Annotated in this window: 59 protein-coding genes and 1 tRNA gene (2 of these 60 only partly in view); 33 read left to right on the top strand and 27 right to left on the bottom strand. The window is 71.1% G+C overall.

Annotation, left to right across the window (positions count from 1 at the left end):
* Positions 1 to 5, top strand: the 3' portion of a protein-coding gene (locus ACQUQF_RS19385; RefSeq protein WP_435180784.1) for a chloride channel protein. Its footprint begins 1,276 nt before the window's first position; only the last 5 of its 1,281 coding nucleotides appear in the window; the start codon falls outside the window, past its left edge; the stop codon is at positions 3 to 5.
* A 53-nt stretch (positions 6 to 58) separates the two neighbouring features.
* Here the strand turns inward: ACQUQF_RS19385 and ACQUQF_RS19380 are convergent, their stop codons facing one another.
* Complete coding sequence (locus tag ACQUQF_RS19380; protein WP_435180783.1) at positions 59 to 502, bottom strand: hypothetical protein; 444 nt, start codon at positions 500 to 502, stop codon at positions 59 to 61.
* A 210-nt stretch (positions 503 to 712) separates the two neighbouring features.
* Here ACQUQF_RS19380 and ACQUQF_RS19375 point away from each other — a divergent pair, with 210 nt between their 5' ends.
* Entirely contained in the window at positions 713 to 1,702 is a 990-nt protein-coding gene (locus ACQUQF_RS19375; RefSeq protein ID WP_435180782.1) for an LLM class flavin-dependent oxidoreductase, read from the top strand.
* 222 nt (positions 1,703 to 1,924) lie between these two features.
* Entirely contained in the window at positions 1,925 to 2,797 is an 873-nt protein-coding gene (locus tag ACQUQF_RS19370; protein WP_435180781.1) for a sulfite exporter TauE/SafE family protein, read from the top strand.
* A gap of 15 nt (positions 2,798 to 2,812) precedes the next feature.
* Here ACQUQF_RS19370 and ACQUQF_RS19365 read toward each other — a convergent pair whose 3' ends face one another.
* Positions 2,813 to 3,973, bottom strand: a complete 1,161-nt coding sequence (locus ACQUQF_RS19365; RefSeq protein ID WP_435180780.1) for an SPFH domain-containing protein — start codon at positions 3,971 to 3,973, stop codon at positions 2,813 to 2,815.
* 67 nt (positions 3,974 to 4,040) lie between these two features.
* Between ACQUQF_RS19365 and ACQUQF_RS19360 the strand changes: the two genes are divergently transcribed.
* On the top strand, positions 4,041 to 4,379 hold the full coding sequence (locus ACQUQF_RS19360; protein ID WP_435180779.1) for a hypothetical protein: 339 nt from the start codon (positions 4,041 to 4,043) through the stop codon (positions 4,377 to 4,379).
* Here ACQUQF_RS19360 and ACQUQF_RS19355 read toward each other — a convergent pair whose 3' ends face one another.
* From ACQUQF_RS19355 to ACQUQF_RS19345, 3 genes are all read right to left on the bottom strand, one after another.
* A complete protein-coding gene (locus tag ACQUQF_RS19355) occupies positions 4,380 to 4,856 on the bottom strand; it encodes a hypothetical protein (RefSeq protein WP_435180778.1) in 477 nt (158 codons plus the stop codon).
* Positions 4,857 to 4,928: 72 nt separating this feature from the next.
* Positions 4,929 to 6,815, bottom strand: a complete 1,887-nt coding sequence (locus tag ACQUQF_RS19350; RefSeq protein WP_435180777.1) for an excinuclease ABC subunit C — start codon at positions 6,813 to 6,815, stop codon at positions 4,929 to 4,931.
* Between the two features lie 9 nt (positions 6,816 to 6,824).
* On the bottom strand, positions 6,825 to 7,433 hold the full coding sequence (locus ACQUQF_RS19345; protein ID WP_435180776.1) for a hypothetical protein: 609 nt from the start codon (positions 7,431 to 7,433) through the stop codon (positions 6,825 to 6,827).
* Positions 7,434 to 7,641: 208 nt separating this feature from the next.
* Between ACQUQF_RS19345 and ACQUQF_RS19340 the strand changes: the two genes are divergently transcribed.
* The 3 genes from ACQUQF_RS19340 (at position 7,642) to ACQUQF_RS19330 (ending at position 9,847) form a co-directional block, all read left to right on the top strand.
* Positions 7,642 to 7,902, top strand: coding sequence for a hypothetical protein (locus ACQUQF_RS19340; RefSeq protein WP_435180775.1), 261 nt, complete (start codon positions 7,642 to 7,644; stop codon positions 7,900 to 7,902).
* Between the two features lie 143 nt (positions 7,903 to 8,045).
* Positions 8,046 to 8,969, top strand: a complete 924-nt coding sequence (locus ACQUQF_RS19335; RefSeq protein ID WP_435180774.1) for an ATP-binding cassette domain-containing protein — start codon at positions 8,046 to 8,048, stop codon at positions 8,967 to 8,969.
* A complete protein-coding gene (locus ACQUQF_RS19330) occupies positions 8,966 to 9,847 on the top strand; it encodes an ABC transporter permease subunit (RefSeq protein WP_435180773.1) in 882 nt (293 codons plus the stop codon). The genes ACQUQF_RS19335 and ACQUQF_RS19330 overlap by 4 nt, the downstream gene beginning before the upstream one ends.
* 39 nt (positions 9,848 to 9,886) lie before the next feature.
* Here ACQUQF_RS19330 and ligA read toward each other — a convergent pair whose 3' ends face one another.
* Positions 9,887 to 12,007, bottom strand: a complete 2,121-nt coding sequence (gene ligA / locus ACQUQF_RS19325; RefSeq protein WP_435180772.1) for an NAD-dependent DNA ligase LigA — start codon at positions 12,005 to 12,007, stop codon at positions 9,887 to 9,889.
* 118 nt (positions 12,008 to 12,125) lie between these two features.
* On the opposite strand from ligA, the gene ACQUQF_RS19320 reads away from it, so the two are divergent.
* Positions 12,126 to 13,046: a hypothetical protein gene (locus ACQUQF_RS19320; RefSeq protein WP_435180771.1), complete on the top strand. Its 921-nt coding sequence runs from the start codon at positions 12,126 to 12,128 to the stop codon at positions 13,044 to 13,046.
* A 49-nt stretch (positions 13,047 to 13,095) separates the two neighbouring features.
* Here the strand turns inward: ACQUQF_RS19320 and ACQUQF_RS19315 are convergent, their stop codons facing one another.
* Positions 13,096 to 13,329, bottom strand: a complete 234-nt coding sequence (locus tag ACQUQF_RS19315; protein ID WP_435180770.1) for a PRC-barrel domain containing protein — start codon at positions 13,327 to 13,329, stop codon at positions 13,096 to 13,098.
* Between the two features lie 128 nt (positions 13,330 to 13,457).
* Here ACQUQF_RS19315 and ACQUQF_RS19310 point away from each other — a divergent pair, with 128 nt between their 5' ends.
* Positions 13,458 to 14,645 (top strand): pyridoxal-phosphate-dependent aminotransferase family protein, encoded by a 1,188-nt coding sequence (locus tag ACQUQF_RS19310; RefSeq protein WP_435180769.1) that lies wholly within the window; start codon positions 13,458 to 13,460, stop codon positions 14,643 to 14,645.
* Positions 14,646 to 14,728: 83 nt separating this feature from the next.
* On the opposite strand, the gene ACQUQF_RS19305 is transcribed toward ACQUQF_RS19310, so the two are convergent.
* Positions 14,729 to 15,046, bottom strand: coding sequence for a hypothetical protein (locus ACQUQF_RS19305; RefSeq protein ID WP_435180768.1), 318 nt, complete (start codon positions 15,044 to 15,046; stop codon positions 14,729 to 14,731).
* A gap of 157 nt (positions 15,047 to 15,203) precedes the next feature.
* Positions 15,204 to 16,322 (bottom strand): pyruvate dehydrogenase (acetyl-transferring) E1 component subunit alpha, encoded by a 1,119-nt coding sequence (gene pdhA, locus ACQUQF_RS19300; RefSeq protein ID WP_435180767.1) that lies wholly within the window; start codon positions 16,320 to 16,322, stop codon positions 15,204 to 15,206.
* A gap of 139 nt (positions 16,323 to 16,461) precedes the next feature.
* On the opposite strand from pdhA, the gene ACQUQF_RS19295 reads away from it, so the two are divergent.
* Entirely contained in the window at positions 16,462 to 16,593 is a 132-nt protein-coding gene (locus ACQUQF_RS19295; RefSeq protein WP_435180766.1) for a hypothetical protein, read from the top strand.
* A gap of 12 nt (positions 16,594 to 16,605) precedes the next feature.
* Here ACQUQF_RS19295 and ACQUQF_RS19290 read toward each other — a convergent pair whose 3' ends face one another.
* Positions 16,606 to 17,811: an MFS transporter gene (locus ACQUQF_RS19290; protein ID WP_435180765.1), complete on the bottom strand. Its 1,206-nt coding sequence runs from the start codon at positions 17,809 to 17,811 to the stop codon at positions 16,606 to 16,608.
* 81 nt (positions 17,812 to 17,892) lie between these two features.
* On the bottom strand, positions 17,893 to 18,954 hold the full coding sequence (locus ACQUQF_RS19285; protein WP_435180764.1) for a S66 family peptidase: 1,062 nt from the start codon (positions 18,952 to 18,954) through the stop codon (positions 17,893 to 17,895).
* Between the two features lie 90 nt (positions 18,955 to 19,044).
* Between ACQUQF_RS19285 and ACQUQF_RS19280 the strand changes: the two genes are divergently transcribed.
* A complete protein-coding gene (locus tag ACQUQF_RS19280; RefSeq protein WP_435180763.1) occupies positions 19,045 to 19,242 on the top strand; it encodes a hypothetical protein in 198 nt (65 codons plus the stop codon).
* A gap of 52 nt (positions 19,243 to 19,294) precedes the next feature.
* Here the strand turns inward: ACQUQF_RS19280 and ACQUQF_RS19275 are convergent, their stop codons facing one another.
* Positions 19,295 to 20,344 carry a family 43 glycosylhydrolase gene (locus ACQUQF_RS19275; protein ID WP_435180762.1) on the bottom strand — a complete coding sequence of 350 codons (1,050 nt, stop codon included), beginning with the start codon at positions 20,342 to 20,344 and terminating at the stop codon, positions 19,295 to 19,297.
* Between the two features lie 101 nt (positions 20,345 to 20,445).
* Between ACQUQF_RS19275 and ACQUQF_RS19270 the strand changes: the two genes are divergently transcribed.
* From ACQUQF_RS19270 to ACQUQF_RS19245, 6 genes are all read left to right on the top strand, one after another.
* On the top strand, positions 20,446 to 21,795 hold the full coding sequence (locus tag ACQUQF_RS19270) for an O-acetylhomoserine aminocarboxypropyltransferase/cysteine synthase family protein (RefSeq protein ID WP_435180761.1): 1,350 nt from the start codon (positions 20,446 to 20,448) through the stop codon (positions 21,793 to 21,795).
* On the top strand, positions 21,792 to 22,994 hold the full coding sequence (gene metX, locus ACQUQF_RS19265) for a homoserine O-acetyltransferase MetX (RefSeq protein WP_435180760.1): 1,203 nt from the start codon (positions 21,792 to 21,794) through the stop codon (positions 22,992 to 22,994). Before ACQUQF_RS19270 ends, metX begins: the two co-directional genes overlap by 4 nt.
* A 67-nt stretch (positions 22,995 to 23,061) precedes the next feature.
* Positions 23,062 to 24,393 (top strand): S1C family serine protease, encoded by a 1,332-nt coding sequence (locus ACQUQF_RS19260; RefSeq protein WP_435180759.1) that lies wholly within the window; start codon positions 23,062 to 23,064, stop codon positions 24,391 to 24,393.
* A 220-nt stretch (positions 24,394 to 24,613) separates the two neighbouring features.
* On the top strand, positions 24,614 to 27,178 hold the full coding sequence (locus tag ACQUQF_RS19255) for an Hvo_1808 family surface protein (protein WP_435180758.1): 2,565 nt from the start codon (positions 24,614 to 24,616) through the stop codon (positions 27,176 to 27,178).
* An 83-nt stretch (positions 27,179 to 27,261) separates the two neighbouring features.
* On the top strand, positions 27,262 to 28,152 hold the full coding sequence (locus ACQUQF_RS19250) for an NAD(P)H-binding protein (RefSeq protein WP_435180757.1): 891 nt from the start codon (positions 27,262 to 27,264) through the stop codon (positions 28,150 to 28,152).
* Complete coding sequence (locus ACQUQF_RS19245; protein ID WP_435180756.1) at positions 28,149 to 28,916, top strand: DUF7530 family protein; 768 nt, start codon at positions 28,149 to 28,151, stop codon at positions 28,914 to 28,916. The genes ACQUQF_RS19250 and ACQUQF_RS19245 overlap by 4 nt, the downstream gene beginning before the upstream one ends.
* Here ACQUQF_RS19245 and ACQUQF_RS19240 read toward each other — a convergent pair.
* From ACQUQF_RS19240 to serB, 4 genes are all read right to left on the bottom strand, one after another.
* The gene (locus ACQUQF_RS19240; protein WP_435180755.1) at positions 28,913 to 30,007 is read right to left on the bottom strand and encodes an NAD(P)/FAD-dependent oxidoreductase; all 1,095 of its coding nucleotides are present in this window, start codon (positions 30,005 to 30,007) and stop codon (positions 28,913 to 28,915) included. The genes ACQUQF_RS19245 and ACQUQF_RS19240 overlap by 4 nt on opposite strands.
* A gap of 69 nt (positions 30,008 to 30,076) precedes the next feature.
* Positions 30,077 to 30,643, bottom strand: coding sequence for a GNAT family N-acetyltransferase (locus tag ACQUQF_RS19235; RefSeq protein WP_435180754.1), 567 nt, complete (start codon positions 30,641 to 30,643; stop codon positions 30,077 to 30,079).
* 127 nt (positions 30,644 to 30,770) lie between these two features.
* A complete protein-coding gene (locus ACQUQF_RS19230; RefSeq protein WP_435180753.1) occupies positions 30,771 to 31,277 on the bottom strand; it encodes an Hsp20/alpha crystallin family protein in 507 nt (168 codons plus the stop codon).
* 92 nt (positions 31,278 to 31,369) lie between these two features.
* Positions 31,370 to 32,008: a phosphoserine phosphatase SerB gene (gene serB / locus ACQUQF_RS19225; RefSeq protein WP_435180752.1), complete on the bottom strand. Its 639-nt coding sequence runs from the start codon at positions 32,006 to 32,008 to the stop codon at positions 31,370 to 31,372.
* A 175-nt stretch (positions 32,009 to 32,183) separates the two neighbouring features.
* Between serB and hisA the strand changes: the two genes are divergently transcribed.
* Complete coding sequence (gene hisA, locus ACQUQF_RS19220; protein WP_435180751.1) at positions 32,184 to 32,906, top strand: 1-(5-phosphoribosyl)-5-[(5-phosphoribosylamino)methylideneamino]imidazole-4-carboxamide isomerase; 723 nt, start codon at positions 32,184 to 32,186, stop codon at positions 32,904 to 32,906.
* A gap of 4 nt (positions 32,907 to 32,910) precedes the next feature.
* Here the strand turns inward: hisA and ACQUQF_RS19215 are convergent, their stop codons facing one another.
* Positions 32,911 to 33,081 carry a hypothetical protein gene (locus ACQUQF_RS19215; RefSeq protein ID WP_435180750.1) on the bottom strand — a complete coding sequence of 57 codons (171 nt, stop codon included), beginning with the start codon at positions 33,079 to 33,081 and terminating at the stop codon, positions 32,911 to 32,913.
* A 107-nt stretch (positions 33,082 to 33,188) separates the two neighbouring features.
* Between ACQUQF_RS19215 and hisB the strand changes: the two genes are divergently transcribed.
* The gene (gene hisB, locus ACQUQF_RS19210) at positions 33,189 to 33,776 is read left to right on the top strand and encodes an imidazoleglycerol-phosphate dehydratase HisB (protein WP_435180749.1); all 588 of its coding nucleotides are present in this window, start codon (positions 33,189 to 33,191) and stop codon (positions 33,774 to 33,776) included.
* A 51-nt stretch (positions 33,777 to 33,827) separates the two neighbouring features.
* Here hisB and ACQUQF_RS19205 read toward each other — a convergent pair whose 3' ends face one another.
* Positions 33,828 to 34,049, bottom strand: a complete 222-nt coding sequence (locus tag ACQUQF_RS19205; protein ID WP_435180748.1) for a hypothetical protein — start codon at positions 34,047 to 34,049, stop codon at positions 33,828 to 33,830.
* A 123-nt stretch (positions 34,050 to 34,172) separates the two neighbouring features.
* Between ACQUQF_RS19205 and ACQUQF_RS19200 the strand changes: the two genes are divergently transcribed.
* The 5 genes from ACQUQF_RS19200 to ACQUQF_RS19180 all read left to right on the top strand — a co-directional run bounded on the left by ACQUQF_RS19200 (position 34,173) and on the right by ACQUQF_RS19180 (position 37,268).
* Positions 34,173 to 34,676, top strand: a complete 504-nt coding sequence (locus ACQUQF_RS19200) for an ACT domain-containing protein (protein ID WP_435180747.1) — start codon at positions 34,173 to 34,175, stop codon at positions 34,674 to 34,676.
* An 85-nt stretch (positions 34,677 to 34,761) separates the two neighbouring features.
* The gene (gene pheA / locus ACQUQF_RS19195; RefSeq protein WP_435180746.1) at positions 34,762 to 35,574 is read left to right on the top strand and encodes a prephenate dehydratase; all 813 of its coding nucleotides are present in this window, start codon (positions 34,762 to 34,764) and stop codon (positions 35,572 to 35,574) included.
* Positions 35,575 to 35,694: 120 nt separating this feature from the next.
* Positions 35,695 to 36,138 carry an Hsp20/alpha crystallin family protein gene (locus ACQUQF_RS19190; protein WP_435180745.1) on the top strand — a complete coding sequence of 148 codons (444 nt, stop codon included), beginning with the start codon at positions 35,695 to 35,697 and terminating at the stop codon, positions 36,136 to 36,138.
* Positions 36,139 to 36,238: 100 nt separating this feature from the next.
* On the top strand, positions 36,239 to 36,697 hold the full coding sequence (locus ACQUQF_RS19185; RefSeq protein ID WP_435180744.1) for a peroxiredoxin: 459 nt from the start codon (positions 36,239 to 36,241) through the stop codon (positions 36,695 to 36,697).
* Positions 36,698 to 36,782: 85 nt separating this feature from the next.
* Entirely contained in the window at positions 36,783 to 37,268 is a 486-nt protein-coding gene (locus tag ACQUQF_RS19180; protein WP_435180743.1) for a hypothetical protein, read from the top strand.
* 13 nt (positions 37,269 to 37,281) lie between these two features.
* Here the strand turns inward: ACQUQF_RS19180 and ACQUQF_RS19175 are convergent, their stop codons facing one another.
* Entirely contained in the window at positions 37,282 to 37,749 is a 468-nt protein-coding gene (locus tag ACQUQF_RS19175) for a hypothetical protein (protein WP_435180742.1), read from the bottom strand.
* Positions 37,750 to 37,881: 132 nt separating this feature from the next.
* On the opposite strand from ACQUQF_RS19175, the gene ACQUQF_RS19170 reads away from it, so the two are divergent.
* The 3 genes from ACQUQF_RS19170 to ACQUQF_RS19160 all read left to right on the top strand — a co-directional run bounded on the left by ACQUQF_RS19170 (position 37,882) and on the right by ACQUQF_RS19160 (position 38,927).
* Entirely contained in the window at positions 37,882 to 38,130 is a 249-nt protein-coding gene (locus ACQUQF_RS19170; protein ID WP_435180741.1) for a PRC-barrel domain containing protein, read from the top strand.
* Positions 38,131 to 38,260: 130 nt separating this feature from the next.
* Complete coding sequence (locus tag ACQUQF_RS19165) at positions 38,261 to 38,503, top strand: hypothetical protein (protein ID WP_435180740.1); 243 nt, start codon at positions 38,261 to 38,263, stop codon at positions 38,501 to 38,503.
* A gap of 151 nt (positions 38,504 to 38,654) precedes the next feature.
* The gene (locus ACQUQF_RS19160; RefSeq protein WP_435180739.1) at positions 38,655 to 38,927 is read left to right on the top strand and encodes a DUF7535 family protein; all 273 of its coding nucleotides are present in this window, start codon (positions 38,655 to 38,657) and stop codon (positions 38,925 to 38,927) included.
* A gap of 27 nt (positions 38,928 to 38,954) precedes the next feature.
* Here the strand turns inward: ACQUQF_RS19160 and ACQUQF_RS19155 are convergent, their stop codons facing one another.
* Together ACQUQF_RS19155 and thsB are read right to left on the bottom strand one after the other, a co-directional pair.
* Positions 38,955 to 39,950, bottom strand: coding sequence for an ornithine cyclodeaminase family protein (locus ACQUQF_RS19155; RefSeq protein WP_435180738.1), 996 nt, complete (start codon positions 39,948 to 39,950; stop codon positions 38,955 to 38,957).
* A 206-nt stretch (positions 39,951 to 40,156) separates the two neighbouring features.
* Positions 40,157 to 41,803, bottom strand: coding sequence for a thermosome subunit beta (gene thsB, locus ACQUQF_RS19150; protein ID WP_435180737.1), 1,647 nt, complete (start codon positions 41,801 to 41,803; stop codon positions 40,157 to 40,159).
* A 438-nt stretch (positions 41,804 to 42,241) separates the two neighbouring features.
* On the opposite strand from thsB, the gene ACQUQF_RS19145 reads away from it, so the two are divergent.
* The 5 genes from ACQUQF_RS19145 (at position 42,242) to ACQUQF_RS19125 (ending at position 48,447) form a co-directional block, all read left to right on the top strand.
* Positions 42,242 to 43,447, top strand: coding sequence for a substrate-binding domain-containing protein (locus ACQUQF_RS19145; RefSeq protein WP_435180736.1), 1,206 nt, complete (start codon positions 42,242 to 42,244; stop codon positions 43,445 to 43,447).
* Between the two features lie 111 nt (positions 43,448 to 43,558).
* On the top strand, positions 43,559 to 44,689 hold the full coding sequence (pstC, locus tag ACQUQF_RS19140) for a phosphate ABC transporter permease subunit PstC (RefSeq protein WP_435180735.1): 1,131 nt from the start codon (positions 43,559 to 43,561) through the stop codon (positions 44,687 to 44,689).
* Positions 44,689 to 46,392 carry a phosphate ABC transporter permease PstA gene (gene pstA, locus ACQUQF_RS19135; protein WP_435180734.1) on the top strand — a complete coding sequence of 568 codons (1,704 nt, stop codon included), beginning with the start codon at positions 44,689 to 44,691 and terminating at the stop codon, positions 46,390 to 46,392. Before pstC ends, pstA begins: the two co-directional genes overlap by 1 nt.
* A complete protein-coding gene (pstB, locus tag ACQUQF_RS19130; RefSeq protein WP_435180733.1) occupies positions 46,389 to 47,420 on the top strand; it encodes a phosphate ABC transporter ATP-binding protein PstB in 1,032 nt (343 codons plus the stop codon). Before pstA ends, pstB begins: the two co-directional genes overlap by 4 nt.
* 4 nt (positions 47,421 to 47,424) lie before the next feature.
* Positions 47,425 to 48,447, top strand: coding sequence for a PhoU domain-containing protein (locus tag ACQUQF_RS19125; protein ID WP_435180732.1), 1,023 nt, complete (start codon positions 47,425 to 47,427; stop codon positions 48,445 to 48,447).
* 131 nt (positions 48,448 to 48,578) lie between these two features.
* Here the strand turns inward: ACQUQF_RS19125 and ACQUQF_RS19120 are convergent, their stop codons facing one another.
* The 6 genes from ACQUQF_RS19120 to ACQUQF_RS19095 all read right to left on the bottom strand — a co-directional run bounded on the left by ACQUQF_RS19120 (position 48,579) and on the right by ACQUQF_RS19095 (position 51,974).
* Entirely contained in the window at positions 48,579 to 48,854 is a 276-nt protein-coding gene (locus ACQUQF_RS19120) for a hypothetical protein (protein ID WP_435180731.1), read from the bottom strand.
* A 307-nt stretch (positions 48,855 to 49,161) separates the two neighbouring features.
* Positions 49,162 to 49,243: transfer RNA gene (locus tag ACQUQF_RS19115), tRNA-Ser, on the bottom strand.
* A gap of 43 nt (positions 49,244 to 49,286) precedes the next feature.
* Positions 49,287 to 49,499, bottom strand: a complete 213-nt coding sequence (locus tag ACQUQF_RS19110; RefSeq protein ID WP_435180730.1) for a hypothetical protein — start codon at positions 49,497 to 49,499, stop codon at positions 49,287 to 49,289.
* A gap of 106 nt (positions 49,500 to 49,605) precedes the next feature.
* The gene (locus ACQUQF_RS19105) at positions 49,606 to 49,986 is read right to left on the bottom strand and encodes a Rid family detoxifying hydrolase (RefSeq protein WP_435180729.1); all 381 of its coding nucleotides are present in this window, start codon (positions 49,984 to 49,986) and stop codon (positions 49,606 to 49,608) included.
* Between the two features lie 70 nt (positions 49,987 to 50,056).
* On the bottom strand, positions 50,057 to 51,268 hold the full coding sequence (gene ilvA, locus ACQUQF_RS19100; protein ID WP_435180728.1) for a threonine ammonia-lyase: 1,212 nt from the start codon (positions 51,266 to 51,268) through the stop codon (positions 50,057 to 50,059).
* A gap of 286 nt (positions 51,269 to 51,554) precedes the next feature.
* A complete protein-coding gene (locus ACQUQF_RS19095) occupies positions 51,555 to 51,974 on the bottom strand; it encodes a gamma-glutamylcyclotransferase family protein (RefSeq protein ID WP_435180727.1) in 420 nt (139 codons plus the stop codon).
* 176 nt (positions 51,975 to 52,150) lie between these two features.
* On the opposite strand from ACQUQF_RS19095, the gene ACQUQF_RS19090 reads away from it, so the two are divergent.
* A protein-coding gene (locus ACQUQF_RS19090; protein ID WP_435180726.1) for a PepSY domain-containing protein crosses the window boundary here: on the top strand, positions 52,151 to 53,039 show its 5' portion. It continues 23 nt past the right edge of the window; the window shows 889 of its 912 coding nt (coding positions 1-889); it begins with the start codon at positions 52,151 to 52,153; its stop codon lies off the right edge, out of view.

Genomic DNA, 53,039 nt, shown 5'->3' with positions numbered 1-53,039 from the left:
ACTGAGCCGGCGGGTCCGGGTCGGCCCGGCTCGGCCCCGCCCGCGTCCCGGAACGCAGTCAGCCCTCCGCTGCCGAGAGCCGCATCTGCCCGCCGAGCGTCACTGAGAGCGGCGAGTCCGCGAGCCGGGTTCCGCCGTCCGCGACCGCCTCGGCGACCGCGTTCCCGTCCTTCAGCACGAACAGGTTGTAGTCGCCGTGGCTCCGCTGGAGGACCGAGGTCTTGAAGATGTCGTCGGGATGGGCCGTGTACTTGCGCACGACGACAGCGTAGTCGTCGAGGGAAGTCACGGGATCGAGCGCGTAACCGCGTTCGGCGAGGAACCGTCGGACGCCGTCGAACTCCTCGGTCGGCACCGCGAACCGGTACTGGTGGCGGTCGTAGTACCGCCGGAGCCGGTCGAACACCGCCTCGCGCTCGAAGTACTGTTTGAACAGGTACGAGTCCCCGACGTGGAACGCGTTCACCGGCACCTCTCGCTCCGGGCGGACACCGGGCGCCATCGTCTACGAAGACGACGGCCAGAAATATATAATTTTCCCGAAGTATACAGGTATTAGCTCGGAGGTATTTATTCCCGGGGTCGGCGTCCTCCCGTGACTCCCCGGTTCCCCTCGTTCGCACCCCAGCGAAGCCGAGTCGCTGATCGGCACCGCACCCGCTGATCGGTCCGAACGCGAACGCATTTGCCAACGGTCCCCGTGATTGGGCCTATGAAGTTCGGCCTCTACCTGAATCCGCAGGGCGCCCCGGACCGGTCGCCGACCGACCTCCGCGACGGCCTGCTGGACCTGGCGCGGACCGCGGAGGCGGCGGGGTTCGACCACCTGAGCGCCGGCCAGCACTACCTGTCCGACTTCACCCAGCTCCAGCTGCTGCCGTTCCTCTCCCGGGTCGCCGGGGAGGTGTCCGAGATGGAGCTGGCGACCGGCGTCGTGCTGTTACCGCTCCATCATCCCGTCGACATCGCCGAGCGGGTCGCCACGCTCGACGCGCTCCACGACGGGCCCACCGTGTTCGGGGTCGGCGCCGGCTACCGGGACGCGGAGTTCGACGCCTTCGGCGTCCCGAAGCGCGAGCGGGTCCCCCGGCTCGTCGAGGGGCTCGAGCTCGCCGACCGGCTGCTCACCGAGACGAACGTGACCTACGAGGGGGAGTACTACGCGGTCGAGGACGCGACGATCCCGGTGCGGCCCGACGGCGGGCTCACCACGTGGCTGGCCGCGAACGCGAATCCGGCCGTCGAGCGGGCGGCGCGGCTGGCCGACGCGTGGTTCCTCAACCCCCACGCGACCGTCGGCGAGCTCGCGGCCCAGAAGCGCGACCGCTACGACCCGATCCGGGCCGAGCGCGGCGAGTCGACCGCGGTGCCGATCCTCCGGGAGGCGTTCGTCGCGCCGACCCGCGAGGAGGCGGTCGACGTCGCCCGCGACCACCTCGCGGAGAAGTACCGGGCGTACGTCGACTGGGGCCAGGACGAGGCGATGGAGGACGAGGAGGACCTCCACCGGCCGTTCGAGGCGCTGGCCGAGGACCGGTTCCTCCTGGGGACGCCCGCGGAGGTGTGCGAGGAGCTCGAGCGGTACAAGCGGGAGCTCGACGCGGACCGCGTCGTCTTCCGGTGCCACTGGCCCGGCCTCTCGTTCGACCGGGTCCGGGAGTGCCTCGAACTGATCGGTGACGAGGTCATCCCGAACGTCTGAGCGGCGGGTCGACGTCCGGCGCCTGTCGGTGAAGCGACGGTATCCGCCGTCGGGTCGACCTTCCGGACGCAGAGCGTCGCCACCGGCCGGAACGATTTTCTCCTTCATCAAACCTTTTCAGTGCGGCGTCGTTTAGACGGGGCCACCATGATTCGACAGCAGCCGGACGCCCGCTCGCACCCAGGCCACCCCATCCAGCCACCGACGGGAGGCTTCGCGTAGATGGCGCTTCCGCTCGGTTTCTCCGCGATCGGTCTCCTGACGTTCGTGCTCCTGACGTTCACAATTTGCACCACGGTCAACACGTTCGCCATGGAGGCGGCCGTCCTGTTCGTCCCCGCCTTCCTGTTCGTGTACCCCGAGCTCGTCCCGGCGTTCCCCGACGTGCCGCTCCAGGCCGCCATCGGGCTCGCGCTGTTCGTCGAGCTGTTCGGCTACACCAGCAGCGTCTCGGCGTACTACCTCCGCGAGCAGATCGACCTCGACGTGGCGAAGGCCATCCTCGCGGTCAGCGTCCCGGTCGCAGTCGTCACGCGGGCGCTGTCGTACTTCGCGCCCTCGGCGGTGCTGAAGCTGCTGTTCGGCGGGATGCTCATCGCCCTCTCGGCCGTGCTGTTCCGGGCCCACGGCGACCACGCCGACGGCGCCGAGCAGGTCGCCGCGGACGGGGGACGGGCGGTCTCCCCGGCCTCCACCTTCGACCGCTACGACCGGCTGGTCGCGGGCGTCGGCGGCGCGATGGCCGGCTTCGTCGCCATCGCCATCGGCGAGCTCACCCAGACCCTGCTCACGGTCCGCAAGCGGGTCTCGGTCAGGCTCTCGACCGGGACGAGCGCGCTCGTCCTCCACGGGACCATCGTCGCCGCGCTGGTGACGAACCTCCTGCTGCTGAAGTTCGCGCCGCCGGCGTTCAGCGGCCACGACTTCACCGTCCCGTTCGACTTCGGCCTCGCCGCGGGGCTGACGTGCCTGGTCGGCGGGCAGGCCGGCGCGTTCATCAACAGCCGCGTCTCCGAGGAGACGACCGTCCGCGCGATGATGGTCGTCTACTCGCTGGTCGGCGCGTTCGTCCTCTTCCGCGTCCTCTTCCTCTGAGGTCGGACGCGGCGGTCACCGATTCTCCGTCTCGAGTTCGACGTCGGCGTCGCGTTCGGCCTCGGCGTTCGTCGCGCCGTTCTCGCCGCCCGTCGCGCCGCCGTCTAGCTCGGCGAGCAGTTCGTCCACGTCGTCGAGGCCGAGGAGCTCGCGGGTCTCGGCGTCGAAGTCGAGGCTGTCGAGCTGCTGGCCGTCTCCGACCGCGCTCACGTCGCTTCCCGTCAGGTGCCTGCCGTACCGACCCACGAGCGACGACAGCTCCTGCGGGAGGACGAAGGTTGTCGACTCGCCCCGCCCGATGGCGTCCAGCGTCTCCATCCCCCTGTCGAGGATCGCGCGCTCGCCCATCGACTCGGCGGACTTCGCCCGGAGCACGGTCGACACCGCGTCGCCCTGGGCTTCGAGGATCTGGCTGCGCTTCTCGCCCTGCGCCCGGATGACGTTCGCGGCCTTCTCGCCCCGGGCGCGCTCGACGGCGCTCCGGCGCTCGCCCTGCGCTTCGAGGATCATGGCGCGGCGGCGGCGCTCCGCGGCGGTCTGCTGCTCCATCGCGTCCACGACGGTCGGCGTGGGCATCACCTTCTGGACCTCGACGCTCTCGACGCGGACGCCCCACTCGTCGGTCGGCAGGTCGAGCTCCCGCCTGATCCGGGCGTTGATCTCGTCGCGGCGGCTCAGCGTCTCGTCGAGCGCCATGTCGCCGATGACCGCACGGAGGGTGGTCTGGGCGAGGTTCGACACCGCCCGCTCGTAGTCCTCGACCTCCAGGTACGCCTTCTCTGCGTCCATCACCCGGATGTAGATGACCGCGTCGGCGGTCACCGGCGAGTTGTCCTCGGTGATCGCCTCCTGCTCGGGGACGTCGAGCATCTGGGTCCGCATGTCGAACGCGTGGGTCTCGCTCACCAGCGGCGGGACGACGTTCAGCCCGGGCCCCAGCAGCTCCCGGTACTCGCCGAACACCGTCAGCGCCCGCTTCTCGTAGGGGCCGACGATCTCGACCGCGCTGGCGAGGACCGCGACCACCAGCCCCAGCGCGAGCAGGCCGGCGACCGTCGCCGCGTCGAGCGACGGGAGGGCGACGAGCAGGGCGAGGACCGCGACGACGCCCGCCAGCGCGCGCGAGAGGTCCACGCCGGCGGACAGCCGCCCCAGCTCGTAGAACGGGTTGTTCATGTTGCTTCGTCGACGCTATGGGGGCTTAACGTTTGACGTTTATGCCGCTGGCCGGCCAAGGTGGCGTATGGCGAACACGCGCTCGGCGCTGGCGAAGGGGTTCTCGGTCGCGGTCGTGGTGCTGCTGGTCGCCATCGGTGCGTACGTCCTCCTCGCGCTCGGCGGGTTCTCGCGGGACGGGCTGCTCTACTACCTGCTGACCCTCTCGTTCGCGCTCACCGCCGCGCGGGGCATCTGGGTCGACCGGTACAAGGTCGCGACCGTCGGCGCCGTCGGGATGCTGGTGGTGTCGGCGCTCCAGGGCGCCCAGGGCGCGCTCGCGCTCGGACTGGCGGTGCTGCTGGTGGTCGCGCTGGTGCTGGGCTACTCGGGCCGGACCCGCGAGCGCCTGGAGGAGAGCGCGTGATCACGGGCGACTGGTCCGGCCGACTAGCCGGGACAGCAACCCGACGACCGCCTCGGCGAATCGCCAGGCGAGCGCCGCGCAGACGACGCAGACCGCCAGCGCCACCAGCCCGAGCCAGAGGATGACCCCGTACTGGAGCCCGACGACGAGTCCGAGCGCCAGCCCGACGACGATGCCGCCGCCGACCAGCGCGCTCGCGGCCTTCAGCGCGAGGCGCTGCCACCGGTTGAATCCCAGGCGGTCGTCGCGGCCCAGCACCGCGGGGAGGCTGACGCCGACCGCGGCGAGGCCGAGGGACAACACGATGATCACGCCGCCGAAGAGCGCGGCCATGCCGTGCGCGAACCCGTCGCTGTCGGGCGGTGGCGGCGGCATCGTCGCCAGTTCGGTGACGGTCAGGGCCGCGATGCCGACGCCGAGGCCGACGAGGAGGACGCGGACGACCGTCAGAAGTGTAGACTTTGGGCTGGAGGACATCACCGCGCTCGTTCGGAGAACGGCGGGATAAGCTTTCGGTGGAGCGACCGATCAGCTCGAGCCGAGGGGCTCCTACAGCCGCGTGTCGATGGTCTCGGCCGTCTTCTCGCCGACGCCCTCCACTTCCCGGAGCTCCGCGACCGACGCCTCCCGGACGCCCTCGACGCTGCCGAACCGCCGGAGGAGCTTCCGGCGGGTCTGCGGGCCGATTCCGGGCACGTTGTCGAGTTCGGTCGAGACGTCGTCCCGGAGCGTCTGGTGGTACTGGACCGCGAACCGGTGGGCCTCGTCGCGGACCCGCTGGAGGACGTGGAGGTGGTCGGCGTCGCTCGGCCAGTCGTGGGTGCCGTCGGGCGTGACCACGACCTCCTCGTCCTTGGCGAGCGCGACGGCCGGCACGTCCCAGCCGGCGTCCGCGAGGGCCTCGCGGGCCGCGTTCAGTTGCCCCTCGCCGCCGTCGATGAGCAGCAGGTCGGGGTCCGGCCGGTCGTCCCGGTCCTCGACCGCGCGAGACGCCCGCCAGTACACGAGGTCGTACATGTTGGCGTAGTCGTCGTTCTCGTCGCTCAGCTTCTTCCGGCGGTAGCCCGACTTGTCGGCCGAGCCGTCCTCGAAGGCTACGTCGCTGCCGACCGCGTGCTTGCCCTGGGCGTGGCTCACGTCGAACCCCTCGATGCGCCGGGGCACCCGGTCGAGGTCGAGCGCGTCCCGGAGCGCCGCGAGGGCGTCGGGTTCGCTGGCGCCCCGCCGGGCGTTCTTCAGCGCGAGATCGACGAGGGTCGCCTCGCGGCCGGCCCCCGGGACCCGGGCCGCGACGCCCTCGCCCTCCAGCCAGTCGAGCACCTCGTCGTCGTCCGGCCGGTCAGAGAACAGCAGCGCGTCGGGCAGGTCGCGCTCGGCGTAGTACTGGGTCACGAACGCCGAGAGCACCGCGCCGGCCCGGGTGTCGGCGTCGTCGGCGTCGCCCTCGGGCACGGTCACGGCGTGGCGCTCCCGGTCGACGAGCTGGCCCGACTCGCTGTGGAGCCGGGCGACCGTCGCCGAGTCGCCTTCGAGCGCGACGCCGAGCACGTCGACGGTGCGCTCGTCGCTCTCGTGGGCGACCGCCTCGCCCGCGCCGCCGTGGAACCCCTCGACCGCCTCGAGCCTGTCCCGGAGGTTGGCCGCGCGCTCGAACTCCCGATTCTCGGCGGCACGTTCCATCTCGCGGCGCAGCGGGTCGGCCAGCACCCCGGTCTCGCCCTCGAAGAACCGGACGACCGACTCCACGTCGGCGATGTAGGACTCCCGGTCGATCTCGCCGGTGCAGGGCGCGGTGCACAGCCCGATGTCGTAGTCGAGGCAGGGCCGCTCGCGGTTGGCGAACTTGTGGTCCGAGCACCCACGGACGCCGTAGGTCTCCCGGAGCGCCTTCACGACCGTCTCGACCCGGGTCTTCCGCGTGAAGGGGCCGAACACCCGCGGGCCGGAGGCGTCGGGACCGCCCGAACCGGCCCGGGCGCCGCCGTCGCTCCGTGCCTCGCCGGCGCGCCGGGCCTGCGCCTCGGGGTCGGGGTCGCGGGTGATCTCGATCCGGGGGAACTCGTGGTCGGTGAGCTGGACCAGCGGGTAGGACTTGTCGTCCTTCAGCCGGACGTTGTACCGGGGCTGGAACCGCTTGATGAGGTTGGCCTCGAGCAGCAGCGCCTGGGTCTCGGTGTCGGTGACCGAGTAGTCGATGCGGTCGGCCCGCTCGACCATCCGCCGGATGCGCCGGCCCCGCGGGTCGGCGTACGACCGCACCCGGTCCCGGAGGTCGACGGCCTTGCCGACGTAGACGACCGTCTCGCCGTCTCGCGGTTCGCTACGCTCTCCGCTCGACTCGTCCGAGTCGCTACGCGACCCGCTAACCTGGAACTGGTAGACGCCGGGCTGGCGGGGCAGCTCTCCGGCTCGCTCGCGTACCGCGTCGCCGTCCATCGGACGCAGCTAGTCGCCGCGCGATTTTGAACCTGTCCCTACCGCGGCCCGGAGCCGTCGGGCGACGTCCTCGGCGTCGTCGTCCCGGACCGGCACCCGCATCGGGTCGCGGCCGGCCCGCTCGATGACGAGTTCGCGCTCGCGAGAGCTGAAGTAGAGGCCGCCGAGCGCGAGCGCCGCCAGCGCCAGCAGGCCGCCGCCGAGGAGGAGACCGGTCGTGAGCGTGCCGAGCGCCTTCGGGAGGAGAGAGACGAACTGCGCGATGCCCGAGCCGGGGACGTCGGCGGGCGCCTCGGTGGCCCCCAGCTCCTCGAGGATGCCGCTGGTCTTCAGGAGGACGCCGCCGCCGAACAGCACCGCGCCGTAGACGCCGGTCCGGACGCCCCACTCGACGTAGGAGTCCCGGCCGGTGGTCTCGACGTTCGCGTCGAGGACGTTCGGGCGGTCGGCGTGGTCGAACCGCCGGCCGTCGCCGTCGGGGGTGAACACGAGGACCCGGTGGGTCGTGACCGCGACGCGTGCGCCCTCGACGGTGAGCTCCTCCTCGACCTCCTCGCCCTGGAAGAGCATCTCGGAGAGGCGGTCGTCCGTGGCCTGAGACAGCGGGGACTGGCTCATCCTCATTCGGTCGCGGGGAGCGGGCCGAGGCGATTGCTGCCGATACCCGGTACTCCGTGTCCCCTTCGTTCCTGCCACCCGTAGTCCATCATTCACTGTCGAGTACGCCGCTTCGCGTCTTAACGCTACTGGCACGTCAGCACCGACCCTGAGGGCGACGGACGGCCGAACCCGGTGGATTCAACTCGCCGCCCGAGTAGGTTGACGCATGGACGACGAGCGACTCTGGCTCGTGGAGCGGACGTACACCGACAAGGGGCTGGTCTCGCTGGTGTACGCCACGACCGACGGCGAGCGACAGCTCCGCAAGCAGCGGTCGATGAACATGCTCAACCAGGTGGACGTGACCGCGGCCGTCGACGCCGACCCCGAGTCGCTCGACCCGGTCGACGACGAGGCGACCCGCGAGCGCTACGCCGACGAGGCGACCCGGATGGCCGAGCAGCACGACCCGGACGAGGCGGTCTGAGGCGCCAGGGAACGGGTCGAAGCGGCCGCGGAGTCGGAGACGTCCGCCGTTTCTGCGGGGCGGCGCGCCCCCGACACCGCCTCCGTCAGACGAACGCCGGGATAAGACAAGGGTTTACGTAGGGGAACGCAAAAGGCGCTCCTATGGCCGCTATCGAGATCGACGGAGTGACCAAGCGGTACGGCGACGTCGTCGCCGTCCGCGACCTCTCCCTCGAAGTCGAGGAGGGCGAGGTGTTCGGCTTCCTCGGCCCGAACGGCGCGGGCAAGTCCACCACCATCAACATGCTGCTGGACTTCGTCCGCCCGACCGACGGCGAGGTCCGGATCCTCGGCCGCGACGTCCACGACGAGGGCGTCTCGGTCCGCGAGCGACTCGGCGTGCTCCCCGAGGGGTTCTCGGTGTACGACCGCCTGACCGGCAGGCAGCACCTCGAGTTCGCCGTCGAGTCGAAGGAGGCCGACGACGACCCCGACGCCATCCTCGACCGCGTGGGCCTCGCGGACGCCGGCGACCGGAAGGCCGGCGGCTACTCGAAGGGGATGGCCCAGCGGCTCGTCCTCGGGATGGCGCTGGTCGGCGAGCCCGACCTGCTCGTGCTCGACGAGCCGTCGACCGGCCTCGACCCGCAGGGCGCGCGCCAGATGCGCGACATCGTCCGCGAGGAGGCCGACCGGGGCGCGACCGTGTTCTTCTCGAGCCACATCCTCGGACAGGTCGAGGCGGTCTGCGACCGCGTCGGCATCCTCCGGAACGGCCAGTTGGTGGCCGAGGACTCCATCGAGGGGCTGCGCCAGGCGACCAGCGCCGACACCGTCCTGCGGATCACCGCCGAGGACGTCTCCGAGGCGGCGCTGGCCGACGTGCGCGAACTCGACGGCGTCTCCGAGGTCGAGCGCGAGGACGGCGGGCGGCTGGTCGTCTCCTGCGGGAGCGACGCCAAGACGGCGGTCATCACCACCCTGGAGGAGGCCGGCGTCGACGTGCGGGACTTCGAGACCGAGGAGGCCTCGCTCGAGGACCTGTTCATGGCCTACACCACCGACGGGCAGGAGGTGACGGCATGACGTGGCAGGCCATCGCCCGGAAGGACTTCCGGGACGCGGTGCGTTCGCGGTGGCTCTGGGGCCTGTCGGCCATCTTCTTCGGCCTGTTCGTCGGCAGCGCCTACCTCATCGGGTCGGGCGTCCAGCCGCAGGGGAACCAGCCGCTCACCTCGGAGGTGTTCGTGCCGACGCTGGGCAACCGGGTGGTCGCGCTCGTGGTCCCCATCGTCGCCATCGTGGTCGCGTACAGCTCCGTCATCGGCGAGCGCGAGTCGGGGTCGCTGAAGCTGCTGCTCTCGCTGCCCCACTCCCGGCAGGACGTGGTCGCCGGCAAGACCGTCGGCCGGAGCACCGTGCTCACCCTGCCGGTGCTGGTCGCCATGCTGCTCGCGGCGGTCGTCCTCGCGCTCTACGGCGTGCAGGTCGGTCCGCTGAAGTACCTCGCGTTCGTCGCGCTGACGCTGCTGCTGGGCGTCGTGTTCGTCAGCGTCGCGGTCGGCTTCTCGGCCGCGGCGTCGAGCAACCGCCGGGCGATGCTCGGCACGGTCGGGACGTACGTCGTGCTCACGATGCTCTGGACCCAGGTCCGGCGCGTGCTGGTGGTGTTCAACGACAAGCTCGGCCTCGGCTGGGAGAACATGACGCTCGTGAAGTACGGGCTGTTCATCAAGTTCTTCAACCCGATCCGGGCCTACGAGAGCCTCGTCACCCGGCTGTACACCGACAACGTCATGGCCGCGCGGCTGTACGGCGCCGGCCGGATGCAGGGGTTCATCGCCCAGCAGATCGGCGAGGCGCCGTTCTACCTCTCGGACTGGGTCGTGCTGGCCCAGTTCCTGCTGTGGCTGCTCGTCCCGGTCGCGCTCGGCTACCTGGTGTTCAGGGACGCGGACCTCTGAGTCGGGCGACCGCCCTCGGTTCCGCTGTTCTCCGTCCCGCTACGCCTCGATTCCCCGCTCCTCCAGCAGTTCCTCGAACTCGCTCTCGTCGAGCACCGGCACGCCCTCGTCCTCGGCGTCGTCGAGCTTCGTCTGTCCCGGGCTGTCGCCGGCGACGAGGTAGTCGGTGTTGCTCGAGACGTTGCCCGTGGCGTTCGCGCCGCGGTCCTCGACCAGCTGCCGGGCCTCGCTCCGGGTGTGGCCGTCGAGCGACCCGGTGAACACGAAGGTCAGCCCGTCGAGTTCGTCGCCGGTCTCGTCCTCGTCGGGGGTCTCCAGCGGCCCGACCGCGTCGAGCAGGTCGTCGATGACCCGCTCGTTCTCGGGCGAGTCGAAGAACTCCGCGATCTGGTCGGCGACCTTCGGGCCGATGCCCTCGACCGATTCGAGCTCCTCCCGGGTCGCGGTCCGGACGCTCTCGAAGTCGCCGAACGCCCGCGCGAGGTCGGCCGCGGTGGCCGGACCGACCTTCGGGATGCCGATGGCCGCGAGGAACGCCCGGAGTTGGGGGTGCTTCGAGTCCTCCAGTTCGCGCAGGAGGTTGTCGGCGCTGGTCTCGCCCCAGCCCTCTAAGTCGACCAGATCCTCCCTCTCGATGCGGTAGAGGTCCGCGAGGCTGTCGTCGATAAGGCCGGCGTCGATGAGCTGGTCGACGCGCTCGCCGCCCAGTCCCTCGATGTCGAGGCCGTCCTCGCTGGCGTAGTACTGGACCGCGCGCCGGAGCTGGGCGTCGCAGGCGAGCCCGCCGGTGCAGTAGGCGATGGGGCCGTCGAACTCCACCGCGCTGTCGCAGACCGGGCAGCGCTCCGGGAACTCGTAGTGGCCCGGCGAGCGCTTCTCGACCACCTCGGCGACGTAGGGGATGACGTCGCCGGCGCGCTCGACCCGCACCTCGTCGCCGACGTTCACGTCCATCGCCTCGATCTCGTCGGGGTTGTGGAGGCTGGCCCGCGAGACGGTGACCCCGCCGACGTCGACCGGTTCGAGCAGCGCCACGGGGGTGAGCCGGCCGGTCCGGCCGACCTGCACTACGACGTCGGTGATGGTCGTGACCTCAGAGCGCGCGGGGAACTTGTAGGCGAACGCCCACCGGTAGTGGCGCTCGGTGGCGCCCAGCTCCTCGCAGGCGGCGAGGTCGTCGACCTTGATGACGACGCCGTCGATCTCGTAGTCGAGGTCCGGGCGGTCCTCCATCAGGCGGTCGCGGTAGGCGATGGCGTCCTCGATGTCGTCGATGCGCTCGACCCGGTCGTTGACCTTCAGGCCCCAGCGGGGCAGCGTCTCGTGCTGCTCCCAGTGGGTCGCGAAGTCGTACGAGGAGTCGAGGACGTCGAAGAAGAACACGTCGAGAGGCCGGCCGGCGGTTACCGAGGGGTCGAGCTGCCGGAGGGAGCCGGCCGCGGCGTTCCGGGGGTTGGCGAAGGGGTCCTCGCCGCGCTCGACCCGCTCGCGGTTCAGTTCCTGAAAGTCGTCCTCGGGGATGTGGACCTCGCCGCGCACGACGAGTCGGTCGGGATAGTCGCCCCGGAGGCGGTGGGGCACGCTGGCGATGGTCCGGACGTTCTCGGTGACGTCCTCGCCGGTGTAGCCGTCGCCCCGGGTCGCCGCCCGGACGTACTCGCCGTCCTCGTAGACGACCTCGACCGAGAGGCCGTCGAACTTGGGCTCGCAGACGTAGGCGACGTCCCCGCCGTCTCGCGGTTCCCCGCTCGACTGCTCCGAGCCGCGACGCGCCTCGCCGACCGCCCGGCGCATCCGGCGGTCGAACTCCCGGACGTCCTCGGCCTCGCCGCTGGAGTCGATGGAGAGCATGGGCGCGACGTGCTCGACCGTCCCGAGCTCGTCGAGGGGTTCGCCCCCGACCCGCCGGGTGGGGCTGTCCTCCGTCCGCACGTCGAAGGCCTCCTCGAGGTTCCGGAGGCGAGTGAAGAGGGCGTCGTAGGTCCGGTCGGCGACGACGGGGTCGTTCTCGACGTAGTAGCGGTAGTCGTGGTACCGGATCGCCTCCCGGAGCAGGCGGGCCTGCTCGGCGGCCGCCTCCGGGGTCAGTTCCTCGACCGGGGCGAAGTCGGTCGGCGGGTCCTCGACGTAGGGGTTCTCGTCGGCGCTGACGCTCGCCATTGCCGGGGAGTTGTCGCCTCTCCGGTAAAAATCCGGTCCCCTCGGCCCGCCGCCCCGGGGCGCGGTGCGACCGAATCCGAAGGACTATGAGGGGTGCGTGATACCCGTCCGCAAGTCGATGCCCTCCCTCGACGACGCCCCCGAACCGACCGACGACCCCGGCGTCGGGTCGGCCGACCCCGTCCGACCGTCCGACGCCCTCGAATCGCCCGGACCGAGCGGACCGGTCGACCCGACCGGTTCCGCCGACTCCGAACCGAGCGCTGCCCCGGAACCGAACGGTTCCCCCGAACCGAACGACGCGACCCCCGAACCGCGGGACGAGGACGCGGACGACCCCCGCCTGAGCGACGAGTACCTCCGGACCGTCGCCCACCCCGACGGCGACGTCACACTCGTCGGCGTCGTCCACGACCACCCGGCGAGCGTCTTCCGCGCCCGCGCGGTGGTCCGGGACCGCGACCCCGAGACCGTCGCGCTCGAAGTGCCGCCCCTGGCGACGCCGCTCTACCGGACCTACGCGCGGAGCGACCGCACGCCGCCCGCCTTCGGCGGCGAGATGAGCGCGGCCGCCCAGGCCGGCCGGGAGTGCGACGCCGACGTGGTCGGCGTCGACGGGCCGACCGGCGGCTTCTTCGCCCGCCTGGCCCGCAACTGGTGGCGCGACGGCGCCTCGCCCGGGACGCTCCGGCGGGTCGCGTCGGGCGTCGCGTCGGTGACCCGCCACGCGCTGACCTGCCGGGTCGCGGCCGCGGTCGCCCGCCGGACCGCGCTCCGGGTCGAGGTCGACGACCCCGTGGCCCACGACTGCACCCGGGCCGACCCGCCCGCGGTCCAGGCCAGCGACGAGCGCGCCCAGGCCCGGCGCTCCCAGTCGCTGCTCCGGGCGTTCGACCCGCCGCGACCCGTGGCGCTCCGGGACGAGACCCGCGAGGAGCACATGGCCGGGGAGCTCGCGTCGCTGCGGGAGCGCGGGGACACCGTGGCCGTCGTCGGCCTCGACCACCTCGACGCGGTGGCCGAGCGCTTGCGGGAGTGAACGCCCCGGACGACCGCTCCCCAGTCGACGAGCGCTCGTCGACGGGGCCCTACAGGTCCTCGCGGAGCAGCACCTCGTCGTCGGTTATCGCGTCGATGTCGGCCTGTTCGAGCGGGTAGAGGTCGTCGCTCTCGCCCCAGTCGAGCTTCGCCAGCACGTCGTCCGGCGCGTCGCGGGCGGGGTCGACGTAGGCGGTGTCGTCGTCGCCGATGACGACCGTGCCGACCGTCTCGCCGCCGATCCGGACCGGTTTTCCCTCGTCCTGTTGTGTGAAGTCGGCCATCGTCGGGGGTAGGCCCGCCGGGGCAATCACCGCTGGGGCCGGCGTGCGTCCCGCGGGCGACCCCGCCGAAGTGGCGGGATTTGCGCCGACCCCGCGCACTTAAGCCGCGGCCGACCGACCGTCCACCCATGCGAGAGGACTTTCTCCTCCTGAACCCCGGGCCGGTACCCGTGACCCGCGACGTGCGACAGGCGATGAGCGAGCCGATGGTCTCGCACCGCTCCGCCGAGTTCGAGGCGGTGTACGAGCGAGCCCAGGACGCGCTCGACTACGTGTTCACCGAGTCGACGCTCGACGGGTCGTCGACCGCCGGCGACGGGACCAGTCTCATCTTCAACGGGACCGCGACGATGGCGATGGAGGCCGCGGTCGCGAACCTCGTCGGCGGCCTGAGCGGTCGCGGCGACGACGGCAAGGTCGTCCCGCTGGTCAACGGGAAGTTCGGCCGGCGGTTCAAGCGCATCGCCGACCGGTACGCCTCGGTCGACCCCGTGGAGGCGACGTGGGGCCAGTCCATCGACCTCGACGCGGTGGCGGAGACCGTCGACGACGACACCGACGTGGTGACGATGGTCCACAACGAGACCTCGACGGGGCTGCTCAACCCGGTCGAGCAGGTCGGCGAGATCGCGGCCGAGCACGACGCCACCTTCGTCGTGGACGGCGTGACCTCCATCGGCGGCGACGAGTTCCGCATCGACGACTGGAACGTCGACGTGGCGGTCACCGACGCCCAGAAGTGCCTGGCGGCGCCGCCGGGCACCTCGGCGATGTACGCCACCGAGGCCGCCCAGGAGCGGTTCGACGGCGACGCCGCGCCGTTCTACGAGGACCTCGACTGGCACCTCCGGAAGGCCGAGTCCCACCAGACCCCCTTCACCAGCGCGGTGCCGCTGTTCCGCGGGCTCGCGGTGGCGGTCGAGAACATCGAGGCCGAGGGGATGGCCGACCGCATCGAGCGCCACCGCCGCCAGTCGCGGGCGTTCCGCGAGGCGTTCGTCGCGATGGGGCTGGACCTGTTCCCCGAGCGCAACGAGGCGACCGAGTACTCCAACACCCTGACCGCGGTGGCGCTGCCGGCCCACACCCGCGAGGACCCCGACGCCTTCTTCGACGCGGTCGAGGAGCGGGGCGTCTCCATCTCGGGCGGCCAGGCCCACCTCGGCGGCGACATCTTCCGCGTGAGCAACATGGGCAACCTCTCGGCCGAGCAGCTCATCCGGGGCGTGCGGACCATCGGCGAGGCGTTCGAGGCGACCGGCGAGGACGTCGACGCCGAGGCCGGCGTCGAGGCGGCCCGCGAGGAACTGCGGTAGCGCCGCGGTCGCCCTCGCTCGTTACCGTCGCGGACCCTCGTTCGTACCGCCGCGGTCGCCTTCGCTCGTACTCGCGGTCACCGTCACCCGTTCTGTGCGGACTTCGTCAGCCCGTAGAACGTCTGCAGCCCCCGCGTCGCCAGGACCACCGCGACCGCCGAGACGACGAACGCGAGAAGCGCCAGCGCCGGGGCGACGAGCACCCGGGCGGGGTTGGCGTAGAACGCCGGGAGGATGAACGCCGTCATCACCTCCCAGCTCGCCGCGGACACCAGCGGCCCCTCGGCCGACGCGAGCACCAGCATCGAGTAGACGACGCCCATCACCAGGTACGTCGCGACCGCCATCGCCGCCCACCGGCCGACCGTGACCGCGATTCCGCGCCCGTCGTTGCGTTCCATCGGTGGCTGTTACGGGTGTCGGCGACCAGACTGATACCGCTATCGGCGGGCGCGGGCGGCTCCAGCCGAAACGCCGTCGGTCTCCCGCTCGTCCTCGCTCTCGCTCGTTTGCTCGTCCCTTCCTCTGCGCGTCCTCTCTCCACCCCCGTCCTCGCTCCTACTCGTCCCGCAGGAGCGCCTCGTCGCCGTACTCCTCGCGGAGCGCGCGCAGGTAGTCCCGCTGGTCGCGGAGCTTCGCGGTCGGTTCGGCGTAGGTGTACTCGAACGGCTCGTCGGGGTCGGCCTCGTACGACTCCAGGCGCTCGACCGCGTCGGCCAGCGTCGCCTCGATCTCCGCGTCCATCTCCTCGATTCGGTGGTCGTCGAGTCGGTCGGTCTCGCGAAGGAACGACTCCAACCGGTCGAGCGGGTCGCGCTCGCGCCAGCGCTCGACCTCCGCCTCGTCGCGGTACCGCGCGGGGTCGTCGGCGGTGGTGTGGGCGCCGAACCGGTACTGGACCGCCTCCACGAGCGTGGGCCGGGGTTCGTCGTCGCGGGGAGCCAGCGCCTTCTCGCGGGCCGCCCGCGTGACGACGTACATCGCGAGGGGGTCCATCCCGTCGACCTGCACGCCCTCGAAGCCGTACGCCTGGGCCTTCTGCGCGAGGGTGTCGCTCGCGGTCTGTCGCTCACGCGGGACCGAGATGGCCCACTGGTTGTTGTTGCAGACGAACACCGCGGGGACGTCGTACACGCCGGCGAAGTTCAGCCCCTCGTGGAAGTCGCCCTCGGACGTGGCGCCGTCGCCGAAGTGGACGACCGTCGCGCGGTCGTCGCCCCGGAGCTTGGCCGCCCAGGCCATCCCGACCGCGTGCGGGAGGTGGTCGCCGATGGTGATGTTGAGCGGGAAGACGTCGATATCGGCGAGCGCCGCGTTACCGCGCTCGTGACCCGCCCAGTAGAGCAGGTACTCCCAGGGGAACCCGCGCGCGACGACCGCGCCGTGTTCGCGGTACTGGTAGGAGACGAGGTCCGCGTCGGCGAGCGCGTGGGTCGAGCCGATCTGGGCGCCCTCCTGGCCGGCGAGCGACGAGTAGGTGCCGAGCCGGCCCTGTCGCTGGAGGCTGATCGCGCGCTCGTCGAGCCGGCGGCAGAAGCGCATGTCGCGGTACATCGCGACCAGCGCCTCGTCGCCGAGGTCGGGCATCAGTTCCGGCGCGACCACCTCGCCGTCGGCGTCCAGGATCCGGATGCGGTCGTCGGGCGGGCGCGAGAACAGTCCGTCGGGCCTCGTCATTCGTGGCTGTACATCGCCGACCGTCCACATGAACCATTGGATGGTCGCAAATCTCCGGCTTGCCGCCGGACGCGGCCCACCGGACCCGTCGACGCGACGGAGCCCGAGTTTTATGAGGGTACAGGGACGCCACCGATACATGTCGAACAACTTGGACGAGGACCTCCAGGGGCTGCTCCGGGCCCTCATCGTCCTCGTCGCCGTCTTCGGCGCGTTCCTCCTCGTGCTCACCGCGTTCGGCGGGTCGGCGGTCGAGCACCTGATTTCGTGACCGCGCCTCCGGCTACCCGCCGAACGCGCTCCGCTCGGCGTCGAGGTCGATCCGGAGGAACGCCGGGATCGAGGCGAGCGCGATGGCGGTCTCCAGCGCGCCCGCGACCAGGAACGCCGCGAGGAACCCGAACTCGTCGGCGACCGTCCCGCCCACCAGGATGCCCGCCAGGAAGCCCAGGCTCCCGAAGACGTTGAACCCCGCCATCGCGGTGCCGCGGGCCGAGTCGGCCGACAGGTCGGTGACCAGCGCCATCGTGGCCGGCGACATCAGCGCGCCGATGACGCCCACGACGACCATCCCGGCGCCGGCGACCGCGACGGTGGGCGAGACGCCGACGCCGACGACCGCGAGGCCGTACAGCGCCGACCCGACGACGATGGGACCCTTCCGGCCGATCCGGTCCGAGAGCACGCCGAACGGGTACTGGAGGAGCGCGAACGGCGCGAAGAACAGCCCGAGCATCACGCCGGTCGCGGCGGCGTCGAGGCCGAACGCCTCCCGGAAGTAGACGGTGCCGACCAGCGCGAAGAACCCGGCGGTGAAGCGGTCGACGAACCCGAAGACGTACGGGAGGCCAAGCACCGGGCGCTCGGTCAGCGTGGCGAGCGCCCGGGCGACGCGGCCGCGCTCCTCGGACCCCTCGCCCGGTGCCCGGTCCGAGATCGGCAGCGCGAGGACCGCGGCGCAGACCAGCAGTCCGCTTGCCGCGTACAGCGGCAGGAGGGGGCTCACGGCGTACAGCTGCCCGCCGAGGGGCGCGCCCACCGCGGTCCCGAGCCCGATGGCGATGCCGGCCGCGCCCATGTTCTTGCCGTGGCCGCCCTCGAGGTCCATCAGCGTCGTCATCGACAGCGAGAACGCGCCGATGGTGGTCGCGCCCTGGAGCGCCCGGAGCGCGAGCACGCCGAGGAACGACAGCGAGAGCGCGGCCGGCAGCAGCGCGAGCGCGAGGTAGCCGACCGCGCCGCCCAGCGCCCCCGCGACGACCAGCGGAATCCGGCGGCCCAGCCCGTCGCTGAGCGCGCCCCACGCCCCGGCGAACGCGACGAACGCGGCGAACTCGGCGGCGAGGAACCACATGCTCGCGTCCAGCGACGTGGACGCGCCGACCGCGTCGACCAGGTCCGGGACGCCGGGGTACAGCAGCACCTGCGCGAGCATCACGGCGAACACCACGGTCGCGAGCAGTATCCGGTCGCGGCGGACGGAACTCACGGGTATCGGTCGGAACTGGGGAGCGCGTGGCCTTATAGCCGGTGGAAGCGGCCGAAGCGCGGGGCGGCGGCGGGGGCGCTCCTATCGGAACTCGACGGTCTCGCTCGCGGGGTCGATTTCCGCGGTGCCGCCGACCGGCACCGGGACCACCGGCGCGGTGTGGCCGAACTCCAGGTCGAGGACGACCGGCGCGTCCGGGTTGTACTCCGCGAGCACGTCGGCGACGGCCTCGCGCTGGCGCTGGCGGTACGCGGCGCGCTCCTCGGGACCGGGGTCCTCGAACGGGTTGCGGGCCTTGGCCCGACCGACCAGGACGCCCGCGAACCGCTCCAGGAGGCCGCGCTCGCCCAGCCCGATGAGGAACTGCCGGACGTCGGTCGCCGAGGGGAGCTCCTCGGAGGTCTCCAGCAGGAGGACCCGGCCGTCGAGGTCCTCGGGCGCCGGGAGGTACCGGCCGGTCCGCAGCACCATGTCGAGGGTGCCCAGGCAGCCGCCCCAGGTCCGTCCCGAGACGGCGCGGTCGGCCCCGCGCCAGGTCCAGCCCTCGGCGGGTTCCGTCTCGCGGCGCTCGTCGAGGTTGTCCGGGTCGGCCCAGTCGAGGTCCTCGTCGGTGAACTCGTCGGCCGGCCGGAGCTCGCCGAACGCCGAGAGGTCGTCGGCGAAGAACGCGGTCTCGAGGTGCTCGACCGTGTAGTCGTGCATCGACCCCTGCATGGCGAGGTCGGTCATCACGGTCCCGCCGTAGAACGAGACGACGCCGAGGTTCCAGAGGTACAGGGCCAGGTTGGTGTTGTCGCTGATGCCGTAGAACCGGGTCGGGTTCTCGCGCAGCACCTCGGGGTCGAGGTGCTTCAGGATGCGGACCTGCTCGAAGCCGCCGATGACCGTGACGACGCCCGAGATATCGGGGTCGGCGAAGGCGTCCATCACGTCCCGCGCGCGCTCCTCGGGGTGGTCGTAGAGGTACTCGCTGTCCCGGGTCGCGGTGGGGTACTCGACCGGTTCGAGGTCGAACACCTCCCGGAGGCGCTCCAGGCCGAGGTCGTAGACGTGCGGGTAGTCGGTCGCCCGGTTCGACCCGGGCGCGACGACGGCCACCCGGTCGCCGCGGTCGAGCGCGGGCGGGACGACGAAGTCGGACATGACCGAGACATGGGTGTCGGGTTTCGTATGCGTTTCGGAGGCGAGGGCGGAACCCACACCTTGATGGCCCCGGTGAGTCAGGACTCGCGCATGGCCGACCCCGCACTCCTCGCGCGATTGAACCGCATCACCCTCCTGCTGACCGCCTTGCTCGCCGTCGAACTGCTCCAGGCGTTCGGCTGGGACGCGACCGGCGTCGGCTACGCCGTCGTCGGCCTCGCGGTCATCGGCTTCGCCCTGATCTGGGGGAAGTCGGTCGTCGGCATCCTGTCCGGGAAGGGGGTCTGACCGCGACGGCCTGTAGGTCCGGCCCGCCGGAGGTCGGGTCCGCCCCGGCGGCTCACTCCCCGACCGGCGGCACCTGTCCCACGAGGCTCGGCGTCCCGTCCTCGCCGACCACCGGCCAGCCGTCCTCCCACCGGATTCGGTCGAGCATGAGGACCCGGCGCGGGGTGTCCCGAATCCAGGGGTTGCCCGCCTCGTAGGCGTGGTAGAGCAGCCACCAGCCGCCGTTGGTGTCGCGGACCACCGCGCAGTGACCGGGCGCGAGGAAGTCCTCGCCGCCTTCGAGAATCGTGGTTCCGGTCGCGTCCGCGACGGTGAGCCGCTCCCCGTCGCGGTTCCGGTACGGTCCCCGCAACTGCTCGGCCCGGCCGACCACCAGGTAGTAGGTGCTCTCGGCGCCCGCGCAGCAGGTGCCCCGCGAGCCGAAGAAGTAGAAGTAGCCGTCGCGCTCGACCACGTAGGGCGCCTCGACGCCGTCGCCCGCGATCTGGAACTTCTCGCCCGCGGTCGAGAGGCCGTCGGCGGCGAGCCGGATGCCGTAGATGCCCTGATGGCTCCCCCAGAACAGGTACGGCGTCCCCCGCCACGCGAACAGCATCGGGTCGATGGAGTTGGGGACGCCGATCTCGCGGCTCCGGAACAGCCCGCCCCGGGGCTCGAAGGGGCCGGTGGGGTCGGGCGCGGTGGCGACCCCGATGCCCGGGTTGTCGGCGCCGAACTCCGAGTCGGAGTAGTAGAGCAGGACCCGGCCGTCGAGTCGGCCGACGCCGGGCGCCCACAGGCCCTTGTACTTCGACCACGGCGGGGTCTCCTCGAAGGCGGGGCCGACCGGCTCCCAGTCGACGAGGTTGGGCGACCGCAGAATCGGAACCAGTTGGCGGTCGATGCCGCCCGGGCCCCACGGGTGGTAGGTGCCGTAGGCGTAGTAGGTGCCGCCGACTTCGAGCACGTCGGGGTCGGGGAAGACGTGCTCGTAGACGGGGTTGCGGTAGGTGTCCGACGACTGGCGTTCCCCCGGGGCGGTCCCGGCGGCAGTCGAGCCGACGGACCCGACCGTCCCGAGGCCGGCGACCCCCACGCTGGCTAGCAGTTCGCGCCGGTTCACGTCGGGGCTACGCCGAACGGCGACTAAAGCGCTGTGTCCGTCCGTGCAATGCTTGCCGTAACTGAGGGTTATAACCTCGTCCGGAAATATGAGTGTAGTACATGACCTCCGAGGACGACCAGCCGCGCTTCGACACGCGGAGCCTCCACGCGGGCCACGGGGCCGACCCCGCGACGGGGGCGCGAGCGCCGCCCATCTACCAGACCACCTCCTACGAGTTCGACGACGCCGACCGCGCCGCCGAGCTCTACGCGCTCGACGCCGAGGGCGACATCTACTCGCGCATCTCGAACCCCACGGTCCGGGCGCTGGAGGAGCGGCTGGCCTCGCTAGAGGGCGGCGCCGGGGCGGTCGCCACCGGCAGCGGGATGGCGGCGTTCGACTCGCTGGTCCTCGTCCTCGCCGAGCAGGGCGACAACGTGGTCTGCTCGACCGACACCTACGGCGGCACCACCGCCCACCTCAGCCACACCGCGAGCAAGCGCGGGGTCGAGCCCCGGTTCGTCGACACGCTCGACTACGAGGCCTACGAGGAGGCCGTGGACGACGACACCGCGTTCGTCCACGTCGAGACGGTCGGCAACCCCTCGCTGGTCACTCCGGACTTCGAGCGCGTGGCCGCCATCGCCCACGAGGCCGGCGCGCCCCTCGCGGTCGACAACACGTTCGCGACGCCCGCGCTCTGCACCCCCCTCGACCACGGCGCGGACGTCGTCTGGGAGTCGACCACCAAGTGGCTCCACGGCAGCGGGACCACCGTCGGGGGCGTGCTGGTCGACGGCGGGAGCTTCGACTGGCAGGCCCACGCCGAGGACTACCCCGAACTCGCCGGCGACAACCCCGCGTACCACGACACCGACTTCTCGGAGGACTTCGCGGACGCCCCGCTGGCGGCCGCCGTCAGGTTCCGGGCGCTCCGGAGCCTCGGCAACCAGCAGTCGCCGTTCGACGCCTGGCAGACCCTCCAGGGGCTCGAGTCGTTCCCGCTCCGGATGCAGCGCCACTGCGAGAACGCGGCGATCCTGGCCGAGTACCTCGACGACCACGACGAGGTGGCGTGGGTCGCGTACCCCGGCCTGGAGGACCACCGGACCCACGACAACGCCAGCGAGTACCTCGACGGCGGGTACGGCGGCATGATCGCGTTCGGCCTGGAGGACGGGTTCGAGGCCGGCAAGCGGTTCTGCGAGACCGTCGACCTCGCCAGCTTCCTCGCGAACGTCGGCGACGCCAAGACGCTGGTCATCCACCCCGCCAGCACCACCCACGCCCAGCTCTCGCCCGACGAGCAGCGCGACGCGGGCGTCTCGCCCGACCTGGTGCGGCTCTCGGTCGGCATCGAGGACCCCGCGGACCTGCTCGCGGACGTCGAGCGGGCCATCGAGGCGGCGACGGGCGACAGCAGCGGGAGTTCGACGACCGACTCCGCGACACCGACGGAGGACACATGAACCGAACGCGCGACACCGCCGACCTCGGGGAGTTCGAGTTCGAGTGCGGCCGGTCGGTCCCCCTGGAGGTCGCCTACGAGACATACGGCGAGTACGACGGCGACAACGCGGTGCTGGTCTGCCACGCCCTGACCGGCAGCGCCCACGTCACCGGCCCGAAGCGCGGCGACGAGGGGACCGACGGCCAGGCCGCGGCGTGGTGGAGCGACGTGGTCAGCCCGGGCAAGGCGGTCGACACCCGCGAGTACTACGTGATCTGCGCGAACGTGCCTGGGTCGTGCTACGGCACCTCCGGCCCGGCCAGCGTCGACCCAGAGACCGGCGAGCCCTACGGCACCGACTTCCCGGCCGTGACGGTCGGCGACTGGACCCGGGCGCAGGCCCGGCTGCTCGACCACCTGGGCGTCGGCCCGCTCCACGCCGTCATCGGCGGGAGCGTCGGCGGGATGAACGTCCTCGAGTGGGCCAAGCGCTACCCCGAGCGCGTCGACCGGGTGATCCCGGTCGCGACCGCGGCCAGACTCGACCCCCAGATGCTGGCAATCGACGCCATCGCCCGCCGGGCCATCACGACCGACCCGAACTGGAACGGCGGCGACTACTACGGGGAAGAGCAGGAACCTCCCGAGAACGGCCTGGCGGTCGCCCGCCAGCTCGGCCACGTCGGCTACCTCTCGAAGGAGTCGATGGACCGGAAGTTCGGCCGGCGGTCGGCGGGCCGGGCCGCGATGGCCGACGCCTTCGCGCCCGACGACCCCGCCGCGGACTTCTTCCCGTACCGGGAGGTCGAGTCGTACCTCGACTACCAGGCCGAGAAGTTCGTCGAGCGGTTCGACGCCAACAGCTACCTCTACCTCACGCGGGCGATGGACGACTACGACCTCGGCGAGGGGTACGACTCGGACGCCGACGCCCTGGCTGGCTTCTCGGGCGAGGCGCTCGTGATCAGCTTCACCGGCGACTGGCACTTCACGGTCGAGCAGGCCGAGCGCCTCGCGGCCGCGTTCGAGGCCGCGGGCGTCGACGTCGCCAACCACGTCGTCGAGAGCGACCACGGCCACGACGCCTTCCTGGTCGAACCCGAGGAGGTCGGCCCGCCGGTCCGGGACTTCCTCGCGGCGGGCGTCGAGGGCCGGGCGGTCAGCGACGCCGACGAGCGGGAGTTCGCGCCGGTCCACGCCAGCCTGTTCGGGGATTAAGTTTCGGTGAGAGCTCTCGGAATACCGTCACGGAGTTTATTCAGCCCGTCCGTCGTGAGTCCGCGAGATGATACGAAGGACACTCGTTTGGCTCCTCGTCCTCGTTCTGACGAGCGCGGGGGCGCTCGGTGGCGTGACCGCGGAGACGGCTCCGTCGAACGGGACGGCCGCGAACCCGTCGGACGCGATCGCCGGGACGAACCGGCCAGCGGTCAGCGGGGGCCCCACGCCGGTCGCCCGCCAGTCGACCGTCGACTGTAACTACACGCAGTTGTACGACCGGGCGTCGAACGGGGTGGTCCGGATCAACGTCACCAACGAGTCGGGCGACCTCACCTGGGGCTCGGGTTGGGTGTACCGCATCGAGGACTCGACCGCGTACGTCGTGACGAACTGGCACGTCGCCAACGCCGTCCCCGAGTCGGGGTTCGAGGTCCAGTTCGGCGACGGCCGGTGGCGCGAGGCCGAACCGACCGGTTCGGACCTGTGGACCGACCTCGCGGTCCTCCGGGTGGAGAACGTCCCCGACTCGGCCCGCGCGCTGGAAGTCGCCAACGCGACGCCGCGGCGCGGCCAGTCGGTCGCCGCCGTCGGGAATCCGAGTACAGGCGAACCCGCGTTGAACATCAGCGGCGTACCGTTGCAGAACACGATAACGCGTGGCATCGTCAGCGGCGTCGACCGCGCCGTCCGGGTCTGGGGGTACCCGAACGGTAGCCTGACGATCCCCGGGACGATTCAGACCGACGCGGGGGTCGGCGGCGGGTCCAGCGGCGGTCCGCTCCTCAACTGCCGGGGGAAGGTTCTCGGCGTGATTTACGGAGGGGACGTGTTCCGGGACGTGAGCTTCGCCGTCTCCAACAGGATGGTCCGGGCGATCGTGCCGACGCTGATCGCGAACGGGAGCTACGAGCACGCCTTCCTCGGAGCGAACACCACCAGCGTGTCGGCGACGCTCGCGAAGGTGAACGACCTCCCCGTCACCGAGGGCGCCATGGTGGAGAGCGTGACCGAAGGGGGCCCGGCCGACGGCGTGTTACAGCCGGCTCCCGCAACACATCGGGCGACGGGCCTTCCCTACGACGGCGACGTCGTCCTCGCCGTCGACGGGACCGACATCGAGGACAGCGAGGACCTGCTCTCGTACCTGCTGCTGGAGGCGCGACCGAACGAGACGGTGTCGATGACGGTCCTCCGCGACGGGGAGAACAGGACCGTGGAGGTGACGCTCGGCGCCCGGCCGACGGTACCGGCGGTGAACGGGACGGTCGGCGGCCCGAACGCGACCACGACGGCGCCTGCCACGACGGCGACGACGGTCGCGAACGGGACGACGACGGGTGGCGCCGACGGCGGCGCGGCGCGGGGACCGCCGGTCGCACGGCCGAGGGAGTCCTGAGCCCGGAGCGCGGCGGGCCGACCGGGCGCTTCGGACCGGTCCCCGGCTTCGGCCCGGTCGCGGGAGTCTGTCCACCGGCGGAGGGCCGCCCCGGGGGCGCAGCTCCCCCGGTCGGCCGCGCCCGGGTTTCCACCGGTGCCGACGCGAATTGAATCCGAGCGGTCGCGCCCGAATCCGTCCCGGAGGTTCATGCACCGAGACGGCGTCGCTATGCGGGAGAATGTCGACCAGATCGATCGCGGTGCTCGTCGCCGCGCTCCTGCTCGCGTGGCCGGTGACGGGCGCGGCAGGGGACGCGGGGTCAGTCGGCGACGGGGCCCCGTCGCCGACCGCGGCCGAACCTCCGACCGAAATCAGTTCGTGCACGACCATCTCTCGACCGGGGCGGTACGTTCTGACGAGCGACATCGAGAACAGTTCGGCCGGCACCTGCATCCGGATCCGGGCGAGCGACGTCGTCCTCGACGGGAACGGCCACGCCGTCGACGGGGTGACGACGAGCGACGCCGACAGGCTGACCGAACGGTTCCTCCGCGGGCGGGTCAACCCGTTCGGGGCCGGCGACACGGTCGGGGTAGCGGTGGTCGCGAACCGCCGGCAGTCGAACGTGACCGTGACCGACCTGACCGTCACCGACTGGCGGTGGGGCGTCGTCACCGCCGGCGTCCGGAACGGACGACTCGCCGGCGTTCGCGCGGCGGACAACGGCTTCGGCGTCACGGCGTTCGCCTCGCCGGGCGTGCGGGTCACCGACGGTACGGCCGACGGGAACGCCGTCCTCGGAGTCGGTGCGTTCCAGAGCGACCGGGCGCGCGTCGCGAACGTCGACGCCACCGGAAACGGGTTCGCGGGCGTCTACCTCTCGGGCGGGACCGGCGGCGCCGTCGCGGACGTCACCGCCCGGGACAACGACATCGCTGGCGTCCTCCTCGCCGGAACGTCCGGCGCCGCGGTCACGGGCGGGACCGCCTCGGGCAACCGGATCGGCGTCGCCCTGCTGTTCGCGGACGGGACCGACGTGCGACGCACCGCCGCGGTCGAGAACGGGCTGGCGGGCGTCCAGGCCGTCAACGCCACCGGGACGACCGTGTTCGGGGTCTCGGCGGCGGACAACGGCCTCGCCGGAGTGGTGCTCCGGAACGGCACCGACGCCAGCGTGGTCGCCACCGACGCCTCGCGCAACGTCGTCGGCGTCGTCCTGGAGCGGGCGACCGGGACCGCCGTCACCGACTCCAACGCGAGCGACCAGGTCACCGGCATCAGGGTCATCAACTCGACCGGCGGCGCGGTCGTCGACAACACCGTCCTGAACACGAGTTACGGCGCGGTCTGGGTCACCAACTCCACGTCGGTCCGGGTGGCGAACAACCGCGACGGGCTGCTGGCGATCGAGTCGACCGACGACGGAATCGGCGCGGAGGGCGGCGTCCGCCACGACGAGGAGATCGCGGTGAACCAGTCCGACGGGCTCACCGACGCCGAGCTCCGGCGGTACGTCTACCAGTCGATCGCCCGGACCGAACACCTCCGGCAGCTCGAGTTCAACGGGTCGATAACGGTCGACGTCGTCACCCGCGAGCGGTACGAGCGACGGGCGGCCGCCGAGCCGGGCGCCGGCCCCGAGCAGTCCGCGTGGGAGAACCAGTACTGGGAGGCGCTGTTCGTCGTCGGCGAGGACAGGAACGCCACGGAGATGCTGGAGAACGAGAGCACGCGGATCCTGGGCTCGTTCAGCTGGGAGACCGACCGGCTGACGCTGGTCTCCAGTGAGGACCCGCCGGTCGTCGACAGCACGACGCTGGTCCACGAGCTCGTCCACGTCCTCCAGGGCCAGCACTTCGACCTCGACCGGCGGCGGGACCGACCCCGGTCGGAGGACGGCCTGCGCGGGAGCCTCGGGCTGATCGAGGGGGACGCGGAGTACGTCGCCCAGCTGTACGAGAAGTACTGCGGCGTCGTCTGGGACTGCGTCCAGGTGCCGTCGAAGGACCCGCGCGGGGGCGAGGTCCCCGAGGACCGCAACTTCGCGCGCCGGGCGATCGTCCTCTCGCCGTACTCCGACGGTCCCCAGCTGATCGAACTGCTGCACGAGCGGGGCGGCTGGGCGGCGGTCGACGAGGCGTACGAGCACCCCCCGAACACCACCGAGCAGTTCGTCCACCTCGACCGGCGGAACCAACCGCCGGTCCCCATCGAGTTCGAGAACACCGCCCGGAACGGCTGGCGCCAGTTCGACCCGGCGGACCTGCGCGGAGCGCTCCAGCGCGACGGTCGGACGACCGTGGGCGAGGTGGCCGTCTTCTCGATGTTCTGGTACCAGGGGTACGAGTACGGCAACCCCGTCGTTGACGTGGACAACCACCTCGTGCCCAACGACGCCCCGTTCGACCTCTACAACTACTCGAGCCCGCCGTCGGCAGGGTGGGGCAACGACGTGCTGGTCCCGTACCGGAAGAACGCGACGAACGGGACCGTCCACGGCTACGTCTGGCAGACGGCCTGGGACACGCCGAGGGACGCCCGGCAGTTCTACCGGGCGTACCGGAAGGTGCTGCGCGGCCACGGCGCCGAGCGGGTCGGTCCGGACACCTGGGTCGTCGACTCGGGCCCCTTCGCCGACGCCTTCCGGGTGGTCCGGGACGGCCGGAACGTCACCGTCGTGAACGCGCCGACCGTCGCCGACCTCGCCGACCTGCGGCCCGGCCTCGGGGAGAGCGGCAACGCGAGCGGCGGGAGCGCGGGCGGTGAGAACGCGACGACCGGCGGGACGACCGTCTCCGGGTGAGGGCGGAGTTCGACGCCGCCTGTCCCTCGCTCGAGGTCTCCGACCGCCGACAGTTATGGTCGCGCCGGCCGAAGCGGTACCACATGCGCGTGCTGGTCACCGGCGCGACCGGGTTCGTCGGCGGCCACCTCGTGCCCGCGCTGCTCGACGCGGGCCACGAGGTGGTCGCGCTCGTCCGGGACGCGAGTCGGTACGACGCCCCCGAGGGAGTCGAGGTCGTCGAGGGCGATCTGCTGGACCGCGAGCGCCTGGAGGGGGTCTTCGAGGGAATCGAGGCGGCCTACTACCTCGTCCACTCGATGCGGACCGGCGGCGACTTCGCCGAGCGCGACCGGCTGGCGGCGCGCAACTTCGTCGATGCCGCCCGGGGGTCGTCGCTCCGGCGGGTGGTCTACCTCGGCGGGCTGGGCGAGACCGGCGACGTGCTCTCGGCGCACCTGGCGTCCCGGCGCGAGGTCGAGACCGTCCTGGCCGAGAGCGAGGACTTCGAGCTGACGACGCTCCGGGCGGCCGTCATCGTCGGCGACGGGAGCGCGAGCTTCCGGATGATACGCGAGCTCGTCGCGAAGCTCCCGGTGATGGTCGCGCCGCGGTGGGTCCGCAACGAGTGCCAGCCCATCGCGGTCGCCGACGTGGTGGCCTACCTCGTCGGGGTCCTCGACGTCCCCGGGACCGCGGGCGGGACCTACGAGATCGGCGGCCCCGAGGTGCTGACCTACGGCGAGATGCTCCGCCGGACCGGCCGCGTGATGGGCCGGGAGCCCCGCATCGTCCCGGTGCCGGTGCTGACGCCGACCCTGTCGGCATACTGGGTCGACCTGGTGACCGACGTGCCGAGGTCCATCGCCCACCCGCTCATCGCGGGGCTGAAGAACCCGGTCGTCGCGGACGACGACGCCATCCGTGAACTGGTGGCGGTCGACCTGACGCCGTTCGACGAGGCCGTCGAGCGCGCACTGGCGGCCGAGCGATGAGCCGCGAGCCCGCAGACGACGGTCACGACGCCGACCACGGCGGCGACCCCCGAGCCGGGGCGGACCCCGCGACCCGGTACGGCGAGACCTGGGTCTACGAGAGCATCGTCGGCGCGATCCCCGGCCTCGCGCTGTCGCCGCCGGTCGCGGTCGGCGTCCAGTTCGCGCTGTTCGAGGGGCTGGTGCTGGTTCTGGCCGCGGTCTACGACCTCTGGGCCGCGGTGCCGGCCGGCACCGCCGCGGTGGGGGTCGCGGCCGCGGGGAGCTACCTCATGCTGGCGCTGGGCGACGAGATACGCCGGGTCGAGACGCCGGCCGCGTACCGCCGGCTGCTGTTCTCGACCAGCATCGAGGTGGTGCTGGGCGTGCTGGCGTTCGTCGCGCTCCTGACCGTGCTGTTCTCGGTCGACGCCCGGACCGGCCGGGTGCCGCTGTTCGCGCGCCTGCTCGGCGAGACCCCGCCCGCGCCGGCGGTCTCCCTCGCGCTGCTGGTGCTGTGGGACCTCTGCTACCGCATCGGCACGGGGTGGTGGGCCAGCCTGACGGGGCTGTGGCGGACGCTCCGGTACCGCGACCGGTTCGACGCCCGGACCCGGGCCGGGCTGCGCCGGGTCGACCTGCTGACCGTCGGGTTCGCGCTGGTGCAGCTCCTGCTGGTGCCGTTCGTGCGGGACCGGCCGGTGCTGGTCGCGGCCGTAGTCGGCCACGTCGTCGCGGTGACGGCGGTCTCCGGGGCGTCGGTTCTCCTGCTCCGGCGGTCTTAGAGCGTCTCGGCGACGCGCTCGCCGGCCGCCAGCCCGCTCCGGAGCGCGGCGTGGACCCGGCCCTCGCCGGCCACCCAGTCGCCGGCGAAGAACAGGTCCGAGGCGGCCCCGCGGTCGAGGACGTCGCGGTCGGCCCCCGCGTCGGGGAGCGCGTCGCGCCACCGCACCACGTCGGCCCAGTCGAACTCGTAGCGGTCCGGGTCGCCCAGCAGCTCGGCGGTGCGGTCGGCCGCCGCGACCGCGATCTCGTCGTCGGCGTCGTCGTAGCGGTGGCGGGACCACTCGGGCGAGGGCTGGACGACCAGCAGGCTCTCGCCGTCGGGGACGTGGCCGGGCTTGCACTCCTCGCGGGCGACCCAGCCGAGGTCGTGGTCCTTGTCGGCGTTGACCAGCGCGTAGTAGGGGAGGTCGGTCCGGTCGGGGTAGTGGAGCGCGACGGTGAGAATCGTGCGGTAGGGCACGTCGGCCGCCGCCTCCACGAGGTCCTCGCGGAGCGATTCGTCGGCGCCGTCCCAGTCGGCCCGGTCGAGCAGGTAGGCGGTCGCCGGCGCGGGCGGCGTCAGCACGACCGCGTCCGCCTCGAACGCGTCGGCCGCGGCGGGGTTCGTCTCGCCCGCAAACTCGCCGGCCTGGGGCGGGGTCGCGTCGCCCGCGGCCTCGACCGCGAGGCGCCACCCGCCGTCCTCGCGGGCGAGGCCCGTGACCTCGGTTCCGGTCCGGACGGTCGCGTCGCTGGCCTCGCGGAGGCGCTCGCCCAGGGTCGCCAGCCCGTCGCGGTAGGTCCACTTGCGGGCGTCGTCGCCCCGACCCTCGGCGATCTCGCCGTCGGCGTCGAAGGTCCAGACCGGCCCCTCGGCCTCGACCAGGCCGTCGGCGAGTTCGCCGGAAATCAGGTCGGCGACCCGCGGGTCGTCGTCCTTGCAGTAGTTCGCACCGACGTCGTAGACGCAGCCGTCCCGGCGGCGGGTCGCGGCCCGGCCGCCGACCGTCTCGCGGCGCTCGAAGACGGTGACCGCGGCGTCGGCCTCCCGGAGCGCGTAGGCGGCCCCGAGGCCGGCGACGCCCGCGCCCACCACGGCGATGTCCGTCATGGGAGAACCGTGGGAGGCCGACGGGAAAAGCGTACTCGCCTCGGGCGCCGCCGTCCCACGGCAGCACTCCTACGCCCGGTCTGGGTCGCGGCTCCGCCACTCCTCGCGGAGCAGTCCGTACTGGACCATGTCGCGGTGCTCGCCGTCGACGAACATGTAGGCGCGCATCCGGCCCTCCTCGGCGAACCCGAGCGATTCGAGCAGGCCGCGGGAGGCGTCGTTGAAGTCGAAGGCCGCCGCGCCCACCGCGGGGACGTCGTACTCCCGGAAGACGTAGTCGAGGACCAGCGAGACCGCCTCCGTCCCGTACCCCTCGCCGTGGACCTCGGGCACCAGCCAGTAGCCGAGCTCGGGGCGCTTGTAGTCGGCGTCCGCCACGCTCACCTGGCCGACGGGCGTCACCTCGTCCGCGTCGGGCGGTCCGGGGTCGGTGTCATCTGCTTCGAGGCAGACGAGAAATCGGTCCGCGCCCGCGTCCTCGTCGGGGACGTCGAACTCCTCGCGGTTCCGGACGGGGTTGCCGAGGGGGTACCGGAGCTCGGGGTCGGCGCTCGCGCGCTGCAGGAACTCCACGTCCTCGCGCTCGACCGTCCGGAGCGTGACTCGGTCGCCGCCGGCGATTCGTGCACCCGGCATGCGTGGGGTGAGGAAGCCTGGCACGATACGTTTTGGGTGTCGAGCGGGCGATCCGTGAGCCGTACCAGCCGGTCCGCGGTCAGTCTGCGATCGGCACTGGCGTCGCGCGGCGCGCCGAAAAATGCGGTTACTCGTCGATGTCGATCTTGGTCCCGTCGTCCTCGTCGTCCTCCGCCTCGACCGGTTCGACCAGCGGGAGGTGGACCTCGAGGACGCCGTTGCGGTACGAGGCCGTGATCTCGTCCTCGCGGACGTCCTCGGGGATGTCGACCCGTTCGGACACCCGGCGCGAGCGCGTGACCTCGCCGCGGAGCGCGATCTCGCCCTCGTCGCCGGCGGTCGTCTCGCTGGTCTCGCTCTCGGCGGTGAGGGTCAGCGTGTCGTCGTCGTACGTGAGGTCGATCTCCTCGCGCTCGAAGCCCGGCAGGTCGGCGACGAACACGTACTCATCGCCGTGCTGCTTCAGGTCCATGCGGACGCCCTCGCCGCCGCGGGTGAGCGTTCCGAACTCGCGGGACCCGAAGTCGCCGAGCGACCGCTCGGGGGTCCACGTCCGGGACGGCGGGGCCCACATTCGGGTCCGGAGCTGTTCGAACATGCGGTCCATCTCCTCGAAGGGGTCGTATCGAGCCATTCGATTCACCGCACGTCTATAGGCCGCTCGAGGAGATAAGCGTGGCGAGAAACAATAGCACAGGGCCTGAGACGCGGGTATCTGGCAGATCGTCAGTCGAGCAGCCCCTCCTCGTCGAGCAGCTCCCGGAGGCCCTCCATCGACGAGACGACCACGTCGCAGGCGGGCTCGACCGCGGGCTTGGGCACGAAGCCGACCGCGAGGCCGGCGACCTCCAGCATCGGGAGGTCGTTGGCGCCGTCGCCGACCGCGACGGTGTCGCTCATCGCGATCTCGCGCTCGCCGGCGAGGCGTTCGAGGGCGTCGTCCTTGGTGCCCTCGATGAGCGGCCCCTCGACCTCGCCGGTGAGTTCCCCGTCTTCGACCGGCAGCCGGTTGGCGACGACGGTGTCGACCGAGACGCCCTCCCGCTCGAGGGCCACCTCGACGCCGCGCTCGAACCCGCCGGTCAGGACCGCGGTGGTCACGCCGGCCTCGTTGAGCTCCCGAATGACGGTCCCGGCGTCGGGCCGGAGGTACACCTCGTCGAACGCCTCCTCGGCCTTCGCCTCGGGCAGCCCCTCCAGCAGCGCGGCCCGGTCCCGCAGGCTCCTCGCGTAGCTAATCTCGTCGTTCATCGCCCGCTCGGTGATGTCGGCCATCTCGTCGGCCACGCCCTGCCGCTCGCCCAGCAGGACCGTCATCTCCGAGTCCGAGAGCGTCCCGTCGAAGTCGAACGCGACCAGCGTCATGGCCGGGGGTTGGACTGCCGGGGGCTTGAAACGACCGGAAGACGCGGTCGTTGCGGCGACGCGCCGAGAGCGCGGGAACCGCCGCGGCCGACGCCGCCGGCCGGGAGCCCGCCCGACGCCGCGAACCGCTGCCGGAAGGGTGAGCCTTTAGCCGCCGCTCGCACTACGGACACCCATGACACCCTTCCCCGAGTTCGAGGTCGTCCCCGCGGTCGACATGCAGGACGGCGAGGTCGTCCAGCTGGTCGCCGGCGAGCGCGGCACCGAGAGGACCTACGGCGACCCGGTGGACGCCGCCGAGCAGTGGGTCGAGCGCGGCGCCGAGACGCTCCACCTGGTCGACCTCGACGGCGCGTTCGAGGGCGAGCGCGCCAACGCCGACGCGGTCGAGGCGATCCTCGACGCGGTGGACGTCGACGTCCAGCTCGGCGGGGGCATCCGGACCACGGCGGACGCGACCGACCTGCTCGACCGCGGGGTCGACCGGGTCATCCTCGGGACGGCGGCGGTCGAGGACCCCGACGTCGTGGCCGAGATCTCCGAGGAGTATCCCGGGTCGGTGACGGTCAGCCTCGACGCGAAGGGCGGCGAGGTCGTCGTCTCGGGGTGGACCGAGGGGACCGGGCTCGACCCCGCCGAGGCCGCGGCGCGCTACGAGGAACTGGGCGCCGGCGCGATTCTGTTCACCGACGTCGACGTGGAGGGGCAGCTCGCGGGCGTCCAGACAGATCGCGTCCGCGAGGTGGTCGAGGCGGTCGAGATTCCGGTCGTGGCCTCGGGCGGGGTCGCGACGCTCGACGACGTGCGCGCGCTCCGGGACGCGGGGGCCGCGGCGGTCGTCGTCGGGACCGCGCTCTACGAGGGGGAGTTCACGCTCGAAGAGGCGAAGGAAATCTAGCGCGCTACCGGCCCAATGCGGCCGTCAGGCGCCGGCGGGTCGGCGCCGCCCGGGGCTTGGCGAGCAGGTACGCGCTGGCGGCGAGCACCGGTACGCCCACCGGCGCGCCGTCGCCGAGCGCGAGCAGTCCACCCACGAGCAGGCCGAGCAGCGTCAGGACGTCGATCTTTCGCATTGTCTCACGTCGTCGTTACGCGAGAGAGGCAATATATCTTTGTCAGACGCTCGTCACATGCCGCGCCGGAGGGCAACGACCATGTGGCTCCGGGCTAACTGTCGGGTATGAGCGACCGAACCGCCGCGGTGACCCGCGAGACCGCCGAGACCGACATCGAGGTGACCCTCGACGTCGACGGCGACGGCGACGCCACGGTCGACACCGGCGTGGGCTTCTTCGACCACATGCTCGAGAGCTTCGCCAAGCACGGGCTGTTCGACCTGACGGTCCGGTGCGACGGCGACCTCGACATCGACGACCACCACACCGTCGAGGACGTGGCCATCGCGCTCGGCGAGGCGCTGGCGGAGGCGCTGGGCGACAAGCGCGGCATCGAGCGGTTCGCCGACCGCCGGGTCCCGCTCGACGAGGCGGTCGCGTCGGTCGTCGTCGACGTCAGCGGGCGGCCCCTCTTCGAGTTCGACGGGACGTTCTCGCAGGCCAGCGTGGGCGAGATGACCAGCCACATGGCCAAGCACTTCGTCCGGTCGCTCGCGATGAACGCCGGGCTGACGCTCCACGCCGAGGTGACCGGGGAGAACGCCCACCACGAGATCGAGGCGCTGTTCAAGTCGCTGGCCCGGGCGCTCGACGACGCGACCCGCATCGACGAGCGCCGGAGCGACGTCGCGAGCACCAAGGGCCAGCTCTGACCGGCGGCGGGCGGCGCTCCGCCGACGCCTCGTCCGGCGCCCGAGCGACGGTCAGCTCTCGGCCGGGGTCGACTCCGCCGACCCGAGCCAGAACCCGACGGTCCAGCCGACGACCGCGGCGAGCGCAACCCCGGTGAACGCGGCCGGTACCGGGACGGTGCCGCCGAGGAGCCGGGTTGTCAGTCCGCCGAGCTGGAGGCCGACGACGCCGAGGCCGACGACCGCGACCCCGAGCGCCGGCGTACTGACGCCGAGTTCGTACTGGCCGGACATGGTCGGCGTATCTCGCGGACGGTACATAATTCCCTTGGCAGGCGGGGTGGCGCTCCGCGGTCGACCCGTGGCGGCAGACGACCGACCGGGAGACCCTTAACGAGCGCCTCCGTTGGCCAACACATGTTCGACGAGATCATGCGCAAGTTCGAGGGCAGCCCCTCCCAGCAGGCGGTCATCCGCCTGCTCCTCGAACGCGGCTTCTCGGTCAACGACGACGGGCGGGTCGTCTCGGGGAGCATCGAGATTCCCAACACCCAGATCGCCCGCGAGATCGGGGTCGACCGCCGGGTGGTCGACTCGACCACCGACGCCATCCTCGCCGACGAGGAGCTGCGGCGCATCTTCCAGAACATCTCCTCGATCCCGAGCCTGATGGACCTCGCGCCCGTGCTCGACCTGACCGTGCTGACCGTCGACGTGACGGACGCCGACCAGCCCGGCATCGTGGCGACGGTGACGACGCTGCTGGCGGACAACGACATCTCCATCCGCCAGACGATCAGCGAGGACCCGGAGTTCACCGACGAGCCGCGGCTCTACCTGGTGACCGACGACGACATCCCCGGCGACGTGCTGAACGAGCTCAAGAACCTCGGCTTCGTGCGGAAGCTCGAACTGGAGTAGCGCCCCCGAACCAGTCGCACCGCCGCCCGCGGGAAATCTGTCACACCCGACGCCCTTTTGGTGACCACCGCGAAAGGGCGTGCATATGCAAGCTGTCACGCTCGGCCCCGAGGGCACCTACTCCCACCGGGCGGCCGCCTCGGTCGCCGACGACGTGGAGTTCCGCGAGTCGGTCACCGCCATCGTCGAGGCGGTGGCCGACGGCGAGTACGACCGGGGCGTCGTCCCCATCGAGAACAGCATCGAGGGCAGCGTCACCGAGACGCTCGACGCGCTGACCGACCGCGAGGTCGCGGCCGTCCAGGAGGTCGTCACGCCGATCCGCCACGCCCTGCTGGCCCAGAGCGGGGAGTTCTCGGTGGTCGCCAGCCACTCCCAGGCGCTCGCGCAGTGCCGGAGCTTCCTCGAGGAGGAGTACCCCGAGGCCGACCTCGAGGCCGTGGCCAGCACCGCCCGCGGCGTCGAGCACGCCCGCGAGAACCCCGACGTGGCGGGCATCGGTCACCCGGCCAACGCCGACGGCGACCCGGAGCTCCGGGTCGTCGCCGAGGGCATCCAGGACAAGACCTCGAACGCCACGCGGTTCTTCGTCATCGCGCCCGCCGACGAGCGGTCCGACGCCGGCGGCAAGTCCTCGCTGGTGGTCTACCCCAACGCCAACTACCCCGGCCTGCTGCTCGAACTGCTCGAACCGTTCGCCGACCGGGACATCAACCTGACGCGGGTCGAGTCCCGGCCCAGCGGCGAGCGGCTCGGCGACTACGTGTTCCACGTCGACTTCGCGGCCGGGCTCTACGAGGACCGCGCCCAGGAGGCCATCGCGGACGTCGAGGAGATCGCGGAGAACGGCTGGGTCCGGCGCCTTGGGTCGTACGACACCGAGCACGTGATACACTGACCGCCGCGGCCGACCGACGACGCAGCGTTCGGTCGACCGGTCCGGCGGTCGGAGCCCCCGACGCCGGCCGGGCTGAATTTTTAAGACCGATGGCGTCGGAGTCCCGGCCGGGGGAACACAATGTCCGGACGCAGGAATCCGTTCAAGGAGATCGAGGAGATGATGAACCGCATGAGCCGCCAGCTCGAGGGGTCGATGGGCGGCGAGGGGATGGCCCAGTTCGGTGGCGGCGGCGCGTCGATAGACGTCGCCGACCGCGGCGACGAGTTCGTCGTGACCGCCGACCTGCCCGGCTACCAGAAGGAGGACATCGACCTGACCCTCCAGGGCGACCGGCTCAGCATCCGGGCCGAGCGCGAGCGGGAGACCGAGCAGACCGACGAGGGCGAGGGCCGGTACATCCGGAAGGAGCGACGACACGAGTCGGTGAACCGCACGGTGACGATCCCCGAGGAGGTCGACGAGGAGAACGTCTCGGCCGACTACCGCAACGGCGTGCTGACCGTGACCCTGCCGAAGCGGAGCGCGAGCGAGGGCGACGGCCACCGGATCGACATCAGCTGAGCCCGAACGCGACAGCCGACGGCGACCGAGCGGTCGACGACCGGAGCCGGACCGCCGGCCGAGCGCAAACGCCTTCCCGTCCGGGCCGCAATGCCCGGACATGACGCTCGACACCGGCGACGACGCCCCGACCGTGGAGGCGCAGAACCAGCGCGGCGAGACCGTCGAACTCGACTTCGACGAGCCGACCGTCCTGTACTTCTACCCCCGCGACGACACGCCGGGCTGCACCACCGAGGCCGAGCAGTTCGACCGGGAGCTCGAGAGCTACCGCGACGCCGGCGTCTCGGTGTTCGGCGTCTCGACCGACGACGTCGAGAGCCACGAGCAGTTCGCCGAGAAGTACGAGATCCGGTTCGACCTGCTGGCCGACCCCGACGCCGAGATCGCCGAGGCGTTCGGCGTGGACGTCGACTCCGCGCGCGGCGCGGCCTCCCGGACGACCTTCGTGCTGGCCGACGGCGAGGTGAAGGCGGTGTACGAGGGCGTCGACCCCGACGGCCACGCCCGGGACGTCCTCGGCGACATGCTCGACGAGGACCTGGTCGTATTGGAGTGAGGACGCCGGCGGCGGCGGCCCCTCGCAGTCCGCATCGCCGGCGTACCGCCGGTAGGATTTTTCGCTCCGGCGCCGAACCGGAGGTATGACCGACGCGCCGGAGTCGCGGGCCGCGGAACCGTCCGGACCGACGCTCGCCGCCAAGGTCGTCGGCGGGCTCCAGTGGGCGGTCACCGCCGCGTACGTCTTCCTGCTCGGCCTGCTGGCGGCGACGTGGTACCTCCACCTCACGCGGACGCCGGCCGCCGTCGACCTCTCGCGGCCGTTCGCGGTCGTGGTCCTCGCCGCCTTCGCCGCGGGCTACGCCTGGGTCGCGACCCGGCCGGTCACGCCCGGCGCGCACGACCGGCGCATCGAGGTCGTGGTCACCCTGCTCGTGCTCGGCTTCCTGTTCCCGTTCGCGGTGCCGCGGCTGCTCGACCTGACCGGGGCGGCGCCGCCAGTGCCCGACTTCGGGTTCGGTCTCGCGTACGCCCTGGCGCTGGCGGTCTCGTACGGGCTGGTCTACGGGCTCGGGGCCCGGTTCTTCCTGGGACCGGCTCGTAGCGAGCGCCGGGAGTTCCGGGAGTGAACGAGCGCCCGACTCAGAGCAGCGACGCGACCGCCTCGGCGGTCTCGTCGGTCCGCGCCCGCCAGTCGTCGGGTCGCTCGCCGCCCCGCTTGGGCGGGTCGATGGGGAGCCGGAGCGGGTGGAAGGAGACGCGCTCGACCGACGCGGCGGCGGTCTCGCCGACGAACTCCGCGACCTCGCGCTTCGACGAAGTTCCTCCTGACGCGAGGTCGTAGTACCCCGAGAACAGCTGGCAGACGACCACCTCGTCGTACCTGTCCATCTCGCCCTCGTCGGCGTAGTAGAACAGCTTCGCGGTGTTGTTGACGGGGTCGGCCCTTCGCCACTCGAGTTCGACCGCGACGAACCGGCGGTCGCTCGCGCCGACCACGTCGACGGGCGTCCGCCGGATGGTGTACTCGGTCGTCCAGTCGAGCGAGGGCCGGCGCTCGGCGAGGGCGTCCCGGAGTCGGTCGCGCACGTCGTCGGCGAACTCGCCCACGAGCCGGGCCGACTCGGGGACACCACCTCAAGGTTTCGTCACCTGCGCGGTCGCGTCGGCGGGCGCTCCCGCACCGACTCCGTGAGTCGGGGCCACCGAGGTTTTCCTTCCGCCCCGCCAACTACCACCGTCATGACTGCGGAACTCTCGGACGACGACCGCGGCAAGACCGTCGTGAGCGACACCGAGCGCATCGGCACCGTCACCGACGTCCGCGGCGGGACCGCCTACGTCGACCCCGACTGGGACCACGTCCCCGAGGACCTGCGCGACGCGCTCGGCTGGGCGGAGGGCGACGACCACCACACCATCGACGAGGACGCCGTCACCGCGGTCCAGAACAGCCAGATCCGCATCCGCGAGGACCTGCCCTCGCAGTAGCCCTAGCGGTCGAGGCACCCGGCGCTGCTTCTTTGCGGCGACGATGATCGCCCGACGGAACTCCGCCGCGACCGCGGAGACCGCGGTCGGCCACCGACGTTTTGCCCGCGGTGACCCTACTGTTCGGTCCATGGCTCCGGAACTCTCCGACGGCGACGAGGGCAAGGCAGTCGTCACCAGCAACCAGCGCATCGCCACCATCAGCGACGTCGTCGGCGACACCGTCTACGTGGACCCCAACTGGAACGAGGTCCCCGAGGACGTGATAGAGCGCCTCGACTGGGACCGCAGCGACGACCAGCACAAGATCCCGGCGTCGGCGTTCTCCGGCGTGGAGGACGAGGAGGCGTACCTCCGCGGCGACGCGGTGTGAGCCGGCCGTCCGGCCCGCCGCTCGACGGAGCGTCTGACGCGCGTCCGACACCACCGTTTCCGCTGTTCCGCGGGAGTTCGACGCGAAACGAACCCCGGTCGCGCCGGCCGGCCGCAAACGCTTATCCCTCCGGTCGTCGATAGGTCACGCCATGAGCGAGGGGGACTCCGACGGAGGAAGCGAGGGCGTCGTACCCGAACCGGTGAAGAAGGTCGCGCGGACGGTGACGCCGGGCTTCAGCGGCCGGCCCGACGCCGAGATGACCGCCATCGGCATCGCCTACTTCCTCGGGATGCTGGTGCTGCTGGTGCCGCTTCTGCCGTTCATCGCCATCGTGTGGCTGCTCTCGAAGATAACGGGCTTCTTCGCCCGGAAGGCCCCGACCGAGCGACTGCCGGGCGACCGATCCCGGTCCTCGCGGTAGCGGGCGGCCCCAGGAGCCGGTTCTGGACTACTGCGTCTCGGTGCCGATGAGGTCGAAGGGGTAGCCGTTGTCGTTGTCGTCGGCGTGCTCGTAGACGACGTGCGCCGCGGCCACGTCCTGGATGGCGAGGCCGGTGGAGTCGAAGACGGTGATGCCGTCCTCGGCGGTTCGCCCGTCGAGGTCGCCCACGACGATGTCGCCGAGCTCGCCGTAGATGTCGTCGTCGGTCAGGACACCCTCGCGGTACGGGACGTTGATCTCGCCCGAGTGGGTGGTCTGGGCGTGGTCGTCGATGACCAGCTTGGCGTCCAGAAGGATCTCGTCGGCGAGCTCGTGCTTGCCCTCCGCGTCGGCGCCCATGGCGTTGACGTGGGTGCGCTCGCCGATGGCCTCCCGGGAGACGATGGGGTCCTCGACCGGCGTCACCGTCGAGAGCACGTCGCACTGCGCGGCCTCCTTGATGGAGCCCGCCCGCACCTCGAACTCGCCCTCGAAGTAGTCGATGAAGTCGGCGACCGCCTCCTCGTCGGGGTCGCTGACGACGACCTCCTCGATGGGCCGGATCTCCGAGACGGCCTCGAGCTGGGTGTACGACTGGACGCCCGCGCCGACGATGCCCATCGTGGTCGCGTCCTCGACCGCGAGGTGGTCGGTGGCGACCGCGGCGGCCGCGCCGGTGCGCTTCATCGTGAGCTCGGTGCCGTCCATGATGGCCAGTGGGAACGCGGTCTCGGGGTCGGAGTAGACCATCGTGCCCATCACCGTGGGGAGGTCGAACCGGTCGGGGTTGTCGGGGTGGACGTTGACCCACTTGATGCCGGCGGCGTCCCAGTCCGCGGCCTCGAGGTACGCCGGCATCGACCGGAAGTCGCCGTTGTACTGGGGGAGGTCGATGTAGGACTTCGCGGGCATCTGGGCGTCGCCGCGGGCGTACGCGGCGAACGCGTCCTCGACCGCCCGGATGACGTCCGGCATCTGGGTGTTCTCGTCGACGGCGTCCCGGTTGAGCAGGAGCGTGTCCATACGGGTGGCTTCGACCGCCGGCACTATAAATTACCTAAAACGGTGCCGAATCGCGCAGGGTTTGCCACGGCGGTTCGGCCGGGCGGAAACAGCTACTGACGGCTCTCGGAGGTCGAAGCCAAAAAACGGAGATTCCGTCGGTCGGCCGATCGCGGTACAGTGCGGTCGCAATGCGGCGGGCGGTGTGATTCAGCCTGCGGCCTGCGTCACATCGCGCCGCCCATGCCGCCCATGCCGCCCATACCGCCGGGACCGCCCTGCTCGTCGTCGCCCTTGTCGGTCGACAGGTCGCCGGCGGAGATGATGTCGTCGATCTTGAGCACGAGGTTCGCGGCCTCGGTGGCGCTGGAGACGGCCTGCTCCTTGGCGTGGGCCGGCTCGACGACGCCCGCGTCGAAGGTGTCGACGACCTCGCCGCTCTCGACGTTCAGGCCGGCGCGCTCGTCGTCGGACTCGTGGGCCGCGCGGAGGTCCACGAGGGTGTCGATGGAGTCCAGACCGGCGTTCTCGGCGAGGACGCGCGGGACGAGTTCGAGCGAGTCGGCGAACGCCTCGACCGCGAGCTGCTCGCGGCCCTCGACGGAGTCGGCGTAGTCGCGGAGCCGGCCCGCGACCTCGACCTCGATGGCGCCGCCGCCAGCGACGACGCGGCCGTCCGAGACGGTCTGGGCGACCACGTCGAGCGCGTCGGTGACGCCGCGCTCGAGCTCGTCGACCACGTGGTCGGTCGAGCCGCGGAGCAGGAGGGTGACGCCGTGGCTGTCCTCGCCCTCGACGTAGAACAGCTCGTCGTCGGCGTCGCGGGTCACGTCGCCGTGACCGAGGTCGTCGGTCGAGACGCTGTCGAGGTCGGAGACGACGCTCGCGCCGAGGACCTCCTTGAGGAAGCCGATGTCGCTCTTCTTGACCCGGCGGACCGCCAGGATGCCCTCCTTGGCGAGGTAGTGCTGGGCCATGTCGTCGATGCCCTTCTGGCAGAAGACGACGTCGGCGCCGGTCTCGACGATCTTGTCGACCTTCTCGCGGAGCTGCTGCTCCTCCTGGTCGAGGAAGCTCTGGAGCTGGTCGGGGTTCTCGATGTTGACGCTGGTGTCGACGTCGGTCTCCTCGATCTCGATGGCCTCGTTGAGCAGGAGGATGTCGGCGTCCTCCGCGCTCGTGGGCATGTTGTCGTGGACCGGGTCCTTGCTGATGACCGCGCCCTTCAGGAGCTCGGACTCGCCGGCCGAGCGGCCGGTCTGGGTCTCGGTCTTGACGTACTCGAGGTCGACGGTGCCGTCGACGGTGACCTGCTGGACCGCGTCGACGATGATCTGGCTGAGGCGCTCCTTGTTGAGTTCGGCGCCCTTGCCGGTCATCGACGTCTCGGCGACCTTGCGGAGCAGGTCCTCGTCGTCGGGGTCGACGTCCTGGGCGACGTTGTTGATCTCCTCGCGGGCCTTCTCGCTGGCGAGGTGGAAGCCCTTGATGATGGCGGTCGGGTGGATGTCCTGCTCGAGGAGGTCCTCGGCGTTCTTGAGGAGTTCACCCGCGATGGCGACGGCCGTGGTCGTGCCGTCGCCGGCCTCGTCCTCCTGAGTCTCGGCGACCTCGATGATCATCTCGGCCGTCGGGTTGTCGATGTCCATCTCCTGGAGGATGGTGACGCCGTCGTTGGTGATGGTGACGTCGCCCATCGAGTCGACGAGCATCTTGTCCATCCCTTTCGGGCCGAGTGTGGAGCGGACCGCGTCGGCGACCGCCCGGGCCGCGGTGATGTTGTGCTCCTGGGCGTCCTTGTCCTTGACTCGCTGGGAGTCCTCGGACATTACGATCATCGGCTGGCCTTGCATCCGCTGTCCTCGCTGGCTCATAGTACACCAGAGAGTATGATTGTGATTCTATATAAATGTTCGTTTCCTAGCCAATAGGTAACACGGCGAACCGTCAGCCGGGGGTTCGAGAAATTCGCCCGGACGAACGCGTTACCGGGCGAGAGACGGGAATCCGGCGTTCGAGAACCGACGCGGACCCGGTCGAGTCCGGCCCAGGGGTTTATACGAGTACTCGGTTCACACGGGCGCTTTAGTCTCGGAATCGGGAGCGATCGAGGCATCACAGCGACGAGGCCACCCACTATCGGCGTCGTGTTTTGCTTCTTATAGTCCCTCGTGCCCCGACACCCCGCCGTCTATGTAGAGTACCTATGAGGGCGTTTCACGACCCGCCCGACGGTTCGCCTATTACTCGACAGAGGTGATATATTCAGCAATTATAAGGGTACTTAATCGAGTTCCGGGTCTCACTACGTGATGACGTCTGACAACGGACGGCAGTCTGACAGCGTATCGCGCCGGATGTTCCTGCTCGCGTCCGGTGCGGGTGCGACCACGGCGCTCGCCGGGTGTACCGGCGGTTCCGACAACAACACGACGACGGCCGACGGGTCCGACGGCGGCACGACCGAGGGGTCGACCGACACCACCCAGGGGTCCGACGAGACGGCCCAGCAGGACACCGGCTCGATGGACACCTCGATGCTCAGCGCCGAGGGCTCCTCGACCGTCTACCCCATCTCGAACAAGGGCAGCTCCTACTGGAACTCCAACGCGCCGCCGAGCGACGGCGAGTACTGGGGCTCGTCCAGCGAGGGGACAGTCCCCGGCTGGAGCGAGATCAAGACCGACAAGCGCCTCGCCGACTACTTCGCCGGCCTCTTCGGCTTCGAGGCGACGGGCAAGCAGGCCAACCCGCCGTTCCCGACCACGGTCGGCCTGAGCCACTCCGGTACCGGCTGCAAGTCGGTCCGCGACGGACTCGTCGACATCGGCAACTCCTCGGGGCCCATCACGGCCGAACTCGGCATCAGCGACAAGAAGGCCAAGGAGAACTACGTCGACCACGTCGTCGGCCGCGACGGCCAGCCCGTCGTCGTGAGCAAGGACATCTGGGACGCCGGCGTCCAGAAGCTCACCGCCGAGCAGGTCAAGAAGATCTACCAGAACGAGATCACGAACTGGAGCGAGGTCGGCGGCCCCGACAAGGAGATCTACTGCGTCGGCCGCGCCGAGGGCTCGGGCACCGACACCGCGTTCCGCCTCAACATGCTCGGCGACGCCGAGGCTCCGATGCCGGGCGTCGACACCCGGAAGGGCCAGAACCAGCAGGTCAAGACCGTCGTCCAGCAGAACGAGGGCGCCATCGCGTACATGGCGCTGGCGTTCACGGGCAAGCAGGTCAAGCCCATCGCCATCGAGTTCAACGGGACGACCTACAAGCCCGACAAGAACGCGAGCCACACCATCTTCGACAGCGACTACCCGCTCAACCGGGACCTGCACATGTACACCAAGAAGACCGACGAGACGCCGTCGGGCACCGACAAGCGCGAGGCCGCGTTCATCAACATGTTCCTGACGACGTTCGGCCAGAAGGTGTTCGTCGAGGACAACAACTACATCCCGCTCCCGACCAAGGACATCGAGAAGGAGAAGAGCAAGCTCCCCGACATGGCGTAGAGCAGCCCGCCGGCCCTGGGGCACCCGGTAGACGGCCGGCTGCATCGCTCGAAGCCGCTGTTGCCCTCGTCGTTCCGTTTTCGACCGCATCTGAATCATACCACACGAAAAATGGCAACACTGACTGAGACTGACTGGACCGGACTACGAGGGGCGCTCCGGCGGCGGCTGTCCGAGGCACGCGACGCCGTCGCGGAGACCGACGACGGGGCGCTCGCGACGGGCGCGATCGGCTCGCTGGCGCTGCTGGCCACGTTCGTCGGCTTCCTCGTGACGTCGCCGCTGACCACGGTGGCGTTCCTCGCGTTTCTGGTGGCGGTCGGGTACGGCTGGTTCCGCCACCAAGCAGTGACCGCGCACGCGCTGTCGCTAACGATGACCGTCTCGACCATCCTGATACTGGGGCTCATCACGGTGTTCATCTTCCTGGAGGCGTGGCCCGCGTTCGAGTACGCCTCCGCGGAGGTGCTCGGCGTGTCGGTGCCGGGGCTCCGGCTGTTCACCGAGACGACCTGGGACCCGGTGACAGCCAAGCGGTTCTCGCTCGTGCCGATGATCCACGGGACGGTCCTGGTGACCGTGATCGCCACGCTCGTCGCCGGCCCGCTCGGCGTCGCGGCCGCGCTGTTCATCAGCGAGGTCGCGCCGCCGACGGTGCGGGAGCTCGTCAAGCCCGGCGTCGAGATCCTGGCGGGGATCCCCTCCATCGTCTACGGGTTCATCGGCTTCACCATCCTCAGCCCGTGGGCCAGCGACCAGTTCGACCTGGTCGGGCAGGGGACCTACCTGTTCGTCGGCGTCGTCGTCGGCCTGATGGCGCTGCCGACGGTGGTGTCGGTCGCCGAGGACGCGCTCAACAGCGTGCCCGAGTCGATGAAGAGCGGGTCGCTCGCGCTCGGCACGACCGACTGGCAGACCATGTCGACCATCACGCTGCCGGCGGCGTTCTCGGGCGTGTCGGCCGCGGTGCTGCTCGGGGTCGGTCGCGCCATCGGCGAGACCATGGCCGCGACCGTGATGCTCCGGAACAGCCCCGCGCTGCCCGACCCCGTCTACAACGTGTTCTACGGGTACGAGACGCTCACCAGCCTCATCGCGGCCCGGTACGGGAGCTCCCACGGGCTCCAGATGAACGCGCTGTTCGCGGCCGGCGTGGTGCTGTTCGTCACCGTGCTGTTCCTGAGCGTCGGCTCCCAGCTGATAGAGAAGCGCATGAAGCAGAAGCTCGGAGGCGACCGGTGATGAGCGGCGTCACCGGCGGGGACCGGGGAACGAACCCGAGTCCGGCCGGCGGCGCGGGCCCGGATCCCGGCGCCGACCGCGGTACCGGCGCCGAGCGGGACGCCCTCGTCCGCGAGGGGACCTCGGTCGCCGAACTGCTCGCGGCCGGGACGGTCGGGCTCTCGGCGCTGCTGTTCGCGCTCGCGCTCGGCGCCCAGTTCGAGCTGCTCACGATGACCGACGCGGTCGCCGGCGTCCCGATGGTGACCGCGCTCGGCGGGCTGCTCGCGGTCCTCGGCGCGACGATACTCGGCTTCGGCGCCGGGTCGCGCCTCGGGGTCCTCCCGACCGAACCCCAGACCGACGCCGGGCTGGTCGCGGCGACGGCGTTCGCGGCAATCTGGTTCGTCGTCGGCGGGCTCGTCGGGTCCCAGACGCTCGGGCTCGGCCTCGGCGGGTGGCTGGTCGCCGCGCTCGCCGCGGCCGCGGTCGCGTTCGCCGCGACGGTCGCCCCGCGCGAGGACGTCGGGTCGACGCTGCCGGCGGGCGCGCTCGCGCTGTTCGCCGGCCTCGTCTTCGTCACGGGCACCATCGGCCCGCAGTGGTCGTGGACGCCCGGCGGCCTCCGCGCGACGTTCTTCCCCCGGTTCGTCGTGCCGACCGTGGTGATGTTCTGCGCGCTGGTCATCGGCTGGTCCGGCGCGAAGGCCTACGGCGGCTTCGGCGCGCGGGGTCGCCACGTCGGCGCCCACGTCCTCCTCTACCTCAACGCGGGTGCCATCCTCGCGGTCCTGTTCGGACTGATAGCGTTCGTCGTCGCCAAGGGGTTCCCCGGCCTCGTCCAGGGGATTTCGGTCGGGTCCGGCGCCGGACCGTCGACGACGATCGCGCTGTTCGGGGTCAGTTACACCGTCGTCTGGCCGGTGTCGTGGCCGTTCCTCATGAACGGCGTCTCGCTGCTGGCCGACGTCGACGGCGTCCTGCCCGCCATCGCCGGCACGGTCTGGCTGGTCGTGGGCGCGGTGCTGTTCGCGGTCCCGCTCGGCGTCGGCGCCGCCGTCTTCCTGAGCGAGTACGCCGACGAGGGGCGGTTCACCGAGGTCGTCGAGGTGGCGACCAACGGGCTGTGGAGCACGCCCAGCATCGTGTTCGGCCTGTTCGGGTACGCCTTCCTCATCCCGCGGTTCGGCGGTCAGAAGTCGCTGCTGTCGGGGATGCTCACCCTCGGGTTCATGCTCCTCCCGCTGGTCGTCATCACCGGCCGCGAGGCGATGCTCGCGGTCCCCGACGAGTACCGCGACGCCAGCGCCGCGCTCGGCGTCACGAAGTGGCAGACCATCCGGAGCGTGGTCCTGCCGGCCGCGATGCCCGGCGTCGTCACCGGGGTCATCCTCGGGGTCGGCCGCATCGCGGGCGAGACCGCGCCCATCCTGCTGACGATGGCCGGCGGCACTCTCCTTCCGGGGAGCCAGACGGTGGACGTCATCGGCGGCTTCCGGTTCAGTTCGTCGCCGCCGTTCGTCACGAACCCCGAGCTCCTGCAGGCGACCAGCGCGCTCCCCTACCAGGTGTACGCGCTCGTGAAGGCGGGCGTCGAGGGACCCATCAACAACCCCGACAACTTCGCGTGGGGGCTGGTGCTGGTCCTGCTCGCGGTCGTGCTGTCGTTCTACGCGGTCGGCATCGCCACGAGGTACTACTTCCGGAAGAAACTCTACCAATGACAGAGACGACACCCGATTCCACGTCACACCAGGACAGTCGCACAGACGCCTCGCCCGCGGGCGCCAGGTCCGAACGGTCCCCGGCGAGCGATCCGGCGGCCGACTCGCCGACACCAGACGCGGCCGAGTCCGCGGAGTCGCCCGCGACCGGGCGGTCCGCCGCGACCGCCTCGACCACCGCGGGCGAGTCCGAAGAGACCGTCCGCGACGAGTGGACCGAGTACGAGTTCGACGGCGCGCCCAAGCTCTCGGTCGAAGACCTCGACGTCCACTACGGCGACGACCACGCGCTCAAGGGCGTCTCCATCGACATCCCGGAGAAGAGCGTCACCGCACTCATCGGCCCGTCTGGCTGCGGGAAGTCGACGTTCCTGCGGTGTCTCAACCGGATGAACGACCGCATCCGCTCGGCGCGGGTCGACGGGTCGGTGGAGCTCGACGGCGAGGAGATCTACCAGGACGGCGTGAACCTGGTCGAGCTCCGCAAGCGCGTCGGCATGGTCTTCCAGTCGCCCAACCCCTTCCCGAAGTCCATCCGGGACAACATCGCGTACGGGCCGCGCAAGCACGGCGACATCGACGACGGCCTGCTCGACAAACTCCTCGGTCGCGCCGACCCCGAGAAGGAAGACGAACTCGTCGAGCGCTCGCTGAGGCAGGCCGCGCTCTGGGACGAGGTCAGCGACCGGCTCGACGACAACGCGCTCGGGCTCTCGGGCGGCCAGCAACAGCGCCTCTGCATCGGGCGGTGCCTGGCGGTCGACCCCGAGGTCATCCTGATGGACGAGCCCGCCTCCGCGCTCGACCCCATCGCCACCGCCAAGATCGAAGACCTGATCGAGGACCTCTCGGAGCGCTACACGGTCGTCATCGTCACGCACAACATGCAGCAGGCCGCCCGCATCTCCGACCAGACCGCCGTCTTCCTCACCGGCGGGGAGCTGGTCGAGTACGGGGAGACCGACCAGATATTCGAGAACCCCAACAGCCGGCGCGTCGAGGACTACATCACCGGGAAGTTCGGGTGAGACCATGAGCAGCTCGACACCCGAGACCGAGGTCTCCCGGAAGGTCCAGTCGGTCGGCGGCTCGTCGTTCTCGGTGTCGCTGCCCAAGGACTGGGCGACCGACAACGGGCTCGAGGCCGGCCGCGAGGTGTACCTCTACCCCCACGAGGACGGCACGCTCGTCCTCCGGACGACCGAGCGCGGCGACGCGACCGAGGAGCTCGACGTGTCGGCCGACGACGTGCCGCCAGACCGGCTCTCGCGGGCGGTCGCGGCCCTCTACCTCGCGGGCGCCGACCGGTTCGCGCTGCGGACCGACGACCGGTTCTCGTCGGCCGAGCGCCGGGCGATGACCGCCGCCGCGGGCGACCTCGTCGGGCTGGAGGTCGCCGAAGAGACGGCCGACCGCGTCGCCTTCCGGGGCGTGCGGCGCTCGGGCGACCTCGCGATCGGCCAGACGGTGCTCAACCTGCGGTACGTCGCGCTCTCGATGCACCGGACCGCGACCGGCGCGGTTCTCGACGGCGACGCCGACCGCGCCCGGGAGGTCGCCCGCCAGTCCGACGACGTCGCCCGCCAGTTCGCGCTGGTCGGGCGGTGCGTCGAGCGCCGAGTCGGGCTACCCCCTGGCCCGAACCGACCCGACGTCGACCGACGGACCGCGCTGGACTACTTCGCCATCGCCCGCGAGCTCGTCGGCGTCGCGTCCTGCGCCGAGCGCGTCGCGGCCGTCGCGCGGGAGCTCGACGACCCGCCGACCGGGGCGGCCGCGTCGGCGCTGTCGGACTACGCCCGCGACTCCCGCCGGGTGGTCGAGCGCGCGGTCGAGGCCACCATCAACGGCCGCGCCCCCGAGACCGCCTACGACGCGCTCGACCGGCGGGAGGCCCTCGCCGACGACCTCGACCTGCCGGCGCGGCCCCCGTTCGACGCCGACGAGGTCGACCCCTACCACGCGGCGCTCGTCATGGACGCGCTCGACAGGACGGCCGAGCACGGCGGGAACGTCGCCGAGCGCGCGCTCAAGATGGGGCTGCGCGCGGACTGACCGACGCAGAACAGGTCGGAGACCCGCGGCTCGGCGGGATCAGGCTCCGGAGAATCTTCCTCGTATCTACCCCTTGTCGCCAGAGGCACTTAAAGGAGCGCGGAGGGCCGCGGCCGCCAGCGGCGACGGGATCAGACCTGGACGCAGAGACCGGTCTTCGGAACGCAGACCGTGATGCGACCGGTACGCCGGCGGGTCCGGCGAGCGCGGCGGGCGGTCCGCGCGGTCAGCAGCGCGGCGGCGGCGAGCACCGCGGTCCCCGCAGTGAGGGTCGGGTAGCTCAGGGCCACTACTGTGACGACTATCGCCAGCGCCAGCAGCGCCGACGCCAGCAGCGAAGCGCCGACGCCGCGCGTGTAGGCCGGGTCGCGGTGCCGCGGCGGGTCGTGGGGCAGTTCGGATCTCATCACAGATAGACGGAGGGCCGCCGCGCCCATAACTGTAATCTGAACTATATTTCTGTAGCGCCGCTTACCGAACTGCGGTTATGTAGCCGACGTGAGAAGACTGCCGGACTCGACGTTCGACGACGAGCGGTGAGCGGCTGAAAGCGCCGTGACTGGGATTTGAACCCGGAGCCAGACAGTCCTGCTCACTCGCTTCGCTCGCTGCAGGGGCTGTGACTGGCAGGGGTTCAAATCCAGCCCGGTGGCGATCTCCGCTCACGGAGTTGGCGAGCAGACGGGCTGCTCGCCGTGGTGTTCGCAGAGAAGACGCCGGGACTGGGATTTGAACCCAGAACCCCGTAAGGGGACACGCTTTCCAGGCGTGCGCTTTGCCATTCGGCCATCCCGGCCCGCGGTGATTCGTAGTCCCGTCCCGCGTTTAAATCTTCCTTTCTACGCGAACAGCCGCCCCTCGACCAGGTACGAGAGGCCGGTCGCGCCGACGCCGACCGCCAGCGCGACGCCGGCCTTGACCGCGACCGGGTAGCGGTACCCCGTCGCGAGTTCGTAGCCCTGGAGCGCGACCAGGAAGGTGAGCAGGCCGACCACGCCCCAGAGGACGCTGGCCTTCACGCGCGGGCGGACCGGACCCAGCTCCAGCGTCATCTCATGCTGTCGGCTGTAATTCGACGACCCGAGGGTCGCCCAGAGATGCCGTACAAGTCCGTGAAACGAGCATAGTTGGGATTTTACGTACTTACAGCCGACAGTGTCAGTCGTTCGCGGCGATGGCCTCGATCTCGACGCCGACGCCCTTCGGGAGGCCGCCGGCCTCCACGGCGCTCCGGGCCGGCGGGTTGTCCTGGAAGTACTCCCGGTAGGCGTCGTTCATCTCGTCGAAGTCGTCGATGTCGTCGAGGAAGACGGTGACCTTCAGCACGTCCTGCATCGTCAGGCCCTCCTCCTCGAGGATGGCCTTGACGTTCTCGAGGCTCTGGCGGGTCTGGACCGCGATCTCCTCGTCGTCGAGCAGGTCGCCGTCGGGCGTCATCGGGATCTGGCCCGCGGTGAACACCACGTCGCCGTTCGTCGTCGCCTGGCTGTACGCGCCGACCGCCTCCGGCGCGTCCTGGGTGCTGATGATGCGCTTCATATCGCTTTGTTCACGCGCTGTAACTTAAACCTGGGCAACCCCGCTCTCGGCCGGGGGCACCGGGCCCGTCCTACGCCAGCACCGCGACGTCGAACCCCTCCTCGCGGAGGGCGGCCAGCAGCTCCTCGACGTGGGCCTGGCCGCGGGTCTCGAGGTCGAGTTCCACCTCCGCGGCGTTCATCGCGATGTCCCGGGAGGTCCGGTCGTGCTGGATGCCGTAGATGTTGGCCCGCCGGGCCGAGATGATGTCGATGAGGTCGTCGAGCGCGCCCGGCCGGTCCTTGAGCACGGTCCGGAGCTTGACGTACCGGCCGGTCTCGACCAGCCCGCGCATGATGACGGTCGTGAGCGTGTTCATGTCGATGTTGCCGCCCGACAGCACCGGGACGATTACCTCGTCGGCCTCGTACTCGATGGCGCCCGACAGCAGGGCCGCCAGCGGAACCGCGCCCGCGCCCTCCACGAGCGTCTTGGCGCGTTCGAGCAGATGGGTGACCGCGACCGCGATCTCGGAGTCCGAGACCGTGACGACCTCGTCGACCCGCTCCTCGATGACCTCGAAGGGCTTGCCGCCGACGCTCCGGGTGGCGATGCCGTCCGCGATGGTGTCGACCGCGTCGAGGGTGTGGACCTCCCCCTTCCGGAGCGACTCGGCCGCGCTGGCGGCGCCCTCGGCCTGGACGCCCACGACGCGGGCCGCGGGCTTCTGCTTCTTGACGGCGGTCGCGATGCCCGCGATGAGCCCGCCGCCGCCGATGGGGACGACGACCGTGTCGAGTTCGGGGAGGTCCTCGATGATCTCCAGGCCGATGGTCCCCTGGCCGGCCATTACCAGCTCGTCGTCGAAGGCGTGGACGTAGGTCCGGCCCTCCTCGCGCTCGATCTCGTGGGCCCTCGCCTGGGCCTCGTTGTAGTCGTCGCCGTGGAGCACGACCGTCGCGCCGTAGTCGCGGGTCGCCTCGATCTTCGATATGGGCGCGTTCTCGGGCATCACGATCTTCGCGTCGACGCCGCTCCGGGTCGCGGCCAGCGCGACGCCCTGGGCGTGGTTGCCCGCGCTCGCGGTGACGACGCCCGCGGCCGCCTCGTCGTCCGAGAGGGTCGCGATCCGGTTGGTCGCCCCGCGGATCTTGAACGACCCCGTGCGCTGGAACGTCTCCAGCTTGAGGTGGACCTCCGCGCCGGTCATGTCCGAGAAGGTATGGGAGTAGTCGAGCGGCGTCCGCCGCGCCGTCTCCTCGACGCGGACGCGGGCGTCGAGGACGTCCGAGAGATCTATCATACCGCACTCTAATCCGGGTATCTCTTTAACCCTTTTTCAACTGAAACCACTCCCGCAGGCGGTCGGCGTCCGACCCGCGGCGTCTCCGGAGTCGACGCTGTCCGTCCTGGAACAGGGGGAAAGGGGAAGTGGGCGCGAAGCGTGTGACGCGCACTCGGAGAGTCGCAGGGGAGGGACTTAAAGCCCCGGTGGACGCGGTGAAAGTGAAAGTACAGGACAGCGGCGTGATGAGACGCTCGTCTGACGGACGGCACACGTTGCGTTCATCATATAAACCTATTGGCCGTTATCGCGGTCGCAGTTGAACTACGACCTCGTTCTCGCGACAGAATCGCTCGACCGCGTCGGAGAACGGCGCCTCGCCCGGCCACTCGACGTCGGCGCCAAGCCGGTCCGGGTCGCCGACGTACACGTCGACGCGCTGCGCCGACTCGCCGTCGGAGTCCGCTTCCGATTCGCCGCCGACCAGCGGGACCGGCACCCGGACGTACAGGCCGGCGTCGACCCCCTCGTAGGCGTCGAGCGCCTCGACCTCGGGCGTCCGGAGGACGCGCCCCGCCGCCGTCCCGCCCGGTGCGAGCGTGGGATACTCGCCGTCGACGCGGTGGAGTCCGGCCAGGACGGCGTCGCCGCGGAACTCGAACGCCGAGACGACGCGGGCCACCTGCCCGGGGTCGGTCAGCGTCCCGTAGACGAAGACGTCCATGCGCCACCCTGGGACGCCGACCGGCTTGCGCGTTCCGGTCCACTCGACGTCGCGCCCACGGACGGGGACTCCGTACGTCGCTCCGGGGCGGCGGCGACGTCCGGACCCCGCTCGTCGCGCGCACCCCGGGACGGGCCTGTTCACGGTCGGATGGTTATGTTCACGGTCGGATGGTCATGTTCGGGAACTCGTGGCTGGTCGGCGTGGGCCTCGGCTTCGGCGTCGCCGGCGCCTACGCCGGCATCCTCGGCGACTACGTCTGGACGACGCTGGGCCGGCGGCGCGTGGTTCCGGCGGGGCGACTGGGCCGCGGAGGCGACCGCCACGATGCACGAGCGGGGGAAGCCACGATGTACGAGCGAGGGAGCGCCGAACGGGTGCGAGCCCGGAGCGAGGCCGCGCGGCCGCCACTACTTTGCAGGAGTCCGGGCCACTATCGACAATCGAGGCCGGTGAACGGAATGACACGCAATCGACTGTTCGGACTGGGACTCGTACTCCTGCTCGTGGTGGGACCACCGGTCGCGGCGGCGACCCCTGCGGTCGCGTCCACCGCGACCGGAGAGATCTCGGCGCGCCCCGCATCGGCGACGGACGCGGCCCGGAACGCGACCGCGGTCGACGCGATGGTCGCGGCCCAGAACGCGACGAACGGCACGGCCATCGGCGTGGAGCGCGAGCGCAACGACGGGACGCCGGTGTGGGAGGTGGAGGTGTTGCGCGCGGACGGGGCGCGGTTCGAGGTCGACGTCCACGTCGCGACCGGCGCGGTACGCCGGGTCGAGGACGGGAGCGTCCTCGGCGGCGGGGCGTCCGAGGCGCTCCTGCCGGTCAACCGGACCCGGAACGTCTCGGCGATGCGCTCGGCGGTCGAGGCCGTCGAGGCCGTCCGGAACGAGAGCGTGACGGCGTCGAGCGTCACGCAGGTGTCGCTGGAGGTCGAGAACTCGACGCTCGTCTACGAGATAGAGTACGCGACGCGGCAGGGCGACGGCGAGGTCCACGTCGCCGCGCTCCGCGACCGGGCGGTGAACCGAACGACGGGTCGTTCCGTTCGAGAACGAC

It is taken from the genome of Halorussus sp. AFM4 (genome assembly GCF_051194995.1).
GTDB lineage: Archaea > Halobacteriota > Halobacteria > Halobacteriales > Haladaptataceae > Halorussus.
The sequence above is the reverse complement of the archived record's forward strand: the minus strand, read 5'-3'. Positions and strand labels throughout refer to the sequence as shown.

Excerpts from the sequence above, each read along its gene's own strand:
- pstA (WP_435180734.1), top strand. The coding sequence starts at position 44,689 with ATGAGCGGCGTCACCGGCGGGGACCGGGGAACGAACCCGAGTCCGGCC.
- ACQUQF_RS19145 (WP_435180736.1), top strand. The coding sequence starts at position 42,242 with ATGACGTCTGACAACGGACGGCAGTCTGACAGCGTATCGCGCCGGATG.
- ACQUQF_RS19270 (WP_435180761.1), top strand. The coding sequence starts at position 20,446 with ATGACCTCCGAGGACGACCAGCCGCGCTTCGACACGCGGAGCCTCCAC.
- ACQUQF_RS19345 (WP_435180776.1), bottom strand. The coding sequence starts at position 7,433 with ATGAGCCAGTCCCCGCTGTCTCAGGCCACGGACGACCGCCTCTCCGAG.
- ACQUQF_RS19165 (WP_435180740.1), top strand. The coding sequence starts at position 38,261 with ATGGCTCCGGAACTCTCCGACGGCGACGAGGGCAAGGCAGTCGTCACC.
- ACQUQF_RS19260 (WP_435180759.1), top strand. The coding sequence starts at position 23,062 with ATGATACGAAGGACACTCGTTTGGCTCCTCGTCCTCGTTCTGACGAGC.
- pstB (WP_435180733.1), top strand. The coding sequence starts at position 46,389 with ATGACAGAGACGACACCCGATTCCACGTCACACCAGGACAGTCGCACA.
- metX (WP_435180760.1), top strand. The coding sequence starts at position 21,792 with ATGAACCGAACGCGCGACACCGCCGACCTCGGGGAGTTCGAGTTCGAG.
- ACQUQF_RS19335 (WP_435180774.1), top strand. The coding sequence starts at position 8,046 with ATGGCCGCTATCGAGATCGACGGAGTGACCAAGCGGTACGGCGACGTC.
- ACQUQF_RS19125 (WP_435180732.1), top strand. The coding sequence starts at position 47,425 with ATGAGCAGCTCGACACCCGAGACCGAGGTCTCCCGGAAGGTCCAGTCG.
- ilvA (WP_435180728.1), bottom strand. The coding sequence starts at position 51,268 with ATGATAGATCTCTCGGACGTCCTCGACGCCCGCGTCCGCGTCGAGGAG.
- ACQUQF_RS19375 (WP_435180782.1), top strand. The coding sequence starts at position 713 with ATGAAGTTCGGCCTCTACCTGAATCCGCAGGGCGCCCCGGACCGGTCG.
- ACQUQF_RS19320 (WP_435180771.1), top strand. The coding sequence starts at position 12,126 with ATGCCCTCCCTCGACGACGCCCCCGAACCGACCGACGACCCCGGCGTC.
- ACQUQF_RS19240 (WP_435180755.1), bottom strand. The coding sequence starts at position 30,007 with ATGACGGACATCGCCGTGGTGGGCGCGGGCGTCGCCGGCCTCGGGGCC.
- ACQUQF_RS19155 (WP_435180738.1), bottom strand. The coding sequence starts at position 39,950 with ATGGACACGCTCCTGCTCAACCGGGACGCCGTCGACGAGAACACCCAG.
- ACQUQF_RS19370 (WP_435180781.1), top strand. The coding sequence starts at position 1,925 with ATGGCGCTTCCGCTCGGTTTCTCCGCGATCGGTCTCCTGACGTTCGTG.
- ACQUQF_RS19095 (WP_435180727.1), bottom strand. The coding sequence starts at position 51,974 with ATGGACGTCTTCGTCTACGGGACGCTGACCGACCCCGGGCAGGTGGCC.
- ACQUQF_RS19315 (WP_435180770.1), bottom strand. The coding sequence starts at position 13,329 with ATGGCCGACTTCACACAACAGGACGAGGGAAAACCGGTCCGGATCGGC.
- thsB (WP_435180737.1), bottom strand. The coding sequence starts at position 41,803 with ATGAGCCAGCGAGGACAGCGGATGCAAGGCCAGCCGATGATCGTAATG.
- ACQUQF_RS19255 (WP_435180758.1), top strand. The coding sequence starts at position 24,614 with ATGTCGACCAGATCGATCGCGGTGCTCGTCGCCGCGCTCCTGCTCGCG.
- ACQUQF_RS19235 (WP_435180754.1), bottom strand. The coding sequence starts at position 30,643 with ATGCCGGGTGCACGAATCGCCGGCGGCGACCGAGTCACGCTCCGGACG.
- pstC (WP_435180735.1), top strand. The coding sequence starts at position 43,559 with ATGGCAACACTGACTGAGACTGACTGGACCGGACTACGAGGGGCGCTC.
- ACQUQF_RS19330 (WP_435180773.1), top strand. The coding sequence starts at position 8,966 with ATGACGTGGCAGGCCATCGCCCGGAAGGACTTCCGGGACGCGGTGCGT.
- ACQUQF_RS19250 (WP_435180757.1), top strand. The coding sequence starts at position 27,262 with ATGCGCGTGCTGGTCACCGGCGCGACCGGGTTCGTCGGCGGCCACCTC.
- pdhA (WP_435180767.1), bottom strand. The coding sequence starts at position 16,322 with ATGACGAGGCCCGACGGACTGTTCTCGCGCCCGCCCGACGACCGCATC.
- ACQUQF_RS19170 (WP_435180741.1), top strand. The coding sequence starts at position 37,882 with ATGACTGCGGAACTCTCGGACGACGACCGCGGCAAGACCGTCGTGAGC.
- ACQUQF_RS19355 (WP_435180778.1), bottom strand. The coding sequence starts at position 4,856 with ATGTCCTCCAGCCCAAAGTCTACACTTCTGACGGTCGTCCGCGTCCTC.
- ACQUQF_RS19285 (WP_435180764.1), bottom strand. The coding sequence starts at position 18,954 with ATGTCCGACTTCGTCGTCCCGCCCGCGCTCGACCGCGGCGACCGGGTG.
- serB (WP_435180752.1), bottom strand. The coding sequence starts at position 32,008 with ATGACGCTGGTCGCGTTCGACTTCGACGGGACGCTCTCGGACTCGGAG.
- pheA (WP_435180746.1), top strand. The coding sequence starts at position 34,762 with ATGCAAGCTGTCACGCTCGGCCCCGAGGGCACCTACTCCCACCGGGCG.
- ACQUQF_RS19180 (WP_435180743.1), top strand. The coding sequence starts at position 36,783 with ATGACCGACGCGCCGGAGTCGCGGGCCGCGGAACCGTCCGGACCGACG.
- hisB (WP_435180749.1), top strand. The coding sequence starts at position 33,189 with ATGAGCGACCGAACCGCCGCGGTGACCCGCGAGACCGCCGAGACCGAC.
- ACQUQF_RS19380 (WP_435180783.1), bottom strand. The coding sequence starts at position 502 with ATGGCGCCCGGTGTCCGCCCGGAGCGAGAGGTGCCGGTGAACGCGTTC.
- ligA (WP_435180772.1), bottom strand. The coding sequence starts at position 12,007 with ATGGCGAGCGTCAGCGCCGACGAGAACCCCTACGTCGAGGACCCGCCG.
- ACQUQF_RS19360 (WP_435180779.1), top strand. The coding sequence starts at position 4,041 with ATGGCGAACACGCGCTCGGCGCTGGCGAAGGGGTTCTCGGTCGCGGTC.
- ACQUQF_RS19230 (WP_435180753.1), bottom strand. The coding sequence starts at position 31,277 with ATGGCTCGATACGACCCCTTCGAGGAGATGGACCGCATGTTCGAACAG.
- ACQUQF_RS19110 (WP_435180730.1), bottom strand. The coding sequence starts at position 49,499 with ATGACGCTGGAGCTGGGTCCGGTCCGCCCGCGCGTGAAGGCCAGCGTC.
- ACQUQF_RS19280 (WP_435180763.1), top strand. The coding sequence starts at position 19,045 with ATGGCCGACCCCGCACTCCTCGCGCGATTGAACCGCATCACCCTCCTG.
- ACQUQF_RS19105 (WP_435180729.1), bottom strand. The coding sequence starts at position 49,986 with ATGAAGCGCATCATCAGCACCCAGGACGCGCCGGAGGCGGTCGGCGCG.
- ACQUQF_RS19205 (WP_435180748.1), bottom strand. The coding sequence starts at position 34,049 with ATGTCCGGCCAGTACGAACTCGGCGTCAGTACGCCGGCGCTCGGGGTC.
- ACQUQF_RS19305 (WP_435180768.1), bottom strand. The coding sequence starts at position 15,046 with ATGGAACGCAACGACGGGCGCGGAATCGCGGTCACGGTCGGCCGGTGG.
- ACQUQF_RS19245 (WP_435180756.1), top strand. The coding sequence starts at position 28,149 with ATGAGCCGCGAGCCCGCAGACGACGGTCACGACGCCGACCACGGCGGC.
- ACQUQF_RS19365 (WP_435180780.1), bottom strand. The coding sequence starts at position 3,973 with ATGAACAACCCGTTCTACGAGCTGGGGCGGCTGTCCGCCGGCGTGGAC.
- hisA (WP_435180751.1), top strand. The coding sequence starts at position 32,184 with ATGACACCCTTCCCCGAGTTCGAGGTCGTCCCCGCGGTCGACATGCAG.
- ACQUQF_RS19185 (WP_435180744.1), top strand. The coding sequence starts at position 36,239 with ATGACGCTCGACACCGGCGACGACGCCCCGACCGTGGAGGCGCAGAAC.
- ACQUQF_RS19295 (WP_435180766.1), top strand. The coding sequence starts at position 16,462 with ATGTCGAACAACTTGGACGAGGACCTCCAGGGGCTGCTCCGGGCCCTC.
- ACQUQF_RS19340 (WP_435180775.1), top strand. The coding sequence starts at position 7,642 with ATGGACGACGAGCGACTCTGGCTCGTGGAGCGGACGTACACCGACAAG.
- ACQUQF_RS19310 (WP_435180769.1), top strand. The coding sequence starts at position 13,458 with ATGCGAGAGGACTTTCTCCTCCTGAACCCCGGGCCGGTACCCGTGACC.
- ACQUQF_RS19120 (WP_435180731.1), bottom strand. The coding sequence starts at position 48,854 with ATGAGATCCGAACTGCCCCACGACCCGCCGCGGCACCGCGACCCGGCC.
- ACQUQF_RS19190 (WP_435180745.1), top strand. The coding sequence starts at position 35,695 with ATGTCCGGACGCAGGAATCCGTTCAAGGAGATCGAGGAGATGATGAAC.
- ACQUQF_RS19350 (WP_435180777.1), bottom strand. The coding sequence starts at position 6,815 with ATGGACGGCGACGCGGTACGCGAGCGAGCCGGAGAGCTGCCCCGCCAG.
- ACQUQF_RS19215 (WP_435180750.1), bottom strand. The coding sequence starts at position 33,081 with ATGCGAAAGATCGACGTCCTGACGCTGCTCGGCCTGCTCGTGGGTGGA.
- ACQUQF_RS19160 (WP_435180739.1), top strand. The coding sequence starts at position 38,655 with ATGAGCGAGGGGGACTCCGACGGAGGAAGCGAGGGCGTCGTACCCGAA.
- ACQUQF_RS19200 (WP_435180747.1), top strand. The coding sequence starts at position 34,173 with ATGTTCGACGAGATCATGCGCAAGTTCGAGGGCAGCCCCTCCCAGCAG.